The 56510-nt window shown below is 70.7% G+C and carries 52 protein-coding genes and 1 pseudogene (2 of these 53 cut by a window edge); 24 read left to right on the top strand and 29 right to left on the bottom strand.

The genetic code is table 11. The features are described 5' to 3' along the window. Both IEY95_RS25900 and IEY95_RS25905 read right to left on the bottom strand, forming a co-directional pair. Nucleotides 1-806: the 5' portion of a hypothetical protein gene (locus tag IEY95_RS25900; RefSeq protein ID WP_189188538.1), read on the bottom strand. It extends 619 nt beyond the left edge of the window; the window shows 806 of its 1425 coding nt (coding positions 1-806); the start codon lies at nucleotides 804-806; the stop codon falls past the left edge of the window. 240 nt (nucleotides 807-1046) lie between these two features. Then, the gene (locus IEY95_RS25905; protein WP_189188539.1) at nucleotides 1047-2168 is read right to left on the bottom strand and encodes an alpha/beta hydrolase; all 1122 of its coding nucleotides are present in this window, start codon (nucleotides 2166-2168) and stop codon (nucleotides 1047-1049) included. Between the two features lie 226 nt (nucleotides 2169-2394). On the opposite strand from IEY95_RS25905, the gene IEY95_RS25910 reads away from it, so the two are divergent. The 6 genes from IEY95_RS25910 to IEY95_RS25935 all read left to right on the top strand — a co-directional run bounded on the left by IEY95_RS25910 (nucleotide 2395) and on the right by IEY95_RS25935 (nucleotide 7495). Further along, the gene (locus IEY95_RS25910) at nucleotides 2395-4200 is read left to right on the top strand and encodes a phosphatidylglycerol lysyltransferase domain-containing protein (protein ID WP_189188540.1); all 1806 of its coding nucleotides are present in this window, start codon (nucleotides 2395-2397) and stop codon (nucleotides 4198-4200) included. Nucleotides 4201-4347: 147 nt separating this feature from the next. Next, the gene (folP, locus tag IEY95_RS25915) at nucleotides 4348-5253 is read left to right on the top strand and encodes a dihydropteroate synthase (RefSeq protein WP_189188541.1); all 906 of its coding nucleotides are present in this window, start codon (nucleotides 4348-4350) and stop codon (nucleotides 5251-5253) included. After that, complete coding sequence (locus IEY95_RS25920) at nucleotides 5250-5744, top strand: nuclear transport factor 2 family protein (RefSeq protein WP_189188542.1); 495 nt, start codon at nucleotides 5250-5252, stop codon at nucleotides 5742-5744. The genes folP and IEY95_RS25920 overlap by 4 nt, the downstream gene beginning before the upstream one ends. A 248-nt stretch (nucleotides 5745-5992) precedes the next feature. Then, complete coding sequence (gene folB, locus IEY95_RS25925) at nucleotides 5993-6352, top strand: dihydroneopterin aldolase (RefSeq protein ID WP_189188543.1); 360 nt, start codon at nucleotides 5993-5995, stop codon at nucleotides 6350-6352. Continuing rightward, the gene (gene folK, locus IEY95_RS25930) at nucleotides 6349-6960 is read left to right on the top strand and encodes a 2-amino-4-hydroxy-6-hydroxymethyldihydropteridine diphosphokinase (RefSeq protein ID WP_189188544.1); all 612 of its coding nucleotides are present in this window, start codon (nucleotides 6349-6351) and stop codon (nucleotides 6958-6960) included. The genes folB and folK overlap by 4 nt, the downstream gene beginning before the upstream one ends. Nucleotides 6961-7009: 49 nt before the next feature. Then, a complete protein-coding gene (locus IEY95_RS25935) occupies nucleotides 7010-7495 on the top strand; it encodes a DUF3180 domain-containing protein (RefSeq protein WP_189188545.1) in 486 nt (161 codons plus the stop codon). A gap of 26 nt (nucleotides 7496-7521) precedes the next feature. Here IEY95_RS25935 and folE read toward each other — a convergent pair whose 3' ends face one another. The 6 genes from folE to dacB all read right to left on the bottom strand — a co-directional run bounded on the left by folE (nucleotide 7522) and on the right by dacB (nucleotide 15328). After that, complete coding sequence (gene folE, locus IEY95_RS25940) at nucleotides 7522-8127, bottom strand: GTP cyclohydrolase I FolE (protein WP_189188546.1); 606 nt, start codon at nucleotides 8125-8127, stop codon at nucleotides 7522-7524. Nucleotides 8128-8271: 144 nt separating this feature from the next. After that, nucleotides 8272-10299: an ATP-dependent zinc metalloprotease FtsH gene (gene ftsH, locus IEY95_RS25945; RefSeq protein ID WP_189188781.1), complete on the bottom strand. Its 2028-nt coding sequence runs from the start codon at nucleotides 10297-10299 to the stop codon at nucleotides 8272-8274. A gap of 201 nt (nucleotides 10300-10500) precedes the next feature. Continuing rightward, nucleotides 10501-11061 carry a hypoxanthine phosphoribosyltransferase gene (gene hpt, locus IEY95_RS25950; RefSeq protein ID WP_189188547.1) on the bottom strand — a complete coding sequence of 187 codons (561 nt, stop codon included), beginning with the start codon at nucleotides 11059-11061 and terminating at the stop codon, nucleotides 10501-10503. 77 nt (nucleotides 11062-11138) lie between these two features. Next, complete coding sequence (gene tilS / locus IEY95_RS25955; RefSeq protein WP_189188548.1) at nucleotides 11139-12299, bottom strand: tRNA lysidine(34) synthetase TilS; 1161 nt, start codon at nucleotides 12297-12299, stop codon at nucleotides 11139-11141. Nucleotides 12300-12491: 192 nt separating this feature from the next. Continuing rightward, nucleotides 12492-13616 carry an Rv3626c family coenzyme F420 biosynthesis-associated protein gene (locus IEY95_RS25960; protein ID WP_189188549.1) on the bottom strand — a complete coding sequence of 375 codons (1125 nt, stop codon included), beginning with the start codon at nucleotides 13614-13616 and terminating at the stop codon, nucleotides 12492-12494. Nucleotides 13617-13777: 161 nt separating this feature from the next. Further along, the gene (gene dacB / locus IEY95_RS25965) at nucleotides 13778-15328 is read right to left on the bottom strand and encodes a D-alanyl-D-alanine carboxypeptidase/D-alanyl-D-alanine endopeptidase (RefSeq protein ID WP_189188550.1); all 1551 of its coding nucleotides are present in this window, start codon (nucleotides 15326-15328) and stop codon (nucleotides 13778-13780) included. Between the two features lie 79 nt (nucleotides 15329-15407). On the opposite strand from dacB, the gene IEY95_RS25970 reads away from it, so the two are divergent. Both IEY95_RS25970 and IEY95_RS25975 read left to right on the top strand, forming a co-directional pair. Then, on the top strand, nucleotides 15408-15899 hold the full coding sequence (locus tag IEY95_RS25970; protein ID WP_148012437.1) for an inorganic diphosphatase: 492 nt from the start codon (nucleotides 15408-15410) through the stop codon (nucleotides 15897-15899). A gap of 104 nt (nucleotides 15900-16003) precedes the next feature. Further along, the gene (locus IEY95_RS25975) at nucleotides 16004-17662 is read left to right on the top strand and encodes a threonine/serine exporter family protein (protein ID WP_189188551.1); all 1659 of its coding nucleotides are present in this window, start codon (nucleotides 16004-16006) and stop codon (nucleotides 17660-17662) included. 92 nt (nucleotides 17663-17754) lie between these two features. Here the strand turns inward: IEY95_RS25975 and IEY95_RS25980 are convergent, their stop codons facing one another. Next, complete coding sequence (locus IEY95_RS25980) at nucleotides 17755-18729, bottom strand: DedA family protein (RefSeq protein WP_189188552.1); 975 nt, start codon at nucleotides 18727-18729, stop codon at nucleotides 17755-17757. A gap of 141 nt (nucleotides 18730-18870) precedes the next feature. On the opposite strand from IEY95_RS25980, the gene IEY95_RS25985 reads away from it, so the two are divergent. Then, on the top strand, nucleotides 18871-19236 hold the full coding sequence (locus IEY95_RS25985; RefSeq protein ID WP_189188553.1) for a YbjQ family protein: 366 nt from the start codon (nucleotides 18871-18873) through the stop codon (nucleotides 19234-19236). 90 nt (nucleotides 19237-19326) lie between these two features. On the opposite strand, the gene IEY95_RS25990 is transcribed toward IEY95_RS25985, so the two are convergent. After that, on the bottom strand, nucleotides 19327-20094 hold the full coding sequence (locus IEY95_RS25990; RefSeq protein ID WP_189188554.1) for a MerR family transcriptional regulator: 768 nt from the start codon (nucleotides 20092-20094) through the stop codon (nucleotides 19327-19329). Between the two features lie 132 nt (nucleotides 20095-20226). Here IEY95_RS25990 and IEY95_RS25995 point away from each other — a divergent pair, with 132 nt between their 5' ends. The 3 genes from IEY95_RS25995 (at nucleotide 20227) to IEY95_RS26005 (ending at nucleotide 23661) form a co-directional block, all read left to right on the top strand. After that, entirely contained in the window at nucleotides 20227-21513 is a 1287-nt protein-coding gene (locus tag IEY95_RS25995) for an ion channel protein (RefSeq protein WP_189188555.1), read from the top strand. 18 nt (nucleotides 21514-21531) lie between these two features. Next, nucleotides 21532-22938: a glutamate decarboxylase gene (gene gad, locus IEY95_RS26000; protein WP_189188556.1), complete on the top strand. Its 1407-nt coding sequence runs from the start codon at nucleotides 21532-21534 to the stop codon at nucleotides 22936-22938. A gap of 108 nt (nucleotides 22939-23046) precedes the next feature. Beyond that, a complete protein-coding gene (locus IEY95_RS26005) occupies nucleotides 23047-23661 on the top strand; it encodes a Uma2 family endonuclease (protein ID WP_189188557.1) in 615 nt (204 codons plus the stop codon). Between the two features lie 6 nt (nucleotides 23662-23667). Here IEY95_RS26005 and IEY95_RS26010 read toward each other — a convergent pair whose 3' ends face one another. The 6 genes from IEY95_RS26010 to IEY95_RS26035 all read right to left on the bottom strand — a co-directional run bounded on the left by IEY95_RS26010 (nucleotide 23668) and on the right by IEY95_RS26035 (nucleotide 29258). Next, a complete protein-coding gene (locus IEY95_RS26010; RefSeq protein WP_189188782.1) occupies nucleotides 23668-24396 on the bottom strand; it encodes an ABC transporter permease in 729 nt (242 codons plus the stop codon). Between the two features lie 65 nt (nucleotides 24397-24461). Beyond that, a complete protein-coding gene (locus IEY95_RS26015) occupies nucleotides 24462-25418 on the bottom strand; it encodes an ATP-binding cassette domain-containing protein (protein ID WP_189188558.1) in 957 nt (318 codons plus the stop codon). Between the two features lie 73 nt (nucleotides 25419-25491). Continuing rightward, nucleotides 25492-26133, bottom strand: coding sequence for a PadR family transcriptional regulator (locus IEY95_RS26020; RefSeq protein ID WP_189188559.1), 642 nt, complete (start codon nucleotides 26131-26133; stop codon nucleotides 25492-25494). A gap of 48 nt (nucleotides 26134-26181) precedes the next feature. Then, on the bottom strand, nucleotides 26182-26721 hold the full coding sequence (locus IEY95_RS26025) for a DinB family protein (protein WP_189188560.1): 540 nt from the start codon (nucleotides 26719-26721) through the stop codon (nucleotides 26182-26184). A gap of 115 nt (nucleotides 26722-26836) precedes the next feature. Next, the gene (locus IEY95_RS26030) at nucleotides 26837-28297 is read right to left on the bottom strand and encodes an aldehyde dehydrogenase family protein (protein WP_189188561.1); all 1461 of its coding nucleotides are present in this window, start codon (nucleotides 28295-28297) and stop codon (nucleotides 26837-26839) included. A gap of 124 nt (nucleotides 28298-28421) precedes the next feature. Further along, the gene (locus tag IEY95_RS26035; protein ID WP_505993841.1) at nucleotides 28422-29258 is read right to left on the bottom strand and encodes a Sco1979 family transcriptional regulator; all 837 of its coding nucleotides are present in this window, start codon (nucleotides 29256-29258) and stop codon (nucleotides 28422-28424) included. A 325-nt stretch (nucleotides 29259-29583) separates the two neighbouring features. Here IEY95_RS26035 and IEY95_RS26040 point away from each other — a divergent pair, with 325 nt between their 5' ends. After that, nucleotides 29584-30087 carry an ATP-binding protein gene (locus IEY95_RS26040; RefSeq protein ID WP_189188562.1) on the top strand — a complete coding sequence of 168 codons (504 nt, stop codon included), beginning with the start codon at nucleotides 29584-29586 and terminating at the stop codon, nucleotides 30085-30087. Between the two features lie 92 nt (nucleotides 30088-30179). On the opposite strand, the gene IEY95_RS26045 is transcribed toward IEY95_RS26040, so the two are convergent. The 6 genes from IEY95_RS26045 to rpmG form a co-directional block, all read right to left on the bottom strand. Next, entirely contained in the window at nucleotides 30180-30464 is a 285-nt protein-coding gene (locus IEY95_RS26045) for a DUF397 domain-containing protein (protein WP_373294547.1), read from the bottom strand. Between the two features lie 214 nt (nucleotides 30465-30678). Next, a complete protein-coding gene (locus IEY95_RS26050) occupies nucleotides 30679-31152 on the bottom strand; it encodes an SRPBCC family protein (protein ID WP_189188563.1) in 474 nt (157 codons plus the stop codon). Beyond that, nucleotides 31149-31493, bottom strand: a complete 345-nt coding sequence (locus IEY95_RS26055) for an ArsR/SmtB family transcription factor (protein WP_189188564.1) — start codon at nucleotides 31491-31493, stop codon at nucleotides 31149-31151. Before IEY95_RS26055 ends, IEY95_RS26050 begins: the two co-directional genes overlap by 4 nt. A gap of 7 nt (nucleotides 31494-31500) precedes the next feature. Then, entirely contained in the window at nucleotides 31501-31893 is a 393-nt protein-coding gene (locus tag IEY95_RS26060; protein WP_229703374.1) for a VOC family protein, read from the bottom strand. 107 nt (nucleotides 31894-32000) lie between these two features. Beyond that, nucleotides 32001-32249 carry a type B 50S ribosomal protein L31 gene (locus IEY95_RS26065; RefSeq protein ID WP_189188565.1) on the bottom strand — a complete coding sequence of 83 codons (249 nt, stop codon included), beginning with the start codon at nucleotides 32247-32249 and terminating at the stop codon, nucleotides 32001-32003. 5 nt (nucleotides 32250-32254) lie between these two features. Beyond that, a complete protein-coding gene (gene rpmG, locus IEY95_RS26070) occupies nucleotides 32255-32419 on the bottom strand; it encodes a 50S ribosomal protein L33 (RefSeq protein WP_189188566.1) in 165 nt (54 codons plus the stop codon). Between the two features lie 137 nt (nucleotides 32420-32556). Between rpmG and rpsN the strand changes: the two are divergent. Continuing rightward, a pseudogene (rpsN, locus tag IEY95_RS26075) lies at nucleotides 32557-32864 on the top strand (30S ribosomal protein S14). 54 nt (nucleotides 32865-32918) lie between these two features. Then, nucleotides 32919-33428 (top strand): hypothetical protein, encoded by a 510-nt coding sequence (locus IEY95_RS26080; RefSeq protein ID WP_189188567.1) that lies wholly within the window; start codon nucleotides 32919-32921, stop codon nucleotides 33426-33428. A gap of 12 nt (nucleotides 33429-33440) precedes the next feature. On the opposite strand, the gene IEY95_RS49230 is transcribed toward IEY95_RS26080, so the two are convergent. Further along, nucleotides 33441-36134 (bottom strand): FUSC family protein, encoded by a 2694-nt coding sequence (locus tag IEY95_RS49230; protein ID WP_229703376.1) that lies wholly within the window; start codon nucleotides 36132-36134, stop codon nucleotides 33441-33443. A gap of 127 nt (nucleotides 36135-36261) precedes the next feature. Between IEY95_RS49230 and IEY95_RS26095 the strand changes: the two genes are divergently transcribed. Then, entirely contained in the window at nucleotides 36262-36804 is a 543-nt protein-coding gene (locus IEY95_RS26095) for a DUF4232 domain-containing protein (protein ID WP_189188568.1), read from the top strand. On the opposite strand, the gene IEY95_RS26100 is transcribed toward IEY95_RS26095, so the two are convergent. Further along, complete coding sequence (locus IEY95_RS26100) at nucleotides 36805-37932, bottom strand: DUF2786 domain-containing protein (RefSeq protein WP_189188569.1); 1128 nt, start codon at nucleotides 37930-37932, stop codon at nucleotides 36805-36807. It lies immediately after the preceding gene. A gap of 98 nt (nucleotides 37933-38030) precedes the next feature. On the opposite strand from IEY95_RS26100, the gene IEY95_RS26105 reads away from it, so the two are divergent. From IEY95_RS26105 to IEY95_RS26120, 4 genes are all read left to right on the top strand, one after another. Continuing rightward, entirely contained in the window at nucleotides 38031-38927 is an 897-nt protein-coding gene (locus tag IEY95_RS26105) for an ABC transporter ATP-binding protein (RefSeq protein WP_189188570.1), read from the top strand. Beyond that, nucleotides 38921-41059, top strand: a complete 2139-nt coding sequence (locus tag IEY95_RS26110; RefSeq protein ID WP_189188571.1) for an ABC transporter permease — start codon at nucleotides 38921-38923, stop codon at nucleotides 41057-41059. The genes IEY95_RS26105 and IEY95_RS26110 overlap by 7 nt, the downstream gene beginning before the upstream one ends. Before the next feature lie 251 nt (nucleotides 41060-41310). After that, nucleotides 41311-42051: a Clp protease N-terminal domain-containing protein gene (locus tag IEY95_RS26115; protein ID WP_189188572.1), complete on the top strand. Its 741-nt coding sequence runs from the start codon at nucleotides 41311-41313 to the stop codon at nucleotides 42049-42051. 57 nt (nucleotides 42052-42108) lie between these two features. Continuing rightward, nucleotides 42109-43800: a bifunctional 3'-5' exonuclease/DNA polymerase gene (locus IEY95_RS26120; RefSeq protein WP_189188573.1), complete on the top strand. Its 1692-nt coding sequence runs from the start codon at nucleotides 42109-42111 to the stop codon at nucleotides 43798-43800. Nucleotides 43801-43810: 10 nt separating this feature from the next. Here IEY95_RS26120 and IEY95_RS26125 read toward each other — a convergent pair whose 3' ends face one another. The 5 genes from IEY95_RS26125 to IEY95_RS26145 form a co-directional block, all read right to left on the bottom strand. Beyond that, nucleotides 43811-47146, bottom strand: a complete 3336-nt coding sequence (locus tag IEY95_RS26125; RefSeq protein WP_229703414.1) for an AfsR/SARP family transcriptional regulator — start codon at nucleotides 47144-47146, stop codon at nucleotides 43811-43813. Between the two features lie 303 nt (nucleotides 47147-47449). After that, the gene (locus tag IEY95_RS26130) at nucleotides 47450-48307 is read right to left on the bottom strand and encodes a glycosyltransferase (protein WP_229703378.1); all 858 of its coding nucleotides are present in this window, start codon (nucleotides 48305-48307) and stop codon (nucleotides 47450-47452) included. Nucleotides 48308-48505: 198 nt separating this feature from the next. Further along, nucleotides 48506-48937, bottom strand: a complete 432-nt coding sequence (locus IEY95_RS26135) for a DUF3052 domain-containing protein (protein WP_189188576.1) — start codon at nucleotides 48935-48937, stop codon at nucleotides 48506-48508. Between the two features lie 30 nt (nucleotides 48938-48967). Next, nucleotides 48968-49264: a hypothetical protein gene (locus IEY95_RS26140; RefSeq protein WP_189188577.1), complete on the bottom strand. Its 297-nt coding sequence runs from the start codon at nucleotides 49262-49264 to the stop codon at nucleotides 48968-48970. Nucleotides 49265-49346: 82 nt separating this feature from the next. After that, entirely contained in the window at nucleotides 49347-50024 is a 678-nt protein-coding gene (locus IEY95_RS26145; RefSeq protein ID WP_189188818.1) for a hypothetical protein, read from the bottom strand. A gap of 263 nt (nucleotides 50025-50287) precedes the next feature. On the opposite strand from IEY95_RS26145, the gene IEY95_RS50185 reads away from it, so the two are divergent. The 4 genes from IEY95_RS50185 to IEY95_RS26160 form a co-directional block, all read left to right on the top strand. Further along, on the top strand, nucleotides 50288-50419 hold the full coding sequence (locus tag IEY95_RS50185) for a hypothetical protein (RefSeq protein WP_268240508.1): 132 nt from the start codon (nucleotides 50288-50290) through the stop codon (nucleotides 50417-50419). 170 nt (nucleotides 50420-50589) lie between these two features. Beyond that, entirely contained in the window at nucleotides 50590-54594 is a 4005-nt protein-coding gene (locus IEY95_RS26150; RefSeq protein WP_229703380.1) for an SGNH/GDSL hydrolase family protein, read from the top strand. A 75-nt stretch (nucleotides 54595-54669) separates the two neighbouring features. Continuing rightward, entirely contained in the window at nucleotides 54670-55059 is a 390-nt protein-coding gene (locus IEY95_RS26155; RefSeq protein WP_189188578.1) for a hypothetical protein, read from the top strand. 155 nt (nucleotides 55060-55214) lie between these two features. Continuing rightward, nucleotides 55215-56510 carry the 5' portion of an ATP-grasp domain-containing protein gene (locus tag IEY95_RS26160; RefSeq protein WP_189188579.1) on the top strand. The gene runs 42 nt beyond the window's last position, so 1296 of the gene's 1338 nt are visible here — the first part of the coding sequence; it begins with the start codon at nucleotides 55215-55217; its stop codon lies beyond the right edge, outside the window.

A 56510-nucleotide genomic window follows, 5' to 3' on the forward strand; every position in this document is an offset into this window, starting at 1 on the left:
GAGGCCTCCGCGGCCTCCTCCTCCGCAGCACCGCTCTCGATCCGGCTCAACGCCGCGTTGGCCCGGAGGAAGAGCGACGACCCGGCCGGGGAGAAGACCTCGGGAGACGCCGGAGCGTCCGTCGCCACGGAGGACTCGGAGGACTCAGCGGACTCAGAGGCTTCCGAGGTCTCGGAGGCGGCAGCCTCGGCTTCGGCGGCCGTCGACGCGCTCGCGGCGGCCGCGCCCTCGGCCCCCTGCGGCACCTCGGCCGCCTTCGTGGAAGCCACCGTCTCCGAAGAGCCCTGCGCTTGCGGGGTCTCCGGCTCCGCCGACGCCGTGCGCGCTGCGGGCAGCGCACGGGCCGGAGTCGACGCCTCTATCGCGAGCTGCCGACGCCCTTCCAGCGCGCTCGCCCGCTCCGTCTCCGCCGTGGCATACCGCCGCAGCAGCGCCGCGTGTTCGTTGCGCAGGCCCGCCAATTCCGCCCGCTTCGCACGCAGTTTGTGCTCCAGCTTGGTGCGCAGCTCGCGCGACTCGTCGAGGTCGGTCTCCAGCTCGGCGACGCGCTCCTCATGACGCCACTCGTCGCTCGCCCGCGCGCGCGTGAGGTCCGCGACGCGTTTACCCGCCGCGGTGTCCCAACGGCGCATGACGACCGCGCCCACGACCGCCGTCACCGCGGCACCCGCGGCCAGCCCACGGAGCACCAGCGGCTCCGTGAACAGCCAGGGCCCCACGGCGCAGACGAGCGAGACGCCTGCGATCGCCGAAGGAGGCAGCAGCCTGTGCAAAGGCGGGGAATGGCGGTGACGTCCACGTGGCATGGCCAGAAACTTACCGCGCGTAGGCGAATCTTGGTGTCCCGCGCGGTAAAAACACACCCATCCCGCAGCCTTCACACCTCCCCTTCCGTCCACAAGGACCTCCGCTCGTCACAGAAGGGTCTCTATTTCTTGATCAAACCCTTCGACTGCGGATACTCCTCGGAGGAATTCCGGGAACATCGCCGAATATTCGGGGACCCCGTCGATGGCCCCCTCCCCGGCCGGGGTTCATCGCTCTCGTCAGCGGTCGCTCAGCCGCCCGCTGATCCACTGCAGCGTCGCCGGGATCTCCCGCCGCCATGTGTTGAAGTTGTGGCCGCCGCTGTCGAGGATGATCGACGAGATCCGGGTGAGCCGCTTGGACTTCACGAGGTCTATGAAGCCGAGCGTGGCCTTGTAGTTGGCCTCGCCCACCTTGCTGCTGCTGACGAGCAGTGAGGTGTCGGGCGCGGGCTTGTTCTTCAGGTACCACCGCAGGTCTGCACTGTTCTGCAGTGCTTTGTCCCCCTGGAAGAGGTCGCCCGTCGTGGGATCGATCGGTGCCCTGTAGTACGGCGAGAGGCCCGCGCCGGCGGCGTACGCCTCGGGGTGGTGGATGGCGAGCTTCAGCGCGCAGTAGCCGCCCGTGGAGTCGCCGATGATGCCCCAGCTGCCGGGCTTCCTGCCCACCCTGTAGTGGGCCGATACGGCGTCGGGGAGGTCCTTGGCGAAGAACGACTCGGTCTGCGGGCCGCCGGGGATGTCGACGCACTCGGTGTCCCGCGGGGGCGCGACGGTCGGCCGCAGCATGACGAGGATCATCGGCTGCATCTTGCCGGTCTTGGCCATCTCGTGGGCGGTCTGCGGATAGTGCAGCCCCTTGATGAGCGCCTCGGCGGTGCCCGGGTAGCCGGTCAGGACGACGGCGGCGGGGAAGGTGCGGGTGCGGTACTGCGGCTGGAAGTACTCAGGGGGCAGATAGACGTACGCCGGAGTGGCGATGTGCGTCGTACGGCCGACGATGTCGACCTTCTGGATCTGGCCGCCGATCTGCGACCGGGAACCGCCCGACACCTTCACCTGCTGGGTGTCGACGACTTGGAGGGGGCCGCCGCCCGAGCCGTTGTGGTCGATGACCACACCCTCGCCGCTCTCCTGCCCGAAGAGGTCCGCCCAGGTGGCGTAGAACCCGAACGCCTGGTTGGCGCAGAGGCCGATCGAGGCGAAGATCGCCACCTGGGTGGCCAGCAACAGGCCGACCCGTCCGCTGACGGCCCGCCAGTTGTGCCGTGCCAGCCGCGGCCACCACCACACCGTGCCGACGAACAGCAGCACGGCGAACAGGACTGCCAGCACCAGCACCTTGTTGCTCGTGAGACCCATGAGCTGTTCCTGCCTGCGCTTTCCGTCCCCGGCCTGCGCAGCTCCTTCGCGTGCGCTTGCCCCGGACTTTCCTTGCCTTTTGAACCGGCTTTCCGAAGGGGAGTGAACCTGTCTCCCCAAGACACCGTCCTAGAGGGCGCAATGTCGCCGGATGCCGGAATTGGCACCGGATTCAAGGTCTCTCGCAGAACTACGGGATGCGATGTCTGTCAGGATAGATGGGGAAATGTCGGGCGAGGTTCCGAGCCGAACTGGCCTGTCGCGGCGCATAGTCCGCGGCCCGCGCCCCGAGGCCGTCCCCGCCCTGGTCGCCAGGGCCTGCACGCTCGTAGGACTCCTGGACATCGCCGCCGGCGTCTTCCCGCGCTTCCGGCGCAGCCGTATGCACGCCATCGCCGAGGTGCTACCCGGCTCGTTCGGCCCGTTCGCCGCCGCGCTGTCGCTCAGTGCCGGCGTGCTTCTCCTGCTACTGGCTCACGGGCTGCGGCGACGCAAGCGCCGGGCGTGGCGGGCCGCCGTCGTACTACTGCCGGCCGGTGCCGTCGCTCAGTTCGCGTACCGCCACTCGATCATCGGCGTCGTCATCTCCCTGGCGCTGCTCGCACCGCTGCTGCGCCACCGCGGCGAGTTCGCGGCCCTGCCCGATCCGCGCAGCCGCTGGCGAGCGCTCGCCAACTTCGTTCTCATGGGCGCCGGTTCCCTCGTCCTCGGACTGGTCATCGTCAGCGTTCACGAGAACCACATGGTCGGCGACCCGAGCCTGGCCGACCGCATCACCCACGTCCTGTACGGCCTGGTCGGCTTCGAAGGGCCCGTCGACTACACCGGACCCACCTCCTGGACGGTCGCCTTCTCGCTCGGCGCGCTCGGCTGGCTGACCGCCGTCACGACGATCTACCTGGCCTTCCGGCCCGAACACCCCGCCGCACGCCTCACGGAGGACGACGAGAGCCGGCTGCGGGCCCTCCTGGAGAAGCACGGCGGCCGCGACTCGCTGGGCCACTTCGCGCTCCGCCGCGACAAGGCCGTCGTCTTCTCGCCCAGCGGCAAGGCGGCGGTGACGTACCGCGTCGTGTCGGGCGTGATGCTCGCCAGCGGCGACCCGATCGGCGACGTGGAGGCCTGGCCCGGCGCGATCGAGCGCTTCATGGACGAGGCCAAGGCGCACTCCTGGACGCCCGCCGTCATGGGCTGCTCCGAGACGGGCGGCGAGGTGTGGACCCGCGAGACCGGTCTGGACGCCCTCGAACTGGGTGACGAGGCGGTGGTGGATGTCGCGGATTTCTCCCTGGCCGGGCGCGCGATGCGAAATGTGCGCCAGATGGTGAAACGCATCGAAAGGGCTGGTTACGAGACACGGGTACGGCGCATCCGTGACCTCGGCGAGGGGGAGCTGGACCGCATACGGCGGGCGGCGGAGGACTGGCGCGGCACGGACACCGAGCGCGGCTTCTCCATGGCGCTCGGCCGCATCGGCGACCCTGCCGACGGGGACTGTCTGATCGCCACCGCTCACAAGGCCGACGTCGAACCCGGCCCGTACGGCGACCTGAAGGCCGTCCTGCACTTCGTCCCCTGGGGAACGAACGGCGTCTCGCTCGACCTCATGCGCCGGGACCGCTCGGCCGACCCCGGCATGAACGAACTCCTCATCGTGGCGGCGCTCCACGCGGCTCCCCGGCTCGGCATCCAGCGGGTTTCGCTGAACTTCGCGATGTTCCGCTCGGCGCTCGCCCGCGGCGAGAAGATCGGCGCGGGGCCCGTGCTGCGCGCCTGGCGGGGCCTGCTGGTCTTCCTCTCGCGCTGGTTCCAGATCGAGTCCCTGTACAAGTTCAACGCCAAGTTCCGTCCGTGCTGGGAACCCCGCTTCGTCGTCTACGGGTCCTCACGCGACCTCCCGCGCATCGGTTTCGCCGCCATGCAGGCCGAGGGCTTCGTGAACCTGGCCCTGCCGCGCCTGCTGCGCCGCCGGACTCCGGCTCCGCGCCCGTGTGCGCACGCGGTGGCGGAGCACGGGATCAGGGCGGCGTAGGCTCCCAGGAACAGGCCTGAGCGAGGGCCCGAACCGCCCAGCCCTGGGCCCTCGCTCAGGCCGCCCGCCCGGATACGAGGCGGTCGCTCGAATCGAGTCGGTCTCCCGAGGCGATTCGGCCCCCCGCCGGAGGCCTAGGCTGGACGTATGAGCAATGAGCGCGGGCGCGGCCGAGTCGCGGGACTGCCGGCATGGGACCGCTGCGCGGTCATGGGCGTCGTCAACGTAACCCCCGATTCCTTCTCCGACGGCGGCCGCTGGTTCGACACGACGGCCGCGGTCAAGCACGGCCTCGGCCTGGTCAGCGAGGGCGCCGACCTCGTGGACGTCGGCGGCGAGTCGACCCGCCCCGGCGCCACCCGCGTCGACGAGGCGGAAGAACTCAAGCGCGTCATCCCGGTGGTCCGCGGCCTGGCCTCCGAGGGCGTCACCGTCTCCGTCGACACCATGCGCGCGAGCGTCGCCGAGCAGTCGCTCGCGGCGGGTGCCGCCCTCGTCAACGATGTCAGCGGCGGCCTCGCCGACCCCGCGATGATCCCCGCCGTCGCGGCGGCCGGCGCCCCCTTCGTGGTCATGCACTGGCGCGGCTTCCTGCAGGGCGGCAATGTGAAGGGGACGTACGAGAACGTCGTCTCCGAAGTCGTCGACGAGCTGCACGCACGCGTGGAGGCCGTTCTGGCGGGCGGCATCGCCCCCGACCGCATCGTCGTCGACCCGGGTCTCGGCTTCTCCAAGGACCCCGAGCACGACCTGGCGCTGCTGGCCCACCTCGACCGGCTGCGTGACCTCGGCCACCCGCTGCTCGTCGCCGCGTCCCGCAAGCGGTTCCTGGGCCGCGTGCTGGCCGGCCCCGAGGGCGCCCCGCCGCCCGCGCGCGAGCGGGACGCCGCCACCGCCGCCGTCTCCGCGCTCGCCGCCCAGCAGGGTGCCTGGGCGGTCCGTGTCCACGAGGTACGGGCCACCGCCGACGCCGTCCGCGTCGCCCGGGCCGTCGAGGGCGCCCGCGCGGCGGCACCGGACACAGAGGCCCAGGCCGCAGAGGGAGCCCGGTGAGCACCGCCCGCACCGACGTCGAACAGGTCGAACTCGCCAACACCGCCTTCTACGAGGCCATGGAACGGGGCGACTTCGAAGTGCTTTCGTCGCTGTGGCTGGCCCCGCTGGACACGGCCGAGGAGGACATCGAGGGCGAGGGCGCGGTGATCTCCTGTGTCCACCCCGGTTGGCCCGTCCTCAACGGTCGCGGCGAGGTGCTGCGCTCGTACGCGCTGATCATGGCGAACACCGAGTACATCCAGTTCTTCCTCACCGACGTGCGCGTCTCCGTCACCGGCGACACGGCACTGGTCACCTGCACGGAGAACATCCTCAGCGGCGGTCCCGCCCCCGACGACAGCGACGAGCTCGGCCCGCTCGTGGGCCAGCTGGTCGTCGCCACGAATGTGTTCCGCCGCACAGCCGACGGCTGGAAGCTCTGGTCGCACCACGCCTCCCCCGTACTCGCCGAATCCGGCGAGGAAGAGGACGACGACACCCCCGGCTGAGTGGGTAGGCGACTCACAGGGACCAAAAAGTGGTTGGAATCACCTACCTCGGGGTAGGGGCGGCTACCAACCCGTGAGCCGCCGTGTTCCCCAGGGGAAACGCCCGGTGAAGCCTCATGACCTTCGCCCGGGCGCACGCCCCCGTGGGCGAGTTTTGTCAGTGCCCGCAGGTAGATTCGTTTGAGGCTGGTGTGCCGACCGCACTCGGTTCACGATGGCCGCTACCGACGATTGCAGGAGTGATTCGCGTGGATCGTGTCGCGCTGCGCGGCCTCAAGGCCCGCGGGCACCACGGTGTCTTCCAGAAGGAACGCGAGGAGGGCCAGACCTTCATCGTGGACCTGACGCTGGGCCTGGACACCCGACCGGCCGCGGCCGACGACGACCTGGCGAAGACCGTGCACTACGGCGTCGTGGCGGAGGAGGTCGTCGCGGTCGTCGAGGGCGAGCCCGTCGACCTCATCGAAACGCTCGCCGAGCGCATCGCCCAGGCATGTCTCAAGCACGACGGAGTTCAGGAGGTCGAGGTCTGCGTCCACAAACCGGACGCGCCGATCACCGTCCCCTTCGACGACGTGACCGTCACCATCACCCGGAGCCGAGTATGACCGCCTTCTACACCGAGGGTCAGAGCGACCCGACCGTACAGCCGGTGCCCGCCTCCGTGGTGGAGCGGGTGGACGCCGCCGACACGACCCTGCAGAACCCCAAGCGCGCGGTGATCTCCCTCGGCGCGAACCTGGGCAACCGTCTGGAGACCCTCCAGGGCGCCATCGACGCGCTGGAGGACACCCCCGGCGTCCGTGTCAAGGCGGTCTCCCCCGTCTACGAGACCGAGCCCTGGGGCGTCGAACCGGGCAGCCAGCCGACGTACTTCAACGCGGTCGTGGTTCTGAAGACCACCCTCCCCCCGTCCTCGCTCCTGGAGCGGGCGCACGCGGTCGAGGAGGCCTTCCACCGCGTACGGGACGAGCGCTGGGGCCCGCGCACGATCGACGTCGACATCGTGGCGTACGCCAATGTCGTCTCCGACGACCCGGTTCTGACTCTCCCTCACCCACGCGCCCACGAACGGGCCTTCGTCCTCGCCCCCTGGCACGATGTGGAGCCCGAGGCCCAGCTGCCGGGCCGCGGCCCCGTCGCCCAGCTCCTCTCGACGATCAACCGGGACGGCGTCGCGCCCCGCGCCGACCTGGAACTCCGGCTGCCCGAGTAGTCGTTAAGGTCAAGACGACCGTCAGGCCGCGAATGACCGAAGGGGCAAAGTGAAACAGCTGCGCATCAGGACGCTGGCCGCCGTATTCGTCGTGGCCGGCGTCCTGTCCTGGGCGGGCGCCCGCCTGTGGAACGCGGTGGGCACACTCCCCCGGGTCCCTCTCGCCGCTCCCATCGTCCTGGCCGTGATCGCCGTCGTCCTGCTCGCGACGGCACTCTCGCTGCGCGCCCGCCTCAAGGCCCAGCGCGAGCGCCGCCCCGGCGCCAAGGGCGTCGACCCCCTGATGGCGGCCCGCGCGGTCGTCTTCGGCCAGGCGAGCGCCCTGGTCGCCGCCCTGGTCGCCGGTATGTACGGCGGCGCGGGCGTCTTCCTGCTGGAATCCCTCGACATCCCCGCCCGCCGCGACCAGGCCGTCTACGCCGGCCTCTCCGTCGTCGCCGGCATCGGCGTCATAGCGGCCGGCTTCTTCCTGGAACGCGTCTGCAAGCTCCCCGAGGACGATGAGCACAACGGCGGGACGGCTCCGGCGGCGTAACACCGGAGCCGTCCCGGTCGCAGCAGTCAGCGCGCCATGATGAGGCTCATCGCCTCATTGCGGGTGGCGGAATCCCGCAGCTGACCGCGCACCGCCGAGGTGATGGTCTTCGCGCCGGGCTTGCGTACGCCCCGCATCGACATGCACATGTGCTCGCACTCGACGACCACGATCACGCCACGCGGCTCCAGGATCTCCATCAGGGAGTCGGCGATCTGCGTGGTGAGCCGTTCCTGCACCTGAGGCCGTCGGGCATAGACGTCCACGAGCCGAGCCAGCTTCGACAGACCGGTGATCTTGCCGTCGGTGGACGGGATGTACCCGACGTGGGCAACGCCGACGAACGGCACCAGGTGATGCTCGCAGGAACTCAGCACCTCGATGTCCTTCACCAGGACCATCTCGTCGTGCCCCAGGTCGAACGTCGTCGTGAGCACGTCCTCGGGCTTCTGCCACAACCCCGCGAATATCTCCTTGTACGCACGGGCCACCCGCCCCGGCGTCTCCTTGAGGCCCTCGCGATCCGGGTCCTCGCCGACCGCGATCAGCAGCTCGCGTATGGCGTTCTCAGCGCGCTTCTCGTCGAACTCGCCGATCACGCCCTCGCCGTCCAGCGTCACGGGGTCGGTCATCTGGTCCTCGTTCCTGTGGATCTTGCGCGTGCCTGTCGACGCGTCCCAACCGTGCGGGCACACCGAAATGCCGCACCCCCCAGGCTAGAACCTGGGGGGTGCGGCATTCATTCCGGGCCTGGTGAGGCCGCCTAGAGCCAGGAATCAGCCCTCGGTGCGGTCCTCCGTGGCCGCCTCCGTCACCGGGACGGACTCCGTCGCGCTGGCGATGGCCGCCGTCGAGCCGTTCGCCCCGTTCGTCAGTGACAGCTCCTTGGGGGAGAGCACCGGCGGGCGGGTGGACGGGGTGCGGCGGGAGGAGCCGGTCCACGCGGGGCGGGCCGGGCGCTTGACGATGGGAGCGAAGATCTCGGCGATCTGCTCCTTGCTCAGCGTCTCCTTCTCCAGCAGCTGGAGCACCAGCGCGTCGAGGACATCGCGGTTCTCGACCAGGATTTCCCAGGCCTCGTTGTGCGCGTTCTCGATGAGCTTCTTGACCTCTTCGTCGACGAGCGCGGCGACCTCTTCCGAGTAGTCGCGCGGGTGCGACATCTCCCGGCCCAGGAAGGGCTCGGTGTTGTCGCCGCCGAACTTGATCGCGCCGAGACGCTCGGTCATGCCGTACTGCGTGACCATCGCGCGGGCCGTGGCAGTGGCCTTCTCGATGTCGTTCGCAGCGCCCGTGGTCGGGTCGTGGAAGACGAGCTCCTCGGCAGCGCGGCCGCCCAGCATGTACGCGAGCTGGTCCAGCATCTCGTTGCGCGTGGTGGAGTACTTGTCCTCGTCCGGCAGGACCATCGTGTAGCCGAGGGCACGGCCGCGCGACAGGATCGTGATCTTGTGGACCGGGTCGGAGTTCGGAGATGCCGCCGCGACCAGGGCGTGACCGCCCTCGTGGTACGCGGTGATCTTCTTCTCCTTGTCCGACATGATCCGGGTCCGCTTCTGCGGGCCCGCCACGACACGGTCGATCGCCTCGTCCAGCATGGTGTTGTCGATCAGCTTGCCGTTGCTGCGCGCGGTGAGCAGCGCCGCTTCGTTCAGCACGTTCGACAGGTCCGCGCCCGTGAAGCCCGGCGTACGCCGCGCGACCGCCGACAGGTCGACGTCCGGGGCGACCGGCTTGCCCTTCTGGTGAACCTTGAGGATCTCCAGACGGCCCTGCATGTCCGGGCGGTCGACCGCGATCTGGCGGTCGAAGCGGCCCGGGCGCAGGAGGGCCGGGTCGAGGATGTCGGGCCGGTTCGTGGCGGCGATCAGGATGACGCCGCCCTTCACGTCGAAGCCGTCCATCTCGACGAGCAGCTGGTTCAGCGTCTGCTCGCGCTCGTCGTGACCGCCGCCGAGGCCGGCGCCGCGGTGACGGCCGACCGCGTCGATCTCGTCGACGAAGACGATCGCCGGAGCGTTCGCCTTGGCCTGCTCGAACAGGTCTCGGACTCGGGAGGCACCGACACCGACGAACATCTCGACGAAGTCGGAACCGGAGATCGAGTAGAAGGGAACGCCGGCCTCGCCCGCGACAGCGCGCGCGAGCAGCGTCTTACCGGTACCAGGAGGCCCGTACAGGAGCACGCCCTTGGGGATCTTCGCCCCGACGGCCTGGAACTTCGCCGGCTCCTGGAGGAACTCCTTGATCTCCTGGAGCTCCTCGACCGCCTCGTCCGAACCCGCGACGTCCGCGAAGGTCGTCTTCGGGGTGTCCTTGGTGATGAGCTTCGCCTTGGACTTCCCGAAGTTCATGACTCGGGAGCCGCCGCCCTGCATCTGGTTCATCAGGAACAGGAAGACGACGACGATGAGGACGAAGGGGAGCAGAGACAGCAGGATGCCGACGAACGGGTTCTGCTTGGACGGCGAGACCGTGTAGCCGTCCGGAATCTGCTTGTTCTGGTACTTCTCCTGCAGTGTGTTGGCCAGGGCCACGCCCTGGTCGCCGATGTAGCTCGACTGGATCTTCGAGCTGCCTTCGACCTTTGAGCCGTCCTTGAGCGAGACCTTGATGATCTGCTCGTCGCCGGTGGTGATCTTGGCTGACTCGACCTTGTTGTTATTGATCGCCTGGACGACCTGGCCGGTGTCCACCGTCTTGTAGCCGCCGGACGAACCGACGACCTGCATCAACACGACCACGGCAAGGACGGCCAGCACGATCCACATGACCGGCCCACGGAAGTATCGCTTCACGTCCATCCATACGGAGCGGTGCCGCCCCGTCCCTCCTGCCATAGTGAGTTTGATAAAGACTGTTCTTCGGACGGTACCCCAGCATTGTCACCCGAAGCCGCAGGGGACTGCTGGCATTCCCGCCTACGCATGCTCCAACGGCGCGAAACCCGCTGGGGTTCCCGATCGTCTTACAGGGACTGAGCCGCCCTCGGAAAGGGCGGGCGCTCAGCCGCCGTAGACGTGAGGCGCGAGCGTACCGACGAACGGGAGGTTGCGGTACTTCTCCGCGTAGTCGAGGCCGTAGCCGATGACGAACTCGTTCGGGATGTCGAAGCCGACCCACTCCACGTCGATCGCGACCTTGGCCGCCTCCGGCTTGCGCAGCAGCGTGCACACCTTGAGAGAGGCGGGCTCGCGGGAGCCGAGGTTGGAGATCAGCCAGGACAGGGTCAGCCCGGAGTCGATGATGTCCTCGACGATGAGGACGTGCTTGCCCTTGATGTCGGTGTCGAGGTCCTTGAGGATCCGCACCACACCGGAGGACTGGGTGCCCGCGCCGTACGAGGACACGGCCATCCAGTCCATGGTGACGGGGGTGGACAGCGCACGCGCCAGGTCCGCCATGACCATCACGGCGCCCTTGAGGACACCGACGATCAACAGGTCCTTGCCCGCGTACTCCGCGTCGATCTTCGCGGCCAGCTCAGCCAGCTTGGCGTCGATCTCTTCCTTGGTGATGAGCACCGACTTGAGGTCGGTGCTCATGTCTTTCGCGTCCACCCGCATCACTTTCGGTCGTCCGTCCCACCGGCCGCTCGGACCGCCCACGTACCGCGTAAGCGGTCCCGGTGGAGGGTCCGGTTTCAGCCTTGCCGAATAACCAGTCTGCCACCCTGGCGCTGAGCGACGACTTTGCCCGGGAGATTGATGGCTCCCTGGCCGCGCCAGCCGGTGATCAGCCGGTCGACTTCTTCGATGTGGCGGGCGAACAGCGAACCGGCCGGGGCGCCCGCCTCGATGGCGGCGCGGCGCAGGATGCGGCGGCGTACGGCGGGGGGCAGGGCGTAGAGCTTGGCGCACTCCAGGAGGCCGGCCGCGTCGCGTACGGAGGCCTCGGCCTGGCTGGCCCAGGCGTCCAGGGCGTCGGCGTCGTCGCGGGAGAGCTGGGCGGTACGGGCGAGTGCCTCGACGACGCCCTTGCCGAGCGCCTTCTCCAGGGCGGGCAGGCCCTCGTGGCGCAGCCGGGAGCGGGTATAGGCCGGGTCGGCGTTGTGCGGGTCGTCCCAGACGGGCAGCGACTGGGCCATGCAGGCCTTGCGGGCGGTCTGCCGGTCCAGGTGCAGGAACGGGCGGCGGTAACGGCCGTCGGCCCCCGAGACCGCGGCCATTCCGGACAGGGAGCGGATGCCGGAGCCGCGGGCGAGGCCGAGCAGGACGGTTTCGGCTTGGTCGTCGCGGGTGTGGCCGAGCAGGATCGCGGCGGCGCCGTGGCGCTCGGCGGCGGCGTCCAGGGCGGCGTACCGGGCGTCGCGGGCCGCGGCCTCGGGCCCGCCGTCGCGGCCGACGGTGACGGCGATGGACTCGGCGGGGGTGAGCCCCAGTTCGGTGAGGCGCAGCACGACTTCGTGGGCGCGCAGGTCGGAGCCGGGCTGCAGACCGTGGTCGACGGTGATGCCACCGGCGCGGATGCCGAGTTTGGGGGCTTCGAAGGCGAGGGCGGAAGCGAGCGCCATGGAGTCGGCGCCACCGGAGCATGCGACGAGCACGAGCGGCGGAGGGGGTGCCTCACTGCTCGAGCGCAGCAGGGCGCCTGAGAGGGGCTGCTCGTGCGGGGGCTGGGCATGGCTGATGGTGCGTCGCGTACCGGGGGCGGGCACGCGCTCCGCATCGGGGGCGGACGGGCGCGCGGCACCAGAAACGGGCGTGCGCCGGATGTCGGGGGCGGGCGGGTGCTCGGTGAGGATGTCGTGGAGTACGCGGCGAACCGCCAGGCGTATCGCCGCGACCGCAGGATGGGGACCCATGTCCGGTTCCCTTCATGAAGTTTTCGGGGGGTGAGCCCGAGGTCGGTCACTCAGAGTGTGTAGATGGTGACAGAACCGGGCCGTTCCCCGAGCATTGCACGCCTACCCATGCCCCACGGTCCCTCGGACGGGTGATTGGTGGGGCGTTCGCCTGCCGTCGGCCGGATTCGTTTCACGACCTTCCCGTAGGGTTCACGACTCCGCTTTGCGGTGCACCCGCGCGACCCAGTCCGCCGGTTTGGCGATCTCCGTCTTGGTCGGGAGGGTGTTCGGGGAGGTCCACACGCGGTTGAACCCGTCCATGCCGACCTGGTCGACAACCGCCCGTACGAACCGCTCGCCGTCCCTGTACTGCCTCAGTTTGGCGTCCAGACCGAGCAGCTTGCGCAGCGCCAGGTCGAGACGGGAGGCCCCCTTCGCGCGGCGCTGCTGGAACTTCTCGCGGATCTCGCCGACGGACGGGACCACCGCCGGGCCCACTCCGTCCATGACGAAGTCCGCGTGGCCCTCCAGGAGGGACATCACCGCGGTGAGCCGGCCGAGGATCTCGCGCTGGGCGGGCGTCTGCACGATTTCCACCAGGGAGCGGCCGCCGTCGTCCTCCTCCGTGTCGGGGCGCGAGCCCGCGAGCGACTGCGCGGCCTCCCTGATGCGCTCCAGGACGGTCATGGGGTCGACGTCCGTCTCCCCCAAGAAAGACTGGATTTCGCCCTCCAGGTGGTCGCGCAGCCAGGGCACGGCCGTGAACTGGGTGCGGTGGGTTTCCTCGTGCAGGCAGACCCAGAGGCGGAAGTCGTGGGGCTCCACGTCGAGTTCGCGCTCCACGTGCACGATGTTCGGCGCGACCAGCAGGAGCCTGCCGCCGCCGTTCTCACCGGCGGGCAGTTCACGGGTCGCCGGGGCGAAGGTCTCGTACTGCCCGAGGACCCTCGACGACAGGAACGACAGCAGCATGCCCAGCTCCACGCCGGTGACCTTGCCGCCGACGGCGCCGAGGACGGCCCCGCCCGGGGTGCTCCCCCGCCGCTCCTGCATCTTGTCCAGGAGTGGCTTGAGGATCTCCCGGAACCCCGCGACGTTCGCCCGCACCCAGCCGGGGCGGTCGACGACGAGTACGGGGGTGTCGTGCACGATGTCCTCGCCCATACGGGTAAAGCCCCGGACGTGCTCCTCCGAGGCTTTCGCGTGCCGGCGCAGTTCCGCGACGACGGACCTGGCCTCGTCGCGGCTCACTTCGGGGCCCGGCCGCACGAGCCGGGTCGCGGTCGCGACCGCGAGATTCCAGTCGACCATCTCGGCACCACCGATGCTCGTCATGCGTCAACCGTACGTGAGCGTGTCCGGCTGCGGTTAGGGGTACGTCCTGCCGGGGGCCCGCCTGTCACGGGGCCTGCGATGCCCCTGCTGCCCCCTGCGTCGGCAGGGGCCTGGCTCGGTCGGGGCGGGTACCCGGCGTTGCAGGCCCACAGTGACACCGGTTAGCCGCAGCCGCACGCCGCCAGTGCCGTTGCCGTGTGGTCCAGGGCCGCTCTGGCCTCCAGTGCGTTCGGGGGGTGTGCCTCGTCGGACGTGAGGAAGGCGAAGGCCAGGAGGCGGCCGTCGGTGTCGACGACGGTGCCGGCGAGGGTGTTCACGCCGGTCAGGGTGCCGGTCTTGGCGCGGACGACGCCGGTGGCGGTCGGGGCGTCGGTGTAACGGGTGCTGAGGGTGCCGGTGAAGCCCGCGATGGGGAGGCCGGTGAGGACCGTACGGAGTTCGGGGTGGGCCGGGTCCCCGGCCTTGGCCAGCAGCGCGGTGAGCAGGTCGGCGGAGAGCCGGTCGGCGCGGTTGAGGCCGCTGCCGTCCGCGAAGTCCGCGCCGCCCAGCGGGAGTCCGAGCTTCTCCAGCTGCGTGTGGATCGCCTTGGCGTCGCCCTCGAAGCTGGGCGGCTCGCCCGAGGCGAGGGCGACCTGGCGGGCCAGGGCCTCCGCGATGTCGTTGTCGCTGTTGGTCAGCATCCGCTCGACCAGGGCGGACATGGGCGGCGAGGAGACCGAGGCCAGGGCCTGGGAGCGGCTCGTCGCCTTCGAGGCGCCGGGGGAGGTCGTCCTGATGCCCTTGTCGTGGAGGAGGTCCGCGAACTTCCGGGCCGCGTCCGCCGCCGGGTCCAGGGCCCGCCCGGCCGGTCCGCTCGTCGTCTCGTTCAGGCGGGCCTCGTCGACCATCAGGGCGGTGACCTGCGCGAGGTTCTCGTTGATGCCGATGGGGTGCAGCGCGGGTCCGGTGTACAGCGAGGTGTCGTACGACAGCGTCACCCGGTCCATGTGACGGGCTTTCAGGGCGGTGGCCGTGTCGTCGGCCAGGGTGCGCAGGCCGGCCCAGCCGTCGGCCGACTTGCGCGCCGTCAGCGTCGGGTCGCCGCCGCCGACGAGGACGACCTCCTTGGTGTCGGGCTCCAGGACCGTACGTGTCTCGATGCGGTGGTCGGGGCCCGGCGCCACGAGCGCGGCGACGGCGGTGGCGATCTTCGTGGTGGAGGCCGGGGTCTGGACCTCGTCGGCGCCCTTGCTGTACAGCCGCTTGCCGGTCGCCACGTCGACGACGACGGCGGTGCGCCGCGCGCCCAGGGCGGCGTTGTCCAGGAGCGGATTCAGGACGTCCGCGAGGCCCTTCTCGGTGGGCGCGGTGCCGGTGGAGCCGCCGAGTCCGGCCAGGACGGAGACGGCGCTGGGCGCGGGCCGGGGCGCCTTCTGGGACGTAGCGGACGTATGGCCGTGATCTGTGCCACCCTCGCCCTCCCGCGATGCGGCCCAGTCGCGCTCCGCCGTACGCTGACCGGAGGAGTCCCAGGGACCGGCCGCGGCCACCGCCCCGGCCGCGAGCGCCAGGCCCACGGTGGCGGCGACGGCCGTGAGCTGGGGAGTCGTGAACCGCACGGAACGCGGCCGCATGGCTTGAGTGAACCGCGCCACATGCGGTTTCACCGTCCGCGCGACCCGCACCACATGCGGTCTCGCGGCCCGCCAAGCCCTCAGCTCTGGCACGACCACCAGCCCCTTTCGCGATCACACACCTGCGTGAGGGACACTTAACCACCAGAACTATGTGTTGATCATGGAGGAGCCACCGGTGGAGTTCGACGTCACGATCGAGATTCCGAAGGGTTCGCGGAACAAGTACGAGGTGGACCACGAGACCGGTCGGATCCGCCTGGACCGTCGACTCTTCACTTCGACCAGCTACCCGGCCGACTACGGCTTCGTCGAGAACACCCTCGGCGAGGACGGCGACCCGCTGGACGCCCTGGTCATTCTGGACGAGCCGACCTTCCCGGGCTGCCTCATCCAGTGCCGCACGATCGGCATGTTCCGCATGACCGACGAGGCCGGCGGCGACGACAAGCTGCTGTGCGTCCCGGCGCACGACCCGCGTGTGGAGCACCTGCGCGACATCCACCACGTGTCGGAGTTCGACCGCCTGGAGATCCAGCACTTCTTCGAGGTCTACAAGGACCTGGAGCCCGGCAAGTCCGTCGAGGGCGCCAACTGGGTGGGCCGCACCGAGGCCGAGGCCGAGATCGAGCGTTCCTACAAGCGCTTCAAGGAGCAGGGCGGTCACTGACGCCTTGTGACCTGCGGGCCGCGTGACCCTGACGGGGTCGCGCGGCCCGTTCGTGTATCCGTACGCATACTGGGGCCTACGAGAGGTCCTAGTCGGGAGTGGTGGTGTCGGACCCGGAGGCGGAAGACCGCAAGCCGCAGTCGGACGAGGCGAGGAGTGCGTTCACCCAGCCGGCCGGTGTGGCGCCGCCGCAGCCGCCGGCGGCCGACGACGAGGCGTCGACGACGTCCGAGTTCGCGCTCCCCAAGGGGCTCGACGTGCCGCAGCCGCCCGGCGCCGAGGCGGAGGGTTCGGCGTTCAGCACTCCGCGCACGTACAGCGCCAAGCACGCACCGCCCGCCTTCACCCCGGCGACCGGCATACCTGTGGTCAGCCTCGCCAAGGACGTGCCCTGGCAGGACCGCATGCGCACGATGCTGCGCATGCCGGTGGCCGAGCGTCCGGCGCCCGAACCGGTGCAGAAGGAGGACGAGTCGGGTCCGGCCGTCCCGCGCGTGCTCGACCTGACGCTGCGTATCGGCGAGTTGCTTCTCGCGGGCGGTGAGGGCGCGGAGGACGTGGAGGCGGCGATGTTCGCCGTCTGCCGCTCGTACGGGCTCGACCGCTGCGAGCCGAACGTCACCTTCACGCTGCTGTCCATCTCGCACCAGCCGTCCCTCGTGGACGACCCCGTGACGGCCTCTCGGACCGTACGCCGCCGGGGCACCGACTACACGCGGCTCGCGGCCGTGTACCGGCTCGTCGACGATCTGAGCGACCCGGAGGCCGCGATCTCGCTGGAGGAGGCGTACCGGCGGCTCGCCGAGATCCGGCGCAACCGGCACCCGTATCCCGGCTGGGTGCTGACCGCGGCCGGTGGGCTGCTCGCCGGAGCGGCCTCGGTGCTCGTCGGCGGTGACGCGGTCGTGTTCGTCGCCGCGGCGCTCGGCGCGATGCTGGGCGACCGGCTGGCGTGGCTGTGCGCGGGGCGCGGCCTGCCGGAGTTCTACCAGTTCACGGTGGCCGCGATGCCCGCGGCCGCGATCGGCGTCGCGCTCCAGCTCGCGAACGTCGATGTGAAGGCGTCCGCCGTGATCACCGGTGGGCTGTTCGCGCTGCTGCCCGGGCGGGCGCTCGTCGCGGGCGTACAGGACGGGCTGACCGGCTTCTACATCACGGCGTCCGCGCGCCTGCTCGAGGTCATGTACCTCTTCGTGGGCATCGTCGTCGGCGTCCTGGTCGTGCTCTATTTCGGCGTGAAGCTGGGCGCCGAGCTCAATCCGGACGAGGCCCTGGGCATCTCCGAGCGGCCCGTTCTGCAGATCGCGGCGTCCATGCTGCTGTCGCTCACCTTCGCGATCCTGCTCCAGCAGGAACGCTCCACCGTCCTCGCGGTGACCCTCAACGGGGGTGTGGCCTGGTCGGTGTACGGGGCGATGCACTACGCCGGCGGCATCTCGCCGGTCGCCTCGACAGCCGTCGCGGCGGGGCTGGTAGGGCTGTTCGGGCAGCTGCTGTCGCGGTATCGGTTCGCGTCGGCGCTGCCGTACACCACCGCGGCGATCGGGCCCCTGCTGCCCGGATCGGCCACCTATTTCGGGCTGTTGTCGATCGCGCAGAGCGAGGTGGACAAGGGGCTGGTGTCTCTCAGCAAGGCCGCCGCGCTCGCCATGGCCATCGCCATCGGGGTGAATCTGGGGTCGGAGATCTCTCGGCTGTTCTTGCGCGTTCCTGGCGGTACCGCCGCCGGCCGCCGGGCCGCGAAGCGGACGCGAGGGTTCTGAGGGCCGGGCGCCCGACAGCTCGGTGCTGTCTGTCGGGCGGCGGCTTCGGGTCGTCCCCGACTCGTCGCGCGGTGTCTCGCGCCCCTGACAGCTCAGCCCCGGTTCTGGGGGTACCCCTCGCCGTAGTAGCCCTGGTCCGAGGCGTACGGCTGCTGCTGGTGACCCTGGGGGTACTGCTGAGGCGGGTAGGCCTGGCCTTGGTCATAGCCCTGGTCGTAGCCGTAGGGCTGCTGGTACGGCTCCTGGTACTGCTGCGGGTAGGGCTCCTGGTACTGCTGGGGGTAGGGCTCCTGGTACTGCTGCTGATGCGGGTAACCCTGGTCCTGGTGGGGCTGGTTGCCGTACGGGGGGTTCTGCAGCCGGAGCGGCCTCGTCGCGTCGTCCATGACCGGAGGCGCGGTCTGCGTCTGGGCCGGGGTCTGGGCGGGCTCCTGCGGCGGGTTCTTCTTGGCCTTGGAGCGGGCCCGCAGGAACTCGATGATGATCGGGACCACCGAGACGAGGACGATCAGGATCAGGATCGCTTCGATGTTCTTGTGGACGAAGCCGATGTTGCCGAGCCAGGAGCCGAGCAGCGTGACACCCGCGCCCCACAGGACGCCACCGATGATGTTGAAGGTGATGAACGAGCGGTACTTCATGCCGCAGACGCCGGCGATGATCGGCGTGAACGTGCGCACGATGGGCACGAAGCGGGCCAGGACCAGGGACTTGGGCCCGTACTTCTCGAAGAACTCGTGGGCCTTGACCACGTTCTCCTGCTTGAACAGGCGGGAGTTCGGGCGGGTGAAGAGCGAGGGGCCGACCTTCTTGCCGAAGAGGTAGCCCGCCTGGTCGCCGAGGATCGCGGCGAGGCAGATCAGCAGGATGGCCGCCCACAGAGGGAAGTCCATCGTGCCCGCGGTGATCAGCAGGCCGCAGGTGAACAGCAGCGAGTCGCCCGGCAGGAAGAAGCCGATGAGCAGGCCGGACTCGGCGAAGACGATGAGCAGCAGGCCCCAGATGCCGAAGTTGTCCAGGAGCGCGTTCGGATCCAGCCAGCTTGGACCAAGGGCAAGCGTCGTCACGGTTCCGGGCTCCTGAAGGGGTGGAGGAAGATACGGCGTCCTGATACGGCCGAACAAAGCTATCAACGCCATGTGTCGACCCCAGGTTCCACCGGTGACTCCAGGATGCACTGTGGGGTGACTGGGACAAAGCTGTGAGCCATGGACATCGATGATTACGGCGGCGGCCAGGGACCCCGGTCGGACGTCCTGGTCGTGACGACGAACGACGTACCCGGTTACCGCGTCCAGCAGGTCATCGGTGAGGTCTTCGGCCTCACCGTGCGCTCCCGGCACCTGGGCAGCCAGATCGGCGCGGGTCTGAAGTCGATGATCGGCGGTGAGCTCAAGGGGCTCACCAAGACACTCGTGCAGACCCGCAACCAGGCCATGGAGCGGCTCGTCGAGCAAGCACGCGCGCGTGGCGGCAACGGCGTGCTGATGTTCCGCTTCGACGTGACGGAGGCGGCGGACGTGGGGACGGAGGTGTGCGCGTACGGGACGGCGGTGGTCCTGGTCAAGGAGTAGCGCACGCGGGTCCGAGGAGCAGCGCACGCGCGTAAGGGGCGTCCGCCAGGACCGACGCCCCTTACGCGTGTCTTCCCGCGCGTGCCGCCGTCAGGCTTCCCGCGCGTGCCGCGCCGCGTTCGCCGTGATCGCGTCCCTCAGGTGCTCGGCGAGGCCCGGCCGCATGGCGTCGTAGAACGCCTTGAACCGCTCGTCCGAGACGTACATCGCGCCGAGGCACTGGTGGAGCTCGTACGAGCACTCGTAGAACCACTTGCAGATGTGCCGGCGGTGTTCCTCGGCCAGGTCCATGGCCGCCTGGCCGGCCGGCGGCTCACCGGCGGCCATCAGGGCCTGGTAGCGCTCGCTCCAGGCGTCGACCTCGGCCTGTACGCGCTTCCAGTCGTCCTTGGTGTAACGGGCGGCCCGGCGCTGGGACTCGGCGTACTCCTCGGTGCCGCCCCAGCGCTGCTCCGCCTCCTCGGCGTACTGCTCCGGGTCCTTGTCGCCGAAGACCTCGAACCTCTCCTCGGGCGTGAGATTGATCCCCATCTTGCGTGCCTCCATGGCGTGCTCCACGGCCGCGGCCATCTTCTGCAGCTTCTCGATCCGGGCGGTCAGCAACTCGTGCTGGCGGCGCAGATGCGCGCGCGGGTCCGCGTCGGGATCGTCGAGCAGGGCGGCGACCTCGTCGAGCGGGAAGCCGAGTTCTCGGTAGAACAGGATCTGCTGCAGCCGGTCGAGGTCGGCGTCGCTGTAGCGCCGGTGGCCCGCGTGGCTGCGCCCGCCGGGCGCGAGCAGGCCGATCTCGTCGTAGTGGTGCAGCGTGCGCACCGTGACCCCGGCGAAACCGGCGACCTGGCCCACTGAGTAGCTCACTTCCGCTCCTTGTGTCGGTACGCACTCCACGGTGGGCCCTCACGTGGCGTGAGGTGCAAGCCCGTTTCCACCGCGTGCCTCGCCTGCGCCGCTCCGGATGTTGGGCCCGTTTCGTCCGCATATGGTGAGCCCGTGGCCCAGGACTCCGCGCAGCAGGCGCCCACCACCGCTCCCGCGGCCCCCGCGCGCGCCCTGCTGCCGTTGATCCTGCCCGCTCTCGTCGTGGGTGTGGCGTCCAGCCTGCTCTTCGTCGGGGTGAGCGTGGCGGCCGAGAAGCTCCAGGGGGTGCTGTGGCAGAACCTGCCCGACGCCCTGGGGATCGGCCGTTACTCCGTGCTGTGGATGTTCGTCATGCTCACCGCGACCGGCATCGCGGTCGGACTGGTGGTGTGGAAGGTGCCGGGGCACGCGGGGCCCGACCCGGCCACCATGGGGCTGAACGCGCCCGCGCTGCCGCCCGTCGTGCTGCCGGGCCTGCTGCTGGCGGCCGCTCTGATGCTCGCGGGCGGCCCGAGCCTCGGCCCCGAGAACCCGATCATCGCCGTGAACGTCGGGCTGGCGGTATGGCTGGGCCGCCGGTTCGTCTCCAGGCTGCCGGGCGGGCTGTGGGTGGCGCTGGCGGAGGCGGCGACGCTCGGCGCGCTGTTCGGCACACCGGTGGCGGCCGCCCTGGTCATCTCGGAGTCGCTGGCCGGGAAGCCGATCAAGGGGCTGCTGTGGGACAACCTCTTCGCTCCCCTGGCCGCCGCCGCGGCCGGCGCCCTGACGACCGACCTGGTCCACCACGCGAGCTTCGACCTCCACCTGCCCCCGATCGGCCGGCCTGACGGGGGCGACGTGCTCGCGGCGATCGTCGTCGCGTCGGTCGGCGCGCTGCTCGGCATGTGCGCCGTCTACGCCTTCCCGTACCTCCACGCGGCCTTCCAGCGGCTGCGGCATCCGATGCTGATGCTTCCGGTGGGCGGGCTCGTCCTGGGGGCGTTGGGGGCTCTGGGCGGCCCGCTGACGCTCTTCAAGGGGCTGGACCAGATCGCGGAGCTGGCCCGCAACCCGGAGGGCTGGTCGGCCGGGCAGTTCGCCACGATGACGGTGGTGAAGCTGGCTGCCCTGGCGGTCGCCGCGTCCTGCGGCTTCCGCGGCGGCCGGATCTTCCCCGCCGTGTTCGTGGGCACCGCCCTCGGTCTCTGTGCCCACGCCCTGGTGTCCGGCGTCCAGCCCGCCGTGGGCGTGGCGGCGGGCGTGCTGGGCATGCTCCTGGCCGTCACCCGGCAGGGCTGGGTGAGCCTGTTCACCGCCGCGGTCCTCGTCGCCTCGCCGACGACCCTCGCCCTTTTGTGTATCGCCTCGCTGCCTGCCTGGCTGCTGGTGACCGGCAGACCGCAGATGCAGCTCCACGACGACGGAAGCCCGGTCCGCTAGGAAACGAGAGGAAACGTCATGCCACTTCACCGAGGCCACGAGAAGCCCGACGAGCACCCGAGGTCCGTCAACCCGTTCTTCGGGGAGACGAATCCGGTCAGCGACATGGTCGAGGCGCCGCCGAAGCACCGGCTCCCCGATGGCCCGCTGCCGCCCACGATCGCGTACGAACTCGTCCACGACGAGCTCATGCTGGACGGGAACTCCCGGCTGAACCTCGCCACCTTCGTCACCACCTGGATGGAACCGCAGGCTGGCATCCTGATGGCGGAGTGCCGGGACAAGAACATGATCGACAAGGACGAGTACCCGCGCACGGCCGAGCTGGAGCGGCGCTGCGTGGCGATGCTCGCCGACCTGTGGAACGCGCCCGATCCGGCTGCCGCGGTGGGCTGTTCGACCACCGGGTCGAGCGAGGCGTGCATGCTGGCCGGGATGGCGCTGAAGCGACGCTGGGCGCAGCGGAACGCGGATCGCTATCCGGGGGCGCGCCCCAATCTCGTCATGGGCATCAACGTCCAGGTCTGCTGGGACAAGTTCTGCAACTTCTGGGAGGTCGAGCCGCGCCTGGTCCCGATGGAGGGCGACCGGTTCCACCTCGACCCCCGCGCGGCGGCCGAGCTGTGCGACGAGAACACCATCGGGGTCGTCGGCATCCTCGGGTCGACCTTCGACGGGTCCTACGAGCCCATCGCGGAGCTGTGCGCTGCCCTCGACGAACTCCAGGAGCGCACCGGCCTGGACGTCCCCGTCCATGTCGACGGCGCCTCCGGAGCCATGATCGCGCCCTTCATCGACGAGGACATGGTCTGGGACTTCCGGCTCCCGAGGGTGTCGTCGATCAACACCTCGGGGCACAAGTACGGCCTGGTCTACCCGGGCGTCGGCTGGGCGCTGTGGCGGTCGGCGGCCGAGCTGCCGGAGGAACTCGTCTTCCGGGTCAACTACTTGGGCGGCGACATGCCGACCTTCGCGCTCAACTTCTCCCGGCCGGGCGCACAGGTCGTGGCGCAGTACTACACGTTCCTGCGCCTGGGCCGCGAGGGCTATCGGGCGGTGCAGCAGACGACCCGGGACGTGGCCCGCGGGCTCGCCGAGCGCATCTCGGCGCTGGGCGACTTCACGCTGCTCACCCGGGGCGACCAGCTGCCGGTCTTCGCCTTCACGACGGCGCCCGAGGTGACCTCGTACGACGTGTTCGACGTGTCCCGGCGGATGCGCGAGCACGGCTGGCTGCTGCCCGCGTACACCTTCCCGGCGAACCGCGAGGACCTGGCCGTCCTGCGCGTGGTGTGCCGCAACGGCTTCACGACCGACCTCTCCGACCTCTTCGTGGAGGACTTGAGCCGCCTGCTGCCCGAACTGCGCCGACAGTCACACCCCTTGACCCGCGACAAGGACAGGGCGACCAGCTTCCACCACTAGGACCAGGCACGCAGGAACGTTGCCTCCTCACTCGGGCGAGTGACACTACTGTCGTCAGGGGAACAGCAGAGAGCACCACCACTCACGATCTCCTTCATGGGAGCAGTCATGGCCGCAGAGGCACACACCGAGCAGCACCCGCGGGCCACTCCCGAGAACTGGATGTTCCCGCCCGAGGAGGGCTGGACGTGGGACCAGGTCAAGGAGCTGGACGTCCCGTTCGACTGGGAACTCGTGGATGGGAAGATCGTGGTACGTGGGGTTACCAGCTGGTGGCACGACCAGGTCCGAGACCGGCTTTACCTCTCGCTGGCTCTCGCCAAGCGGCCGCCGTACGCCGTCAACACTGAGCGCTGGACCCAGTTCGACGACAACAACGCCCCCAAGCCGGACTTCATCGTGTACGACAGGACCGGGCTCGACATCCGCACCCTGGACTGCACACCGGTCGCGTGCGTGGCACTTGCCATCGAGGTGGTTTCACCCGGCTCTCGCGGCATGGACCGTTTCCACAAGCCCGCCATGTACGCCGAGGCCGGAATCGCCCACTACTGGCGTGTCGAGCGCGGCGAGAACGACGTTCCGGAGGTGCACCAGTTCTGGCGCGACGAGGACAGCGGCGTATTCGTCCCGCGCCCGGACCGCCCCGTCCACACCGACAAGCTGACCACCATCGTCCCCTTCCCGGTCGACATCGACCTGCGCAACCTGCTCGAGGAGTGACCCCGACTACACACTGAGCCGCCCGAACCTCCGTACCGCCAGCGGAAAGAACACCGCCAGCAGACCCAGCGGCCAGATCGCGGCCGCCCAGAGGTGCCCCGGCTCCCCGCCGGGGCCGCCGAACAGGTCGCGTACCGCCGTCGCCGTCTGGGACATCGGGTTCCACTCGACCGCCGTGCCCAGCCAGCCGGGCATGGAATCCGGGGTCGCGAAGGCATTGGACAGGAAGCCGACCGGCCAGACCAGGATCTGGACGGCCTGGACCATCTCCGGCTTCCCGGCGACCAGCGCCAGCTCGATGCCGATCCAGAGCATCGCGAAACGGAACAGAAGGAGCAGGCCGACGGCTCCCAGGAAGGCGCCCGGACCGCCGTGGGGACGCCAGCCGATCGCGTACCCGACGCCGATCAGGGCGGCGAGACCGAGCCCCGACTGAAGCATGTCGGCGGCGGAACGGCCCACCAGGACCGCGCCGTTGGCCATGGGCATCGACCTGAAGCGGTCGATCACGCCCTTGTTGAGGTCCTGGGTGACCGCCAGCATCGTGCCCTCCAGGCCGAAGGCCATGGTCAGCGCGAGCATGCCGGGCACCAGGAAGTCGACGTAGGCGCCCTCGACGCCCCGGCCGCCGCCGATCAGATAGCCGAACATCAGCAGCAGCATCACCGGGAAGATGAGGCCGACGGCCACCTGGACCGGTTGCCGTGCCCAGTGGGCGAGTTCGCGGCGGGTCATGGTCCAGCAGTCGGCGAGGGCGTATGCCCCGTACGTACCCGGGCTGCTCGTCTCGTAGGTCGTGCTCACGCGGCCTCCTTCACTCGGTGGTCGTCTCCGGTCAGGTGCAGGAACACCTCGTCCAGCGTCGGCCGCCGCAGCGCGATGTCCTCCGCCTCGATCCCGGCCTCCTCCAGGGCGCGTACGGCCCCGGCGAGCGCCGTCATGCGGTCGGTGACCGGGGCGCTGAGGAGCCGGCGGTCGGTGTCCACCGAGACGCCCTCGGCGGGGAAGGGCAACAGGGCCACGGCGGCGCCCAGTTGGCCCCCGTCGCGCAGCACCACGTCGATGCGGTCGCCGCCGGTGCGGGCCTTCAGCTCGTCCGCCGTGCCGTCGGCGATGACGCGCCCGTGGTCGACGACGGAGATGCGGTCGGCGAGCTGGTCGGCCTCCTCCAGATACTGCGTGGTCAGCAGGACCGTGGTGCCGCCGCCGACCAGCGAGCGCACCGACGCCCACACCTCGGTCCGGCCGCGCGGGTCGAGCCCGGTCGTCGGTTCGTCCAGGAAGAGCACCTCCGGGTCGGTGACGAGGGACGCGGCGAGGTCCAGACGGCGGCGCATGCCGCCGCTGTAGCGCTTGACCGCCTTGCGGCCGGTGTCCGCGAGCCCGAAGCGCTCCAAAAGCTGGTCGGCCCGTACGCGCGCGTGCCGGGCGCGCAGATGGTGCAGGCGCCCGAACATCTCCAGGTTCTGGCGTCCACCGAGCTCCTCGTCGAGCGCGGCGTGCTGGCCGAGCAGCCCGATGCGCAGCCGTACCCGGCCCGCCTCGCGCACCACGTCGTGACCCGCGACCTCCACGCGGCCCCCGTCGGGCCGCAGCAGGGTGGACAGGATCCGGACCAGGGTCGTCTTGCCCGCACCGTTGGGGCCGAGCACTCCGTGCACCGTGCCACGTCCGACCAGTAGGTCGAGTCCGTCCAGCGCCTGCTTGTCGCCGTACCTCTTGCGTGCCCCTTCGACGGTGATCGCCGCGTCGGCCACTGACCTCTCCCTCGCTAGTCAAACTTGACTACTTCTCGAAAGTAACCCCGGTCGCCCTATTCGTCAAACTTGATTAGTGGCGGTCCCCCGGGTGCGGCGTTCCCGTCGCGTACGGGTTCTCCTCGCCCTCGGCCAGGACGCCGACGAACGGCTCGCCCTCACCCGCGAAGGTGTAGGCCCCGCCCTCGATCCGCGCGATCAGGCCGCGCGTCCACTCGGCGTCGGCGTCGGCGGTGTGCACCCAGAGGTTCATGATCTCGCCGATGTGGCCGAGCTGTTCGGGGCCGTCCTCGGGCACGTAGTGCTCGGTGACGGCGGCCCGCCACTCCCCGATCCTCCGGATCCGCTCCTTCAGGAGCGCCACCGCCTCGCTCCTCGGCAGATCGACGATGAAGCCGATCGCCGCGGACTTGACGTCCATCTTCTGGTCGTACGACGTCAGGGACTCGCGCAGGAGGGCCAGGAACTCCTCGGTGCCCTTGTCCGTGATCTCGTACTCGGTGCGCGGCGGACCGCCGGCCGTCGACGGCGCGATCTCGTGGGCGTGCAGCAGTCCCTGCTTCGCCATCTGCTTGAGCGCGTGGTAGATCGAGCCGGGCTTGGCGTTGGACCACTCGTGCGCGCCCCAGTACTCCAGGTCGTTGCGCACCTGGTAGCCGTGGGCCCGCCCGTGCTGGCGGACGGCGCCCAGCACCAGGAGACGGATCGCTGACATGCGGTCCACACTAGAGCGCCGGGGTGGACCCGCCCGCTGCCGGGCCCGTCAGCCCGCCTGCTCCCTGGCCACCAGCTCGAAGGCGGTCGCGCCGTCCAGGGACTCGCGGACGATGTCGGCGTGGCCGGCGTGCCGGGCCGTCTCGCGGATCAGATGGAGCGCCAGCCAGCGCATCGAGACCCGCTCTTCCGGCGGGAACCAAGGGTCGTTCGGGAGCGCGAAGGTGTCGTCGAGGCTGGGCACCGAGCGGAGGAACGCGTCCGTCTCGGCGGCGACCTTCTCCCAGTACGCGAGCTGCGCGTCGACGGTCTCGCCGTCGACGAGGACGAAACACTCGTGCCAGTTCGACTCGTCCCGCTTGACGGCCGGGGACTCACCCTTGGCGCGGGCGACCCAACCCTGTTCGGTCTCGGCGACGTGCTTGAGCAGCCCGGACAGCGACAGCTCGCTCGCGCTGGGGCGCGAAGCCGCCTGCTCCTCGGTCAGCCCGAGCAGTGCCCGGCGGATACCGCCCCGCTGTTCCTCGAGGAAGGAGAGCAACGCCCCGCGCTCGTCACCCTGAGCCTCCGCTCGCACATGAGTCACCATGACCGGCCGCCTTTCGTCGGGACCTCTTGCCCGGCACCTTCTGCCTGACACCGACGAAGCTACGGGCCCTTGCGGTCAGCTTCTGTCCGCAAGGGCCCGGCAGGGCGAAGACGTCCTAGAACGGGAAGAAGCTCCGGCCGTGCTGCACCGAGATCCACTTCACCGTGGTGAACGCGTCGACGGTCGTCTCGCCGTTCAGACGGCCGATGCCGGAGTGCTTCTCGCCGCCGAAGGGGACCAGCGGTTCGTCGTGCACGGTGCCGTCGTTGACGTGGAACATGCCGGTGTCGATCTGCTTGGCGAAGTTCACGCCGCGCTCGATGTCACCCGTGTGGACGGCGCCGCTCAGTCCGTACGGGGTGTCGTTGACGAGGCGGACAGCCTCCTCCTCGCCGTCGAAGGGGACGAGGAAGACGACCGGGCCGAAGATCTCCTGCTGGAGAAGGGACGAGTCGGCGGGGACGCCGGTCAGGACGGAGGGCTCGACCAGGTTGTCGGTCGTCGTGCCGTGCACCAGGGCCGTGGCGCCCTCCGCGATCGCCTGCTCGACGGCGCCGGAAATCGCGTCCGCCTGCGAGGAGTTGATGACCGGACCGATGACCGTCTGCGGGTCGCTCGGGTCGCCGGCCTTCAGCGTCTTGACCTTGGCGACGAACTTCTCGGTGAACTCGGCCTCGATCGAGCGGTCCACGAGGACACGGTTGGCGGCCATGCAGACCTGACCCTGGTGGACGTAGCGGCTGAAGACCGCCGCGTCGACCGCGTAGTCGATGTCCGCGTCGTCGAGGACCACCAGGGCGCTGTTGCCGCCCAGTTCGAGGACGGAGCGCTTGAAGTGGGAGGCGCAGACGGTGGCGACGTGACGGCCGACCTTGTCGGAGCCCGTGAAGGAGATGACCTTGGGCACCGGGTGCTCGATGAAGGCGTCGCCTATCTCGGCTATGTCGGTGATGACGACGTTGAGGAGACCGCCCGGCAGGCCCGCGTCCTCGAAGACCTTGGCGACCAGGGAGCCACCCACGATCGGGGTGTTCTGGTGCGGCTTGAGGACCACGCCGTTACCCAGCGCGAGCGCGGGCGCGACGGACTTGATCGACAGCAGGAACGGGAAGTTGAAGGGGCTGATCACACCGACGACGCCGACGGGAACCTTGTAGACGCGGTTCTCCTTGCCGTCGATCGGCGAGGGGAGGATCTTGCCCTCGGGGCGCAGCGCCAGCTGGATCGACTCGCGCAGGAACTCCTTGGCGAGGTGCAGTTCGAAGCCGGCCTTGAGGTGGGTGCCGCCGAGCTCGGCGATGATCACCTCGGTGATCTCGGCCTCGCGCTCCTCGATGATGCGCAGAGCCTTCTCGAAGACCGCGCGCCGGGTGTACGCGTTGGTCGCGCCCCATTCCTTCTGGGCGCGCTCGGCCGCGCGGTAGGCCTGATCGACCTCGCCCGCCGTGGCTATCGTGATCGACGCCAGCTTCTCGCCGTCGTACGGATTGAAGTCGATGATGTCCCAGGAGCCGGTGCCCGGGCGCCACTCGCCGTCGATGTACTGCTGAGCCAGGTCGGTGAAATAGGACGACATGTGTTCCTCAATCCCTCAATCCCTGCGCTGCCGAGGCAGACATCCGATCACGGTCTGATCACGCGTCATCGTACTTGTGTTTCAGGGGAGTTGAAGAACGCCTTCAAAGACTCTGCGGAGACTCTCAGGAGAGCTGGAGCAGCCCCCTCAGCAGGTCGCGGCTCTCGGAGGGGCCCGGACTGTCCTGCTGCAGCTGCTTCAGCGCGCCCTCGTACTGGGTGACGTCCTCACGCTTGTCCAGGTAGAGCGCGCTGGTGAGCTGTTCCAGATAGACGACGTCCGACAGGTCGGACTCCGGGAAGCTCAGGATGGTGAAGGCGCCGCTCTCGCCGGAGTGCCCGCCGAAGCTGAACGGCATGACCTGGAGTCGTACGTTGGGACGCTCCGAGACCTCGATCAGATGCTGGAGCTGTCCGCGCATCACCTCGCGATCGCCGTACGGGCGGCGCAACGCGGCCTCGTCGAGGACGATGTGGAACTCCGGGGCGTTCTCGGAGACGAGGTACTTCTGACGCTCCAGGCGCAGCGCCACGCGGCGGTCGATGTCGGCGACGGACGCGCCCTTCATGCCGCGCGCGACGACCGCGTGCGCGTATGCCTCGGTCTGCAGCAGGCCGTGCACGAACTGCACTTCGTAGACCCGGATCAGATGGGCCGCGCCCTCGAGGCCGACGTAGGTCGGGAACCAGCTGGGCAGGACGTCGGAGTAACTGTGCCACCAGCCCGCGACGTTGGCCTCTTTCGCGAGCGAGACGAGGGAGGTGCGCTCCGCCTCGTCCGTGATGCCGTACAGCGTCAGCAGATCCTCGACGTCGCGCGTCTTGAAGCTCACCCGTCCCAACTCCATGCGGCTGATCTTCGATTCGGAGGCACGGATCGAGTAACCGGCCGCTTCCCGGGTGATTCCACGCGCCTCCCGCAGGCGCCGCAGATGTGACCCCAGCAGCATGCGCCGCACCACCGAGCCGCTCGACTCACCAGCGCTCACGTTCGTCCGCCTCCCCAACCGTCTTCAGGGGCCGAAGTCTGCCACTAAAACACTTCAAGCAGTACTCGTTCGATTACGGAAACGGAAAGTAGCCAAAGGAGCCACGCAGGAAAAGGTCAGGAGAGGGGCAACAAGAGGGAAGAAGGTGACAGAAGAAATGACCAACAACTGGTAGACGAAGGTCTAATTCGGGCGCGTGCACGTGCATCTGCCCTTGCATCTGCTGTACGCATTCGGAACCATGGTCCCCGCGCCACCGCTGCATCGCAACGACCGCGAACACCCGGGAGTGCCTCGCATGGGGACGAATGGATCGACCATGCTCGAGCCCTTACGGCAGGGACTTCCGCCGCTCGATCCCGCGGCCGTGTCCGACGCCGCTTCCTGCGCTTTGCCCGCACGCTACGAAGCGGTACGCGAAGCGCGGCAGTTCACCCGCAGAACGCTGGACCAGTGGGACGTCGGCGACCGCTTCGACGACATCTGTCTGGTGGTCTCCGAGCTCGTCACCAACGCGCTGCGGCACGCACTGCCCTCGGACACGCCTCGGGACGACCAAGGCCCGCCCGTGCGGCTGCACTTGATGCGGTGGACCTCACGCCTGGTGTGCGCGGTGCGCGACCCCAGTCACGACAGCCCGGTCGCGGGCGACTCGGACGACTTCTCGGCGGAGTCGGGCCGCGGCCTCTTCCTGGTCGACTCGTTCGCCGACAGCTGGGGCTGGCACCCGCTCGCGGGCACCCTCAGCGGGAAGGTCGTCTGGGCGCTGTTCCGGCTCCAGCAGCCGGGTACGGCCGAGTAGGAAACCGCGGCGCCTTTTGGCGCCGCGGTTCTACGCGCGTTACTCAGCGTCGAGCGTCGATCGCCCTCGGTCGCACCGGCGGGCGGGCGTCATCAGCCCGCGATCAGGTGGTCGAACTCGCCGTCCTTGATGCCCAGGAGCATCGCCTCTATCTCGGCACGCGTGTAGACGAGCGCGGGCCCCTCGGGGAACCGCGAATTCCGCACGGCCACGTCGCCACCGGGCAGCCGGGCGAACTCCACACAGGAACCCTGCGAGTTGCTGTGCCGGCTCTTCTGCCAGGCCACCCCGTTCAGTGCGGTCGCGGCCATGCCGTTGTACACGTCGTCAGCCATGCCGTCGTACACGTCATCCACGTCGTACACGTCGTGGTCCACAGGTCGCTCCCCGGTCGTGCAGTGGCTGAAGTGGCCATAGATGCAGTGGTCAACTGACCCGGATCATAGCTCTGTTCATGTGCAGATGCATGGGCAGATGCACGTGCACGCGGGGTGGTCCTGCGGTTACAGCTTTTACCGCCTCTTGACTACAGCGGGTTGTGCAAGCGGCTACAGCTGGTCGTCCTCCGGCTCCAGCCGGCCGGCCTGCGGGCTACAGCTGATCCAGCGCATTCCCCAGAGCTCGCATCACATGCGATCTCCAGCCCCCGTCCATGATCTTCCGCGCCATCATCTGTGCGGGATCGTCCGGATCGAATCCCTCGTGTACTAGGAACAGACGCGTACCGCGGCCTTCGTGTTCCAGTGTCCAAGTAATGGTCCAATCCGTGGGATTGGCGGGATCCGTGTCCGCCCACCGGACGCGCAGCATCCGCTCCGGCTCATACGCGAGAACGCGCACGTCAACGGTGCCGGAGAAGTTCGAGTTGGGGCGCGGGACCGACGTCAGCGTGTACTGGTGACCGACTTCGAGCCGGAAGTCCTCCGACCCCTGCATCTGCCACTGCACGAGCAGCTCGGGCTCGGTGAGGGCGCGCCAGACCTTGGCGGGCGGGTGCGGGAGGAACTGGTCGACGCGGATGGTCGTCAGGTCGTCCGCCGGCTCGGACTGCGGAACAGGGCTCATGTCTCGTCATCGTCGGGCATACGGTCCAGGAGATCGCCGAGGCCCTTGAGCCTGTCGCGCCAGAACCGCTCGTACGGGTGGAGCCAGTCCTGCACATCGGCGAGCGGCGCGGCCTCCAGACGGTAGATCCGCTGCCGTCCCGCGCGCTCCTCCGACACCAGCCCGGCCTCTCGGAGCACCTTGAGGTGCTCCGAGAGGCTCGGGCGGCGCATGTCGAAGTGGTCGGCGAGCGCCTGGACGGGCTGGGGCCCGTCGTCGCGCAGCAGCCGCAGCACCTCTCGGCGGGTGGTGTTGGCGAGCGCGGCGAAGAGGCGGTCCTCATGGGCCCCGATGGTCGTCATGGCGCGATCAGAAGCCTTCCTTCTCCGTGATCAGCATCAGACCGTTGCCGTCCGGGTCACGGAACGAGGCCATGCGGCCCCAGGGGAGGTCGTCGGGACCTTCCACCGTGACGCCCGCGACGGCGAGCCGCGCGCAGTCGGCGTCGACATCGGTCGTGACCAACATGATCCCCCGGGTCTCGCCGGGCGTAAAACCACCCATCCCCGGACCCGAGAGCGTGAAGACGGTCTGCGCCCCCTTGGGCGCGACCTGGAGCCACCGCCCGGGAGGCATGTCCCGGTCGGCGGTGACCTCGAAGCCGAGTACGTCCGTGTAGAAGCGCAGGGCGCGGTCCTGGTCGGCGACGGGGAGGGTGACGAAGGAGGCGTGGGTGATGTTCGTGGGTTCCATGGGGCTCATGGATACGAGAATAGGTAGGAGATTCCCTACGAGTCAACCGTAGGGAATCTCCTACCTATGGGCACCCGGCCGGGCCTACCGGGACGTCACGCAGTGCTCGGCCACCCTCAACCCCGCTTTCCGTAGCGGCGCTCGAAGCGCTCGACGCGCCCGGCCGTGTCCAGGACGCGTGCGTTGCCCGTGTAGTACGGGTGGCTGACGTTCGAGATCTCGACGTCCACCACCGGGTAGGTGCTGCCGTCCTCCCACTCGATCGTCCTTTCGCTCGTCATGGTCGAGCGGGTGAGGAAGGCGTGGTTCGCGGCGCGGTCCCGGAAGACGACCGGGCCGTACGCCGGGTGGATTCCCTCGCGCATGACGGTCAGCGCTCCTCTCGGAAGTCGACATGGCGGCCCGCGACCGGGTCGTACTTGCGCAGGGTCATCCGGTCGGGGTCGCTCCGGCGGTTCTTGCGGGTGACGTAGGTGTAGCCGGTCCCGGCCGTGGACCGGAGCCTGACGACCGGACGGAGTTCGTTGCGTGCCATGCTCGTATTTTACTGAAAATGAATCCCATTGCCAATAGCTGCGGGTCGACGATCACGAGAGGTGCGTCACCTTGTCCGCCCACTGCATGCGTGGAGGTGGCCGTGGCGCGGATCCGTGCCCGAGGAGTGAAGGTCTGATGGCGAAGAAGAGCCGGATCGCGAAGAACGAGAAGCGCCGGGAGTTCGTCGCGCGGTACGCCGCCCGACGGGCCGAGCTGAAGGACATCATCCGCCGGCCTTCCTCGACCGACGCCGAACGGATCGCGGCCCAGGAGGAATTGCGCAGGCAGCCGCGCGACACCTGCGCCACCCGCGTACGCAACCGGGACGCGGTGGACGGCCGCCCGCGCGGATACCTGCGCGCCTTCGGCCTCTCCCGGGAGGAACCCGGCGTGAGCAAGCGCACGCCGGATCCCTCCCGGGCGTTCGCAAGTCCTCCTGGTAGCTTGCTGCGGTCGTTCCGGCGACCTCGGCATCCTCACCACCCTTGGGGGCTTCAGTGACTTCGGCGACCTTCCCGCGCAGGCACGCGCGTATCGCGGCCGCGATCGCGGGCCTGGCGGCCGCGCTCGTGCTGGCTGGTTGCAGCAGCGACGACGGCGGCTCCGGCGACAAGTCCACGAGCCCGAGCGCGTCCGCCACGGAGACGGCCGACACGGGCGGCGGCTCGGACAGCACCTCCGGCACCAAGAGCAAGCTGGAGGGCAGCTGGCTGGCGACCACGGGCGGCAAGGCGGTGGCGCTGATGGTCACCGGCAAGAAGGCCGCGGTCTTCACGACCGGGGGCACCGTGTGCAGCGGCACCGCCGCCGAGGAGTCGGGCATGCGGATGATCCGCCTCACGTGCACGGACGGCAGCAAGGACCGTGCGGTCGGCATGGTCGACTCCGTCAGCGGTACGGGCCTGAAGATCACGTGGCAGGGCGGGGTCGGCACGGAGTCGTACGTGAAGAGCGAGGGCGGGCAGCAGCTGCCCACGGGGTTGCCCACGGCGAGCCTGGGCTCCTGACCGCCGGATCACTCAGCTGCGGGCCGCGGAATCCTTCGGGTTCCGCGGCCCGTCGGCATGTTTCAGGCGCTTCACACGTCGCGCTGCTTTCGCGTGTTTGACCCGCTTCGTCCGGGCGGACGCGTCGGCCTTGTCCGTCGTCGGGAGTACGGCGGTGTCGAGGGCATCGGAGAGTTCGTCGAGGGCTTCCAGGAGCAGGCCCGCGCCCCGGCGGACGAACGCCGCCGGGCCGTCCCCGGGCACGCCCTCGCGGTCCCAGGCCACCAGGGCCTCGCGGACGGCGTCCCAGCGCGGGACGCGGCGCTCGCGGATCGCCTTGGCGCCCCGTCGGGTGTCTTCGCGCAGCACTTCGGCGAAGACGGCGGCGGGCGGGACCGCGGGTGCGTCCCGGTCCGGGAGGTGGGCCTCCAGGAGCATGGCGACGCGGCCCGTGTGGGCGATGGCCTCGTCGGCGGCGTCGGCCGCGGTCGGGGGCAGGCCCCGGTGGCGTACCGGCTCCGTCTGGGCGTGGGCCACGGTCGTGTGCCAGGCCGCGCGGGCGGCACGCGCGGCGAGAAGGGCCTCGCGGACGTCGTCGCCGCCACCGCCGGGGTCGGCGTAGCGGCCGATGACGGCGGCGGCGTAGCGGCCCTGCGCGGCCAGCCGGTCGGCGAGGCGGGGGCGCAGGCGCGGGGTTTCCCAGGCCGGGTAGACGGCGTACGCGATCACCGCGAGGAGTCCGCCCAGCAGGGTGAGCAGCACCCGCTCCGGGACCGTCTGGGTCCACTGCTGCCCGCCCATGCCGAGCAGGAAGACGACGTACGCGGCGATGCAGGCCTGGGAGGCGATCTGCCCCGTACGCAGCAGCAGGAACATCAGCCCCGCGCTGACCACGGCGAAGGCGCCCGAGAGGTACGTCCCGGGGTGGGCCGCCTGGACGACTCCCGTGGCCAGCGTCACCCCGACGAGCGTGCCGACGAAACGGGCGACGGCTCGGCTGTACGTCTGTGAGAAGTCCGGGCGCATGATCATGACCGCGGCCAGCGGGGCCCAGTAGCCGTGGCCGAGGGGGAGCCAGGTGCCGAGGAGGTAGCCGACGGCGGCGACGGTCGACACGCGGATCGCGTGGCGGGTGATCTGGGAGTCGCGGTGGAGTTCCTCCCGCATGGCTTTGAGGGCCACGGGGGTCAGTTCCAGGAGGCTGGGCCGGAGCATGGGTTCGGCCGGGGTGCCGTCGAGCTTCCCGGCGGCCGGGGTGGGGGCCGGGCTTGGAGCGGGGGCCGGGCTTGGAGTGGGGGCCGGGCTTGGAGCGGGGGCCGGGCTAGGAGTGGGGGCCTGGCTAGGAGTGGGGGCCTGGCTAGGAGTGGGGGCCTGGCTAGGAGTGGGGGCCTGGCTAGGAGTGGGGGCCTGGCTAGGAGTGGGGGCCGGGCTAGGAGTGGGGGCCGGGCTAGGAGTGGGGGCGCCGCTCTGCGGTTGCGGGGCGCCGCTCGCTTCGGGACGGGTGGCGCCCGCCTTCCCGTTGCCCGGGGTCGGGGCGGGTGAGCTGCTCGGCGGTTGCGGGGTGCCGCCGCCCTCCTTGGGACGGGTGCCGTTCCCGGCGGCACGCCTGCCCGCGGTCAGGACCGCTGGGATGCGCCCGAGAGCACGCGTGCCCCCGGCTGCGGCGGTCCGGAGGCGGCCGGTGTTCCCGCTCGGGTGGGGCTTCGGTCCGGTGGCGCGCGTGCGTGGGGATGTCGCGTCGCGTTCGCCCTCCACCGTTTCCACCACACGCCGGAGCAGGAATCCGAGGCGCTTTGCGGCACGGTGGGGCGGTCCCGTCAGGATGGCGTCCGTGTCCGGGGTTCTGAAGGCCGCGACGGCGTTCGGGGGAAGGGAGACCGGGGTGCCGTGGCGGATGGCGCGGGCGGCCGCGTCGAGGATGGTGGCCGCGGCGGCGAGGAGTTCGCGGACGCGGTCGCGTTCGGGGCACTCGGCCGGGACGCCCATCGCCGGGTCGGCGAGGGAGGCGAGGACGGGACGGATGCGTTCGGCGAGGCCGCGGGGGCCGTGGAGTTCGGCGGGGCGGCGGCGGGCCTGGCGCGGGGTGACGGCGGCCGCGTCGCGGGCCTCCATCAGCGGCTCCGGGTCGAAGCGCGCCAGCGGGTCGTGGCGCAGCCGGCGCGCGTAGTCCGCCTCGGCGGCCAGGGCGTCGGCCAGCACGTCACGGTGGGCACCCCAGCGCCGTACCGGAAAGAGCGCGACCAGGGACGCCTGCACCACGCCACCCGCGACCATCATCGCGCTGTGGCCCGCCGCCTGCGCGACCGAGGTGGGCAGGGTGACCGTGACCAGCATGATCGCCACGTTCGAGGTGGCGATCAGGCCGGCCGTCGGGCCCACCGCCCAGCTCATCCCGGCCGCGAACGTCCACAGCACCAGCAGCGCCAGGAACAGGGCCAGATGGGAGATGGTGAGGTAGCCGACGAACGTGGAGACGGCCAGGCTGGCGCCGGAGGCGAGCGCCAGCTCGGGACGCGGCCGCCAGCTGCGCTGGAACGTCGCGATCGCCGCCTGGAACGCCCCGAACGCACCCCCCGCCGCCGCCCCCGGCCCCAACGCCCACAGGCTCACCGAGATCACGAGCGCGAGCCCGGCGGCGCCCCGCAGCGCGATCAGCGGTTCGAGACGCTTCCGCTCGGTCGTCAGTCCCGAGCGCGCGGTCTCCTTCAGCGCCGGGAGCCAGCTCATTCCGTCAGCGTAGGGAGATTTCCGGACATTCGCGGCTCGGCGGAGGCGAACGGCCGGGGCGCGCAACGTCCGAGGATCGACATGCGTGATGATCCATGCACACCGTCACCACCCCCGGGGGAACCCCATGCGCACCCTGCCCATCGCCGTCACCGTCCTCGCGGCCGCCCTTGCCCTGACCTCCTGCGACGACAGCGGCGGCAGCACCGGCAAGACCGGCAAGACCGGCAAGACCAGCAAGGGCGCCACCGCCGACTGCCGCATCGACAAGGTGGGTATCGAGGTGGGCCCCGCCAACGCCGCCCCGGCCGCCGGGGACACCGGCAACGTCCCGGTCACCCTCACCAACCGCGACTCCACGTGCACTCTGAAGGGCTTCCCCGGCCTCGAGGTCCAGGCCGGCGGCGCCTCCACGGACATCGCCCCGGAGAAGTCCGCGAGCCCGGTGAAGCTGACCCTGGCGAAGGACGACACCGCGACCTTCACCATCACCTACGTCCGGGGCAAGGAGGGCGACGCGAAGACCTTCGACGCGCAGACGCTGAAGATCGGCCTGCCCGGCGCCACCGCCACACAGGAATTCAAGTGGTCCTACGGACCTGTCGCGGGCAAGAGCGAGGCGGCCGACCTCAACGCCTCCGTGAGCCCGTTCCAGCACGCGGGCGACTGATCACCGCAGTGGCGGCCGCCCCTTGACCTGCGCCCGGTCCGCCGCCGCGGCCCCTTCGTGCCACCCGGCCGCGTCGCTGACCCCGCGCAGCCGGGTGGTCACCGTCTCGGGGAACATCCGGTCCATGTGGTCCGCGACGGCCACGTCGCGGGCCGCCAGCACCGGCAGCAACTCCCCCTCCGTGGCCGCCTCCTGCCCTTCGGTCGCGGACGCGAGACGGTCGCCGATCCGGTGCGCGTAGGCGGCGAGGAAGGACTGCCGGAAGGTCTTCGTACGCTTCCGCCCGCCCGCCCGCTGCGCGGCCTCCGCCTTCGTCATCGCGGCCGTGGCCTGCACGAGGAGTGAGGTGTAGAGGAGTTCGGCCGCCTCCAGGTCGGGTTCGAAGCCGACGACGGTCGAGAAGCCGAGGGGCTCGTTCCACACGGCCCGGCAGCGGTTCGCGCCGGCCACCGCGTCCAGGAGCACCGCCTTGGCCGTCTCGTACGGCGGCTCGACGCCGATCCGGAAGGCGCCGGGCGCGTCCTTCGCGTGCGCACGGGCCGCGAGCAGCGCCTCGTCGATGCTGTGCCGCGCCATCAGCTCCTGCGCCTTGGCGCTCAGCGCCTCCGCCTCCTCCGGGAACCCGGTCGCCTCGGCCTTGGCGAGCAGGGCGCGGATGCGGGTGAGCATGCGGGTGTCCCGGGGGGCGTGGGGAGCGTCCTGTCGCGGCACGTCGAGGGGCTCGATCGTGGGGAGGCGGAGCAGCAGCCGGTAGAGCTCCAGTACGGCGGTCGCGTACGAGAAGCGGTCGGTGCGCGAGGCCCGGGCCTCGGACGCCAGCTCTTCGAGCTGTGCGGCCCAGCGCGGGGTCCGCGGCGTGCGGTTCTCGCTGAGGATCAGCGCGGACACCAGTTGTATGTGTACGTCGTCCAGCTCGCGGCGCACGATCCGTACGACATCGGCGGGCTGCCAGCCCCGCCGCCAGGCCGCGGCGACGAACTCCTCGCCGCGCCGGGCGAGTTCGGCGTCGGACCCGGGATCGGCGGCGAGCAGCGATGCGCCCGCGTCGAGGGCCGTGTCGGAGTCGGCGTAGAGGGCGGCTTCGAAGGCGCGCTCGACCGTGCCGGGGCTGGGGTTGCTGCTGCTCATTCCTCGATCGTGTCACGGGGCCGGGTAGGGCCGGCCCTACCCTCAGGACGCCCCCTGGTGGTCGTGTCCGGACGGCTGCCGGACGGTTCGCTCGAGGCATGACAGAAACAGCCGTACGTATGCGATCCCTGCGCCGTGACTACGGTGCCGTCGCCGCCCTGGACGGGGTCGATCTGGACTTCGCCGCCGGGACCTTCACCGCCGTGATGGGGCCGTCCGGGTCGGGGAAGTCGACCCTGCTGCAGTGCGCGGCCGGGCTCGACCGGCCGACCTCCGGGACGGTGGCTGTCGACGGGGTCGAGCTGGGCGGGCTGAGCGAGCGCCGGCTGACGCTGCTCAGACGGGAGCGGATCGGGTTCGTGTTCCAGTCCTTCAACCTGCTGCCGTCGCTGACCGCCGCGCAGAACGTCGCCCTGCCGCTGCGGCTGGCCGGGCGGCGGCCCTCGCGCGGGGCCGTGCGCGAGACGCTGGCCCGGGTGGGGCTCGGTGACCGCGCCGGGCACCGGCCCGCGCAGCTGTCGGGCGGGCAGCAGCAGCGCGTCGCTCTCGCGCGGGCGCTGATCACCCACCCCGCGGTCCTCTTCGGTGACGAACCGACGGGGGCGCTCGACACCGGGACCGGTCGTGAAGTCCTGTCACTGCTGAGGGAGTTGGTGGACCGGGAGGGGCAGACGACCGTCATGGTCACGCACGACCCGGTGGCGGCCTCGTACGCGGACCGCGTGGTGTTCCTCGTGGACGGGCGGGTGAGCGGGGAATTGACGGAGCCTTCCGCGGCGAGGGTCGCGGGGCGGATGGCGGAGCTGGAGGGGACGGCGGGAGTGGAGCGGACGGCGGGACTGGAGCGGGCGGCCGGACCGGAGCGGACGGCGGGACTGGAGCGGGCGGCCGGACCGGAGCGGACGGCGGGACTGGAGCGGGCGGCCGGACCGGAGCGGACGGCGGGACTGGAGCCGACGGCCGGGTCGGAGTGGATGGGGCGTGCGTCGTGCTGAGTCTTTCGTCGTTGCGTGCGCGCTGGGTCTGCCTGCTCGGCTCCTTCGTCGCCGTCGGGCTCGGAGTCGCCGTGATGACCGCGATGGGGCTGGCGCTCGCCGCCGGCCTCGACGCGTCCGCGCGGCCGCCGACGCGGTTCGCTTCCTCGCCCGTCGTGGTGATGGGGCGGGACACCCTCACGGTGGAGGTGCGGCGGGGGCCGGACACCGCCCTCGTATCGAAGCAGCTCGCGCATCCACACCCTGTGGACAGTGAACTCATCAGCGAGCTCCGCGCATGGGGGCGGGTGCGGACGGACGGTGCGGCTCGGGACGCGGTGGGTGTCGACGCGCCCGTCGGGGCCGTGCGGCGGCTTGTCGGTGATCGTGCGCGGGTACTGACCGGTGACGCCCGCCATCAGGCCGACCCCTCCGCCGCGCGCGATGCCGAGGCGCTGGTCGGGATCGGCTCCCTGCTGGGTACGGCGGCCGGGGTGACGGCCTTCGTCTCCGTTTTCGTGACGGCTTCGACGTTCGCCTTCGTCGTGGCCCTACGGCGGCGGGAGTTCGGTCTGCTGCGGATGGCCGGGGCGACGCCAGGACAGGTGCGGAGGCTGTTGCTCGCAGAGGCGTTCGCGGTGGGGCTCGTGGCGTCGGCCGCGGGGTGCGCACTGGGGGCGCGTGGTGCGCCCCGGCTCGTGCGGGCGCTGGTGGACGGTGGGGTGGCGCCATCGTGGTTCGCGCTGCGGGGGTCGGTGGACTGGCCTTGGCATGTCGCCTTTGGCACCGGGGTGTTGGTGGCCCTGTCGGGCGCCTGGGTGGCCTCCTGGCGGGCGGGGCGGATCGGGCCCGTGGAGGCGCTGCGGGAGGCGTCCGTGGACACGGGTGTGATGCCTCGGTCGCGGCGGGTGGTCGGTTTCGGGTTGCTCGCGGTCGGACTCGGGCTGCTGGTCTGGACGTTGCGGACGGACCCGGCCGCGCTGCTGAAGCGGAAGACATACGCGACGCAGCCGATGGTCCTGGTCACGGCCGTGGCGGCGCTGGCTCCCGTGCTCGTCCGTCCCCTCGTACGGCCCGTCGTACGTCTGCTTCCCCTCGGTCGGCCGTCCGGCGCGACCGGACTGCTGGTGCGCGAGAACGCGGCAGCGGCGCTGCGGCGGACGGCCGCCGTGGCGGCTCCCGTCCTGGTGACCGTCGCGCTGGCGGGTTCGCTGCTGGGGGCCGCGGCGACCGTGACCGGGGCGAAGGCGGCGGAGGCGCGGGAGCAGACCCGTGCCCAATTCGTCGTCACCGGGGACGGCTTGCGGCCGGTACGGGTCGCTGGGGCCACGGTCTCGGCCACCGCCTCGACCGCGGTCTTCGTACGCGAGGAGGGGACCGCGCTCGTACGGTCCGACGCGCGGGCGGTGAGCGACGTGGCGGCGTTCGCGGCGGTGACGCGGCTGCCGGTCGTCGCGGGCGATGTGCGCGATCTCGACGACCGGTCGATCGTCGTGAACGAGGAGTGGGAACGGCATGAGGTGGGGGCCCGGGTCCGTGTGTGGCTGGGGGACGGGCGGGCCGCGCGGTTGCGGGTCGTGGCCGTGTTGGCGCGGGGTACGGGGAACAGCGGGGCGTATGTGACCTCGGCGAACGCGGCGGGGGCCGTGGTCGATCGGCTCGATGTGCGGGTGAGGCGTGGGGCGGATCGGGCGGCCGTCGGGGCGGCGCTGCGGGCCTCGGCGGGGGGCACGGTGAGGTCCGCGTCGGCATGGCTGGCCGCCACGTACCCGCGCACCGGCCCGCAGGTCCGGCTGGGGTTCCTCGTGGTTCTGGGCATCGCCCTTGTGTACGCCGGGATTTCGCTGGCTGCGACGCTGCTGATGGCGACCTCCGCGCGGGGTGCGGAGCTGCGGTCCCTGCGGATGGCGGGGGCCACCCGGGGGCAGGTGCTGCGGGTGGTCGCCGGCGAGGCCGCGGTGGGGGTCTGTGTGGGGGCGGTGCTCGGGGGTGCGGTGGCCGGCGTCAACCTTGCGGGGGTTGCGGCGGCGCTGGGGCGGGTGTCGGCGCCGGTGGGGGTGGATGTGCCGTGGGAGGTGCTGTCGGGGTGCGTGGGGGTGTGCCTGGTGGTGGCGGTCGGGGCGGCGGTGGGAGGGGCGTGGAGGCGGGCGTGACGACGGGCGTGATGACGGATGTGGCGACGGGCCTGACGACGGACTGCTGGTGCTTCGCCCGTTCTTCGTAGTGGGTCGGGGCCGTACGGGGCTGATGGCCGCTGGCCCCAACGGGCGGACGGTCCCAGCTGCGGGTAGTCGTGCCGCTGGGGCGTGCCCCCGCTGCGCCGGGGCAACGCCCCGGCCCCTCGGTCACCTCGGGGTGTCAACTTTGGGTTGACACTGCGAGAGTGTCAACCTACGGTTGACACATGACTACGAACCCACTCGGCACCGCATCCGTGCGTCTCGATGACCTCATCGAGGCCATCAAAAAGGTTCACACCGACGCGCTGGACCAGCTCCAGGACGCGGTGATCGCCGCGGATCACCTGGGTGACGTGGCCGACCATCTGATCGGGCACTTCGTGGACCAGGCCCGGCGTTCGGGCGCGTCCTGGACGGACATCGGCAAGAGCATGGGGGTCACCCGGCAGGCCGCCCAGAAGCGTTTCGTCCCGAAGGCGGAGTCGGATCTCGATCCGAACCAGGGCTTCGGGCGCTACACCCCGCGTGCGCGGAAGGTGGTCATGGTCGCGCACAGCGAGGCCAAGGCCGCGGGAAACGCGGAAGGGCTCCCCGAGCACCTCGTCCTCGGGCTTCTCGCCGAGCCCGAGGGGCTCGGCGCCCAGGCGATCACGGCGCAGGGCGTGTCCCTCGACGCGGTGCGCGAGGCGGCGAAGGCGGCGCTCCCGCCGGCCGTCGACGCGGTCCCCGAACTCGTCCCGTACGGGCCCGCCGCCAAGAAGGCCCTCGAACTCACCTTCCGCGAGGCCCTGCGCCTCGGCCACAACTACGTCGGCACCGAGCACATCCTGCTGGCCCTCCTGGAGTACGAGAACGGCGAGGGCGTCCTCAGCGCGGCCGGCGTCGACAAGGCGACGACCGAGGGGCACGTCGCGCGCATGCTCGAGGAGGTCGTGAACGGGAAGGGGGAGCCGAGCACGGGCTGAGCGAGTCGGCAGCAGGGGACGGCGCCGTTGTCAGACCTGCCTGCGAGACTCGGAATCATGACCGGGCGCTGGGCTCTCGCCCCGGCCGAGGACGGTGGCGCGGAGGTCGCCGTCCTCGGCCCCGACGGGCTGCCCGCGGGGCCACTTCGCCGGGAGGCGGATCTGGCGGAGGCGGTGCGGTCGAGGCCGGAAGTGAGCCGGTGGGTCTGGCGGTCCACCGCGGACGTGTATCCGCGTCTGCTCGCCGCGGGGGTGCGAGTCGAGCGGTGTTACGACATGGAGGCCGCCGAGACGCTGCTGCTCGGGCACGAGGGGCGGCTCGGCGAGCCCCGGTCGGCGGCCGCCGCACTGGCGAGGCTGCGCGGCGGGCCCGTACCGGCCGATCCGCCGCAGCGGTCCGCCGAGCCCGGTTCACAGTCCTCTCTCTTCGAGCCGCGCCCGGTCCACGTGCCGTTGGGCGATCTCCTGGAGGTGTACGCGGACCAGCAACGGCGGCATGACACGACCGCGCATCCGGAGCGGATGCGGCTGCTGACGGCCGCCGAATCGGCGGGGATGCTGGTCGCCGCCGAGATGAACGAGGCTGGGCTGCCGTGGCGCGCGGACGTCCACCGGGAGGTGCTGCACGAGCTGCTCGGGGAGCGGTACGCGGGCGGGGGCGAGCCCCGGCGGCTCGCCGAGCTGGCGGATGAGGTGTCGGCCGCTTTCGGGAGACGGGTCAGACCTGATCTGCCCGCCGATGTGGTCAAGGCCTTCGCCCAGGCCGGGATCAAGGTCAAGTCCACGCGGCGGTGGGAGATCGAGTCGATCGACCATCCGGCCGTGAAGCCGCTGATCGAGTACAAGAAGCTGTACCGGATCTGGGTCGCCCATGGCTGGTCCTGGCTCCAGGACTGGGTGCGCGACGGGCGGTTCCGGCCCGAGTACCTGCCGGGCGGGACCGTCACCGGGCGGTGGGTGACCAATGGCGGGGGCGCTCTGCAGATCCCCAAGGTCATCCGGCGTGCCGTCGTCGCCGATCCCGGCTGGCGGCTCGTCGTCGCCGACGCCGATCAGATGGAGCCGCGTGTACTGGCCGCGATCTCGCGCGACCCCGGTCTGATGGAGGTCGCGGGGCGGGAGACCGATTTGTATCAGGCCGTTTCGGACCGGGCGTTCGCCGGTGATCGGGGGCAGGCAAAGCTCGCTGTGCTGGGGGCCGTGTACGGGCAGACGTCGGGTGACGGGCTGAAGAACCTCGCCCTGCTGCGCCGCCGCTTCCCCAGGGCCGTGGCGTACGTGGACGACGCGGCGCGGGCGGGAGAGGAAGGACGGCTCGTGCGGACCTGGCTGGGGCGGACCTCTCCCCCGGCGGTGGGTTCGTCGGACGGGAGCGGGGACGAGGCGGGTATCCCCCAGGACGATCCCGTGGAGAGCGGCCTCGATCAGGGGTGGGTTCCGGGGTACGCCTCCGCCGACTCCCGTGCCCGCGGCCGGTTCGCCCGCAACTTCGTCGTCCAGGGCAGCGCCGCCGACTGGGCCCTGCTGGTGCTCGCCGCACTCCGGCGCACCTGCGCCGGCCTCTCGGCCGAGCTGGTCTTCTTCCAGCACGACGAGGTGATCGTGCACTGCCCCGCCGAGGAGGCCGACACCGTGGTGACCGCGATCCGCGACGCGGCCGACCTCGCCGGGCGCCTCACCTTCGGAGAGACACCGGTCCGCTTCCCGTTCACGACGGCGGTGGTGGAGTGCTACGCGGACGCCAAGTGACCTCGCCGGGTCACGACGCCCGCTCCGGCTTTTCCGCCAGGAGTTCCCGCAGCTCCCCCACCACCGGGCTGTCCGTCTCCGCGAGCGCGGCCAGGGCCGACTCCCACTGTTCGTAGGCCCCTTCGAGGTCTCCCCGGCTACGCAGCAGCAGACCCCGCTGATGGCGGGCGAGCCCTCCGGTGTACCGGTCGGCGCGGCGGTCGGCGCGGCACAGCAGCAGATCGCACTCGCGCGCGGCCCGCTCTTCGTGCCCCACCCCGCGCAGGGCGCGCACCAGCCCGAGCCGGGTCTGCGACTCGCCGTGCCAGTCGCCGTGGCTGCCGAGGATGCGCAGGCTCTCCTCGAAGTGCGGTACGGCGGCGGCCGGTTCGCCGAGGGCGAGGTGGGCGTAGCCGATGTTGCAGTGCGCGGAGTGGCGGATGATGACGTCCCGGATCGTGTCGCCGATCGCGAGGCTGCGCTTGTGGTGGTCGATGGCGGCCCGGGGGTCCGTGTGCTCGTACAGGTTGCCCAGGTGGCTGTAGGTGATGGCCTCCATGTGCGGGTCGCCCAATTCCCGGGAGAATTCCAGGCTTTGCAGCAGTGCCTCGCCGGATTCGGTGTAGCGGCCGAGTCCTTCGAGGAGCATGCCGCGGTTGTTCAGGCCCCGCCGCACCCAGGACAGGACGCCGAGCCGGCGCCAGATCGCCAGCGCCTCGTCGTTGAGCACGAGGGCGTCGCTCGCGCGGCCCGTCATGAAGTGCAGGCCCGCCAGGTCTCCGAGCGCGTACGCCTCGGCGGCTTCGTCCCCGAGCCGCCGCGCGGCGCCGAGCGCGGCCCGCTGGAGGAGCTCCAGCTCGGCCACGCGGCCGCTGCGTTGGACGTACGGGTTGAGCAGGCGGACCAGGACGGGGACGTACGGGGAGGTCTCCGCGTGGTGTTCGACCAGCGCCACCACGTTCTCCAGCTCCAGATCGCCCCAGGCGAAGGCGTCCTTCGCGGTGCAGAACGGCGGCGTCATCGCGGCGTCCACGGTGTGCCGCTCCGGCTGCGAGGCGGTCGGCCGGCTGCGGTCCTCCCGGTCGAGCCCGGGTTCGAGGATCGCCTCGAGAGAGCGGGCCGCGACACCGGCGTACCAGCGCAGCGCGCGCTCGGCGACGGCCGCGTCGTGGCCGTCGAGGTCCGGCATTCCCATGCCGTCGGGCCCCTCGCAGGACGTCGCCATACCCTCCGTCGCCCGTGTCGCCCCCGCGATCTCGCGGGCGAAGTCCCGCACCAGGTCGTGCGGGGCGTAGCGGCCGTACGCCGTTTCCTCCAGGAGGGCGACGTCGACGAGGCGGTCGAGGGCGGCCTCGGCTCGGCGTTCGTCGATGCCGGAGAGGCGGGCGAGGAGGGGCGCTCCGTACGCGGGGAGGTCGAGCGCGCCGATGCGGCACAGGGCGAGCGCCGCGTCCCGGTCTGCCTCGCGCTCCGAGGCGCGCAGTGCGTCGTGGGCGACGGCCAGGGAGCGGCGGACGCTCAGGTCGTCGTACTCCAGGTGATGCAACCGACCTTCTGTGGCGGCCAGTTGACCGGCGAGCATGTCCGGAGTGAGCGCGTGGCGCGCGGCCAGGCGGGCCGCGACGACGCGGAGGGCGAGTGGCAGCCGGCCGGTGAGTTCGACGAGGGGGTGCCCGCCGTCGAGACCGTTGCGGCGGCCGGAGACCGCGCGGAGCAGCGCCGCGCTGTCCTCGTCCGACAGCGGCGCGAGCGGGAAGCGGTGCGCGCCGTCCAGGGCGGTGAGCGGCGAGCGGCTCGTCACGATCACCGCGCAGCCCGCGCCCGCGGGCAGCAGCGGCCGTACCTGCGCGGCATGCGCGGCGTCGTCGAGCACCATCAGCGTGCGGGTGGGCGCGAGCATCGACCGCAGCAACGCGGCCGCCGCGTCCCGGTGTTCGGGGATCCGGCGCGGTTCGGCGCCGAGGTCGCGAAGCAGCGCGGCGAGCGCCTGGCCGGAGGTGAGCGGGGTCATTCCGGGGGTGGCGCCGTGCAGGTTGACGTACAGCTGACCGTCGGGGAAACGTTCCCGCAGTCCGTGTGCCACATGCAGCGCGAGCGCGCTCTTGCCGACGCCGGCCATGCCGCTGATCACGGCGACACACGGCATCCCGTCGGCCGCCGCGACGCCGGATCCGGTGGTCCGACGCTCCGGGTCCAGCGCCAGGCGCAGCTCCTGGCGGAGGTCGTCACGTCCGGTGAAATACGCCGGTGGGGGCGGGAGTTGGGCCGGACGCGGCGGGCCGGGGTCCGACGGGACGGCCGCCGCCTCCCGCTCCGCCCGCCCGGCGTCGTCGGCCACGTCCGCCGCCCTGTCCCTACCGCCCTGCTCGCGGAGGATCTCCAGATGCGCCTCACGCACCGCGGGGCCGGGCTCGATCCCGAGCTCCTCCACCAGGCGGGCCCGCAGGTCACGGTGGACGGCGAGGGCCTCGGCCTGGCGCCCGGTGCGGTGCAGCACGAGCATCAGAAGCCGGTGGAAGGCCTCGCGGAAGGGGTGCTCGGCGGTGAGTGCGGCCAACTCGGGGGCCAGCCGGTCGAGTCGGGCGGTCGTGAGGGCTGAGCGGCCTCCTGGAAGCTCGGGTACGTTCCCGCGTCGTTCGGTGCGTGCGCCCGATGTGTCGGAAGAAGGTCCACGATGGGGGTTCTCCCCGTGCGAGCGAAGCCGAGAACGTGAGGGAGCGCCCCCTTCGGCCGTTGGCCTGTCCGGCGAAGGCGGTCCCCCCGCCCGAGCGGAGCGCGGCCAGTTCGAGGGTGGGGGCGCCTGCCGGGCGGCGCCGAGGCGTGCCTGGGCTTCCCCGAGATCACTCAGGCGCAGCTCGGCCTCGTAGCGCCACTCCAGGACGAGCAGGCGGGCCTCCTCCAAGCGCTGGACGAAGGCGTGTCCGCCGGTCTCGTACGGCAGGCCGCTGAGCGGGGTACCGCGCCACAGCGCGATCGCGGACAGGGACTCGCGCAGCGCCCGCTCCCAGTCGCGCTCGGCGTGGGCGGCACGTGCGGCGGTGGCGTGCCGTTCGAAGACACGGACGTCCAACTCGCCCTCGCCGACACGCAGCACGTATCCCGGAGGGATCGCGCGCAGCCGCTCGGGATCGTCGAGGAGGCGCCGCAGCCGCGTCACATGGTTCTGCAGCGAGGCCTGGGCGGAGGCGGGCGGTGCCCCGCCCCACAGCGCGTCCTTGAGCACGTCGACCGAGACGACCCGGCCCGGTTCCAGGAGCAGCGTCGCCAGCAGGGCACGCATCTTGCCGCTGCCGATCGGCCTGAACTCGCCGTCGGCGTCGTACAGGACCAGCGGCCCCAGCAGCCCGAACCGCAGCCCGTTCCGCATCACGCCGACCCACTGCCTTCCCGTGCGACCCCTCCGGCCGCACCCACGGCGACTTCGCGCCTTCTTCCGGCGACTTCCCGCCGACCGACTCACGGCTCCCGTTCGAACCGTTGGCCACATGTTAGCGATCCGTTGGCGTGGCCTGATGTGATCACTGCATCGGATCTGGCCCGACGGTGCGCGCGTATGACGCGTAACTCGGGGGAGTGTCGCCGCCGTGGCCGGATCCGGGGACGCGCGAGGCCCCGGTCGTCGAAGTGAACGACCGGGGCCTCCGTCTGTCGTACGGGCTCGCGCACACCCTCAGATGACGGGTGGGCGCCCCAGGCGGGTGAGCCGCCACACCGTGCGCCAGCGCATCGGCCGCCGCTCCCCGCCGGACTCCCGCAGCCCTTCCGCGAACCCCCCGAACCAGGCCTTCAGCCCGCCGACGGACCGGGTCCGTACGAGTGTGGCCAGGATCCAGATGCCCAGATGCACAGGGATCAGCGGGAGGGGCAGCCGCCGGCGGGTGAGCCAGACCCGGTTGCGGGCGGTCACCCGGTAGTAGATGGCGTGCCGCGCGGGCGAGGTCTTCGGGTGCTGGAGCAGCAGCTCGGGCTCGTACAGCACGGTCCACCCGGCGTCGATGGCACGCCAGGCCATATCGGTCTCCTCGTGCGCGAAGAAGAACTCGGCGGGCCAGTCGCCGATCTCGGCGAGCATGGGCATGGAGAGGGCGTGGCCACCGCCGAGGAAGCCGGTGACCGGTCCGCCCCGCATCGGATCCTTGGCCCCGACCCGGGGCACGTGCCGGCGCTGCGTCTCCCCGTTCTCGTCGGCGATGCGGAACCCGACGATGCCGAGCCGCGGATCGGCGGCGTACAGGTCCCGTACCCTCCGCAGGACGTCCCCGTCGACGAGCAGCCCGTCGTCGTCGAGCTCCACGACCACGTCGACGTCCCCCAGCTCGCTCAGGCGCTGGAGGGCGACATTGCGCCCGCCGGGGCACCCGAGGTTCTCCTCGACCTCGATGGTGGTCACTTCACCGGGCAGCCCCAGGCGCTCGGCGAACTCGGGCAGCGGGGCGCCGTTGCCCACGATCACGATCCGTGCGGGCGCGACGTCCTGCTTGGCCACGGAGGTGAGCAGCGCGTCGACCTCGGCGGGCCGATTGCCCATGGTCACCACGGCAACGGCAACCCGCGGCCCCTCCTCCGCCTGTGACACGACATCCACCCCATCCCGGCCGACAACTGTGCCGCGATGCTAGCCGTTCACCGTAAGTCCCCCTCAGGTACGCCCCGATGTACGTCCGAATGTACGTCCGGGCCTTCCCCCTCGAGTGCGCCCGTCCTCCGTACACCGGTTCTGCGTACGTCAGCTCCCCGGACGCCGGTTCTCTCTGCGACGGACGAACTTCAGGCCCGACCAGTCGTCCCCCAGCGCCGCCACCTTCACGTCCACGACCCCGAGGGGCAGGAAGATCTCCCGCAGACCGTTCTCGGTGATGTCGCTCTCGTGCCCGGCCGCGCGCCGGGGCCAGGCGATCCAGAGCATCGCCTCGTCGGACAGGTCCCGGACCAGCCCGGCCGCCTGCGCCACCGCCTCCGCGCGGGTCCGGAAGAAGGCGACCGTGACGTCCGCCCCCTTCGGACCCCCCGCGGAGACCGCGCAGTCCTCGGGCAGCCCGGGAATGTCCCAGTCCTGCGGCCCGTGCGTCAGCCGCACCCGCTGCCCTGCCTTGATACCGATCTTCTTGGCGAGCGGAGTACCGGAGTACCCGCCGCCCGCCGTGCCGGAGACACCCATGTCCGAAGGATGGCACCGCCGACGCATCCGTCAGGCCGTGTACGCGCCCCTGACCTCGAACTGCTCGGCGGACGGCGGACCGGCCAGCCAGTCCTTCAGGCCCGCCTGGAACTCCCGGAACTCCACGATCGCGGGCAGCGGATTCTCGATGCCGTCCGCGAGCTCCAGCAGCGCGACGTAGGTGACTCCATCGGGAAGGCGGTACGAGGTGTAGCGCACGCCCTCGGGCCGGGCGCTCTCGAGTGCGGCGAACATCTTCTTCAGAGCCTCTTCGAGCTCGCCGACGCACTCGGGCTTCACCGTGGAACGCACCATCAGAACAGTCATGTCGTCATCTCCCTCTCACCGGGCCGCATGGTGCGGCGCCGTCATCTCCCTGACGCGCGGGAGGGGGGATGTGTGACGGGGATCAGTGGGCGACCGGCGGCACGATGCAGGCGGTCTCCGGATAGGGGCCGTTGACCTCGACCCACACGGTGTCCTTGCTCACCGCGCCGGAGATGCAGGCGGTCTTGCCGACCCAGATCCCGTAGAAGGTGCCCGGCACCTTCTCCGAGTGGTCCACGTTCCATCGCGACCACGGGTCCTGGACGCGCATGTCCGCGGCCCGGAAGCCGAGGCCGGCCAGCGCGGGGCGCACGTCCTGGGGGCTGATGCGCCCCTGCTTCCGCAGTTTCTCCAGTACCGGCTTGATCTTCTCGGCCTTCTCCTTTGCGGCCGCCTCGTCGGCGGGAGTCATGTCCCCCGGCATCCGGCCGATGTTGTTCTCGGCGTTGTGCGGCGCGCTGTCGCCCCGGTCCGGCTCCGCGTGCGGGCTCGCGGGCGACGGGGAGGAGCCGGCGGACGAGGTGGGGGCAACGGAGGGTGCCGCGCCCGGCCGCTGTGTTCCGCACGCGGCAAGACATGCGGCGGCGGTGACAGCGGTCGCGGCCAAGAGGGCGGCGCGGCCGGCGCTCGCACGGCCCGCACGGCTCGTACCACTCGCACCGCTCATTCGGCTCGAACCGCTCGTTCGGCTCGTACCGCTCATACCGCTCGCACCGCTCGTACCGCTCGTACCGCTCGTACCGCTCTCGCGAGAAGGCATGACGCCAGGTTGGCAGAGCAGTCGGCCGGGGCGCCTGAGTACGGACACTCAGCTCCGCCGAAAAGAGCGCGGAAAGAGCCGGGGAAGAGCCCGGGAAGGGTGTCGCAAGAGGCCGCGAGAAGACCCCGAAGAGACCCCCAACATGCCCTGCTTCCAGGGGAGTTGCAGGGGATGGCCAGAAGAGTGCCCGGTGCCACGCTGCTCCCGCCTCCCCTCAGGCGTGGCACAGGGGCGGCACAGAACCACGGGGAGGAGCAATGACCATGCGCAAGCCGAGAAGGACCCTCGCGACCGCGGCGGTGACGGCGCTGACGGCGGCGGGCGCCGGCTGGGCCCATGTGTGGTTCACCGACGAAGCCCTGCGAGGCAAGTCCAAGAACGGCAGCCCGAACTGACCGGGCTCACCCAGCGGTTGAGGTCGCGCCGATCTCCCGCTCCCCACATCTCCGCCCCCTGAGGGCTTGCCTGCTCTGCCTGTTGGCGCCGGTCCGGTCCCTGGGTGCGGTGCACGCCCTGATCTGGGCGTGAATCCCGGAAGAAAGACAGGAAGTTGAGACGCAGCATAGTGAGACATGCGCGTGTTCCGGTCGCCACGGCCATCGCGATAGCGGTGGCCAGTGGGGTCGGTACGACGCAGGCCTACGCGGACGCGGTCCCGCCCGGAGCGGCCAACGGATGGTCCCCCACGTCGAAGTCCGCGAGCGCCACGGGCAAGGGGTCCCCGGACGACACCCATCCCGGCGCGGTTCCCGCGAAGCAGCGCGCCGAGCTGCTCGGCAAGAGCTACAAGTCCTCCTCGGACCGGGCGTTCACGACGTCGGGCGACGGTACGGGCTTCCATGTGATGGTGGCCGACGAGAAGAGCGGCTACGCGTGGAAGACCGCCGCCTCGCTGTCCGAGCCGGGGTTCGAGACGGACACCTGGATCGGCAACGCCTGTGTGACCAAGTCCGGCACATACGCCGCCGTGGCGTACGCGCCGCGCACCTTCACCAACAAGCCCGAGCTGATGAGCCGCGGCGCCTTCACCGCGATCGTGAACCTGGACAGCGGAGCCGTGCGCAAGCTGCCGTTCCAGGCCACGCTCGGCTACTTCTCCCCGGGCTGCGGCACGGGTGACGACGCCGTGTTCTCGCAGTTCACCGACGAGAACACCTCCAAGACCAACGAGACCCGGCTGGTCACGGTCGCCGCCGCCGCGGGCCGGTCCGCGAAGACGAAGGTGGCCGGCCAGGTCACCTCGGCGGTTCCGGTGGACGGCGGGATCGTCGCCGCACGGGGCAGCCAGATCGTGCGGATCGACGGCTCGACCGTGAAGACGGTGGCCCGCACCCACGCCGTACCGTTCCAGCTGCAGCCGGACGCCGACGGCGGTGTCACCTTCATCGACCGGCTGCCCGGCGGCAGGAAGAAGTCGTCGGCCGATGACCAGGCCGCGGTCTCCCGTGTCACCGCGGGGGCGCTGCGGGCGGCGAACGGCAAGGCGAGGGCCGCCCAGCTCGCGCAGGGTTCGCTGACCGGGTTCGACCTCGCGCGCACCCCCGCGGGCACCGTGTACGTCACCGGCAAGGCCCGCACCCACGGGTCCCTGCCGGGTGTCGTCCGCAACCCGGGCGGCATCGACAAGGACGCCCTGATCTCCAGCCGCGGCGGCGCCGCGGTGACCACCGCGTGGGCGGACGGCAAGGACTCCCGGATCACGCAGCAGGACTCCTTCTCGGCGCGCGGCGCGAGGATCACCCTCAAGGCCCTGGACACCGGGAAGACGGCCGTCCTGGACGCCGCCCCGGGCAACCGGTTCGGCAGAGCGGGCGCCCAGCGCGCCGCGACCGCGATGAGTCCGGCCCTTGGCACACCCGCGAAGTCCGGCAAGGCCACCCCGATGGCGTCGCCGGTCGACGACGACCGCACCTGTTCGGTCCCGCGCAACGACCCGAAGAAGCAGGCGTTCCAGCCGACGCCGCGGCAGATCGAGTGGGCCGTGGACCAGGCGATCGTCGGCACCCTCAACAAGGGCGCCACGCGCGGGGCGAACTGGAAGAACACGGGGATGTCGGCGTACGCGCCGCAGACCCTGTTCCCGCTCCAGTCGCTCAGCGGCGGCAGCGGCGCCGACTGGCACATCCCGGCTCAGGTGATGCTCGGCGTCACCGCGCAGGAGTCGAACATGTGGCAGGCGACCCGCTACGCCGTGCCGGGCGTCACCGCGAACCCGCTGATCGGCAACTTCTACGGCGTCAAGTACTCCTCCGACGGCTCGCAGACCGACCCGTGGGCCATCGACTGGTCGAAGTCGGACTGCGGTTACGGCGTCACCCAGGTCACCGACGGCATGCGGCTGCCGGGCAAGGGCCAGCCGACGAAGACGGTGCAGCAGCAGGAGGCCATCGCGCTCGACTACGCGGCGAACATCGCGTCCGGCGTGAACATCCTGGTCGAGAAGTGGAACCAGACCCGCGCCGACGGGATCATCATCAACGACGGCAACCCGAAGTACATCGAGAACTGGTTCGCCGCCCTGTGGTCGTACAACACGGGCTACCACCTCAAGGCGGACGCGGGCAGCAACGCCGGCAAGTGGGGCCTCGGCTGGACCAACAACCCGGCGAACCCGCTGTGGAAGGAGAACCGGACGCCGTTCCTGGAGGACGCGGCCGGCGCCGACGACTACAGCCACGCCGCGCACCCGCAGGACTGGCCGTACGAGGAGAAGGTCATCGGCTGGGCGGCCCGCCCGATCTCGGCCATGTTCAAGCCCGGTGACTTCCAGGCCGGTTACCGTGCCGCGTGGTGGAACTCCAACGCCTACCGCACGACGGCCAAGCCTCCGATCAGCCTGTTCTGCGACAGCAGCAACAACTGCGACCCGTCGAAGATCAGCACGGGCGCGACCAACGACACCGGCGGCGGCCCCTGCCTGCTGCCCGGTGACCCGAACACCTCGGACCCGCTGTACCTGAAGTGCTGGTTCACCAAGGCCGCGACCTGGAAGAACTGCACGTCCAGCGCCCAGTGCGGCAACCCGATCCACCGGTTCGACGACACCTATCCCGAGCAGCCGGACGCCAACTCGTATCCGCCGGAGTGCTCCGCCAACCTGCCGTCCGGTACGTACATCGTCGAGGACCTCGCCAACGGCATCGTCCCGGCCGGATCCGATACGAGATCATGCGGCACGGTGTCGTCCGCGGGTTCGTTCAACCTCGACTTCGGGAGCCCCTCGGCCCGGATCGACCTGCACCAGATCGGCGCCGCCTACGGCAACCACTTCTGGTTCTCGCACACCAACAAGAACGGGACGAGCGACGCGAGCAGGCTGCAGACCACCGGCACCTGGACGCTGAACAAGTCCGACCGCGGCTGGATGCGGGTCTGGGTGCACCTGCCCGACCACGGCGCGCACACCCGCCAGGCCCTGTACAAGGTGGGCGGCACCGACTCCACCAGTCCCCACCGCGCGCTGCCGCAGCGGGTGATGGAGAACAAGTGGGTGCCGATCGGCGTCTTCAACTTCACCGGAACGCCCACGGTGTCCCTGTCGAACGTGACGGAGGACGGCAAGGGCACCGAGGACGTCGCCTGGGACTCGGTCGGCTTCCAGCCGCTGAGCGCCAAGCCGAAGAACCAGATCGTGGCGATGGGCGACTCGTACTCCTCGGGTGAGGGCGCCTCGGAGAACGGCGGCGCGGACTACTACCCGGAGTCCGACTACTACGACAAGCAGCAGCCCGACACCGAGGACAAGTGCCACCGCTCGAAGTACGCCTGGTCGCGTCAGGCCACCCTGCCCGGCTACGCGAAGTCGATCGGGGCGATGGCCGACGACCGCGACTCCGACATGGACTACCACTTCATCGCCTGCTCCGGCGCCCGCCACTACAACATCCTGCGCGAGGGCCAGAGCAGTGAACTGCCCCAGATCCAGCAGGGCTATCTCGACCAGAACACCACGCTGGTCACCCTGTCCATCGGTGGCAACGACGCCCGGTTCGCCGACATCATCCAGGAGTGCATCACGGCCCTGACCGTGTGCAACGACAACTCCATCGACGCCGTCGACCCGGACACGGGGAAGAAGATCGACGGACAGGAGACCGGCTCACTGGAGGAGTGGGCACCGAAGTGGCTGCACGAGCAGATCCGGCCACGGCTGGCGAGCATGCTCAACTCGCTCCACCTGAAGGCGCCCAAGGCCAAGATCGTCCTCATGGGCTACCCGAAGCTCCTGGAGGGCAACGGGCAGTGCGTCGTCGGCATCGGCACCGAGGAGGCGCCGTGGCTGAACGGCATGGCCGACACGCTGGCCACCGAGATGCAGGGCGCGGTCAACGACGCCAACAGCCTGTACGGCGCGAACGCGGTCTTCTCCGACCCGCGTGACGAGTTCGCCGGCAAGGCGATCTGCGGTGACCCGGAGGACGTGCACGGCATCGTCCTGTCCGGCCACTCGCAGGCGGACAACCGGGACTGGAACTGGCTGCCGGGCAATGTGGCGCCGTCCATGAAGTCCTTCCACCCGAAGATCGCGGGTGCGCGGCTGTACGCCGACAGCCTGCAGCACTCGCTGTAGGCGGGATCCGTAAGGGGCGGGGGCCTGAGTACTCGTACTCAGGCCCCCGTCGCCGTGCCATGGAAGGCTGTAGACATGACGAACCGCAGGGCCGCCCGCTGGGTGAAGGGCGCCGCCGTGTCGGCGGTGTCCGCCGTCCTCTGCTACTGGATCTGGTCCTCCCTGCGGGAGTGGGCGCAGGGTGTGGGCGACGCCGATCCGGACGCGATGTTCGCCGGGTCGTTGGAGGCGCTCATCGCGGGGATCGCCGGGGTGGCGTCGATGCCCGTCCTGCTGTGGGCGGGGATGCGCGTACTGCGCGAACGGGGCAACCATCTGCTGGTGCTGCTCGGCGCGTTGGCGTGGATCTTCATCGGGGGCCATGTGGTCGAGGACGCCGTCGGCACGGGCGCCACCGCCGGGTTCCTGGCGCTGTTCGCGGTCCTCGGCGGGCTGCTGGCCGGGGTCCAGCCACCGAGCGAGTGAGCGACGGGCGGCGTTCCTATGCGCCTCGCCGACCGCCTATGCACGTGACCACCCGATTCATGGTTTCGCCATGGCCGACGCGTTCAACTGGTCCTCAACGCCAGTCGACTGCAACGCCACCGACGTGATCGGCGGCGGACCATGGAGGCGGTCCCATGACAACACCCCTGGCCGACTACGCGAAGTTCGCCGGCAGGCGCATCGCGATCGTCGAGCACATGCAGAACCACCCGTTCGTCCTGGGCCTGCACCAGGCCCGCGAGCACGGTCTCGAGGTGTGGCTGCTCACCGGTGACCGGGCCTGGTACACCCACGGCCACGACTGGGACTCCCACCCGCTCGCCGCGGCCGTCGACCGTGTGATCGACGTCGACACCACCGACCTCGAAGCGGTGCTGTCCGTGGTGACCGACGGCAACGGCGCTCCGCTGGTGGACGGTCTCACGTCGTTCTCCGACTACCACACGGTGCTCGCCGCGCAGGCGGCCCGGCGCCTCGGTCTGCCGGGTCCCGATCCCGCGGCCGTGGAGACCGCCAACGTCAAGGACCGGCTGCGCGTCGCACTCGGCGACGTACCGTTCAACATCCCCCACATGCTCGTCGGCAGCCGCGAACAGCTCGACGAGGCGGCGCGGCGGCTCGGCTTCCCGATGATCGCCAAGCCGCCCGCGGAGGCGATCAGTTACGGGGTCCGCCGCGTCGACGACATGGACCAGCTGGTCGAGGCCTGGCAGGAGCTGTCCGGGTTACGGCACAGCCTGCGCGGCCAGCCGCGGTCGGGCGACGTGCTCCTGGAGACGTACGTCGAAGGCGTCGAAGTCAGCGTCGAGACGATGACCGTCGACGGACACACGCATGTCTTCGGCGTCACCTCGAAGGACCTGTTCGGCGACCCGGCCTACATCGAATGCGGGCACACCTTCCCCGTGCCGCTCTCGGACGACGAGCGCGACCAGCTCTACTCCGTGGTGCGCAGGACACTGGAGGCGATCGGCTACGACCGCGGGCCCTGCCACACCGAGGTCCGGCGCACCGAGTCCGGCTGGCGCATCATCGAGGCCAACCCGCGTACGCCGTCGAGCTGCATGACCATGCTCGTCACGGACGTCACCGGGCGCAGCCCGATCCTGGACGCCTGGCTGCTCGCGATCGGCTCGGTCCCGCCGATCGAGCCGGTCGTCCACACCGGCGGCGCCGCCGTGCGCATGATCTACCCGCAGCGGCGCGGGGTCCTCCAGCGCGTGGACGGTGTGGAGGCCGCCTCCGCGGTGCCGGGTGTGCAGGTGCTGCTGCACGTGGAGAAGGGCGACCACCTGCTGCAGCGCATGGACAACTCCGCCTGCGTCGGCTTCACCTACTGCAACGGCCCCGACCGCCTGGAAGCCCAGGCCCTGGCCGACAAGGCGGCCGCGTACCTCGACTTCGTGGTCGAGGAGGACGAGCCGAACAAG

Origin of the sequence: Streptomyces albiflavescens (assembly GCF_014645835.1) — a bacterium.
Taxonomy (GTDB): domain Bacteria; phylum Actinomycetota; class Actinomycetes; order Streptomycetales; family Streptomycetaceae; genus Streptomyces; species Streptomyces albiflavescens.

Excerpts from the sequence above, each read along its gene's own strand:
- IEY95_RS26100 (WP_189188569.1), bottom strand. The coding sequence starts at position 37,932 with ATGAGCAGCAGCAACCCCAGCCCCGGCACGGTCGAGCGCGCCTTCGAA.
- IEY95_RS26095 (WP_189188568.1), top strand. The coding sequence starts at position 36,262 with ATGCGCACCCTGCCCATCGCCGTCACCGTCCTCGCGGCCGCCCTTGCC.
- IEY95_RS26005 (WP_189188557.1), top strand. The coding sequence starts at position 23,047 with ATGGCCGCAGAGGCACACACCGAGCAGCACCCGCGGGCCACTCCCGAG.
- IEY95_RS26040 (WP_189188562.1), top strand. The coding sequence starts at position 29,584 with ATGGGGACGAATGGATCGACCATGCTCGAGCCCTTACGGCAGGGACTT.
- IEY95_RS26155 (WP_189188578.1), top strand. The coding sequence starts at position 54,670 with ATGACGAACCGCAGGGCCGCCCGCTGGGTGAAGGGCGCCGCCGTGTCG.
- tilS (WP_189188548.1), bottom strand. The coding sequence starts at position 12,299 with ATGGGTCCCCATCCTGCGGTCGCGGCGATACGCCTGGCGGTTCGCCGC.
- IEY95_RS25985 (WP_189188553.1), top strand. The coding sequence starts at position 18,871 with ATGGACATCGATGATTACGGCGGCGGCCAGGGACCCCGGTCGGACGTC.
- IEY95_RS49230 (WP_229703376.1), bottom strand. The coding sequence starts at position 36,134 with ATGAGCTGGCTCCCGGCGCTGAAGGAGACCGCGCGCTCGGGACTGACG.
- IEY95_RS26010 (WP_189188782.1), bottom strand. The coding sequence starts at position 24,396 with ATGACCCGCCGCGAACTCGCCCACTGGGCACGGCAACCGGTCCAGGTG.
- gad (WP_189188556.1), top strand. The coding sequence starts at position 21,532 with ATGCCACTTCACCGAGGCCACGAGAAGCCCGACGAGCACCCGAGGTCC.
- IEY95_RS25910 (WP_189188540.1), top strand. The coding sequence starts at position 2,395 with ATGTCGGGCGAGGTTCCGAGCCGAACTGGCCTGTCGCGGCGCATAGTC.
- IEY95_RS26065 (WP_189188565.1), bottom strand. The coding sequence starts at position 32,249 with ATGCGCGAGGGAATCCACCCGGCGTACGGCCCGGTCGTCTTCCGGGAC.
- IEY95_RS26025 (WP_189188560.1), bottom strand. The coding sequence starts at position 26,721 with ATGGTGACTCATGTGCGAGCGGAGGCTCAGGGTGACGAGCGCGGGGCG.
- IEY95_RS26055 (WP_189188564.1), bottom strand. The coding sequence starts at position 31,493 with ATGACGACCATCGGGGCCCATGAGGACCGCCTCTTCGCCGCGCTCGCC.
- IEY95_RS26130 (WP_229703378.1), bottom strand. The coding sequence starts at position 48,307 with ATGGGCAATCGGCCCGCCGAGGTCGACGCGCTGCTCACCTCCGTGGCC.
- IEY95_RS26020 (WP_189188559.1), bottom strand. The coding sequence starts at position 26,133 with ATGTCAGCGATCCGTCTCCTGGTGCTGGGCGCCGTCCGCCAGCACGGG.
- folE (WP_189188546.1), bottom strand. The coding sequence starts at position 8,127 with ATGACCGACCCCGTGACGCTGGACGGCGAGGGCGTGATCGGCGAGTTC.
- IEY95_RS26115 (WP_189188572.1), top strand. The coding sequence starts at position 41,311 with ATGACTACGAACCCACTCGGCACCGCATCCGTGCGTCTCGATGACCTC.
- rpmG (WP_189188566.1), bottom strand. The coding sequence starts at position 32,419 with ATGGCACGCAACGAACTCCGTCCGGTCGTCAGGCTCCGGTCCACGGCC.
- ftsH (WP_189188781.1), bottom strand. The coding sequence starts at position 10,299 with ATGGACGTGAAGCGATACTTCCGTGGGCCGGTCATGTGGATCGTGCTG.
- IEY95_RS26135 (WP_189188576.1), bottom strand. The coding sequence starts at position 48,937 with ATGGGTGTCTCCGGCACGGCGGGCGGCGGGTACTCCGGTACTCCGCTC.
- IEY95_RS26060 (WP_229703374.1), bottom strand. The coding sequence starts at position 31,893 with ATGAGCCCCATGGAACCCACGAACATCACCCACGCCTCCTTCGTCACC.
- IEY95_RS26140 (WP_189188577.1), bottom strand. The coding sequence starts at position 49,264 with ATGACTGTTCTGATGGTGCGTTCCACGGTGAAGCCCGAGTGCGTCGGC.
- IEY95_RS26145 (WP_189188818.1), bottom strand. The coding sequence starts at position 50,024 with ATGCCTTCTCGCGAGAGCGGTACGAGCGGTACGAGCGGTACGAGCGGT.
- IEY95_RS26030 (WP_189188561.1), bottom strand. The coding sequence starts at position 28,297 with ATGTCGTCCTATTTCACCGACCTGGCTCAGCAGTACATCGACGGCGAG.
- IEY95_RS26120 (WP_189188573.1), top strand. The coding sequence starts at position 42,109 with ATGACCGGGCGCTGGGCTCTCGCCCCGGCCGAGGACGGTGGCGCGGAG.
- hpt (WP_189188547.1), bottom strand. The coding sequence starts at position 11,061 with ATGCGGGTGGACGCGAAAGACATGAGCACCGACCTCAAGTCGGTGCTC.
- IEY95_RS26050 (WP_189188563.1), bottom strand. The coding sequence starts at position 31,152 with ATGAGCCCTGTTCCGCAGTCCGAGCCGGCGGACGACCTGACGACCATC.
- IEY95_RS26125 (WP_229703414.1), bottom strand. The coding sequence starts at position 47,146 with ATGCGGAACGGGCTGCGGTTCGGGCTGCTGGGGCCGCTGGTCCTGTAC.
- folK (WP_189188544.1), top strand. The coding sequence starts at position 6,349 with ATGACCGCCTTCTACACCGAGGGTCAGAGCGACCCGACCGTACAGCCG.
- IEY95_RS26105 (WP_189188570.1), top strand. The coding sequence starts at position 38,031 with ATGACAGAAACAGCCGTACGTATGCGATCCCTGCGCCGTGACTACGGT.
- folP (WP_189188541.1), top strand. The coding sequence starts at position 4,348 with ATGAGCAATGAGCGCGGGCGCGGCCGAGTCGCGGGACTGCCGGCATGG.
- IEY95_RS50185 (WP_268240508.1), top strand. The coding sequence starts at position 50,288 with ATGCGCAAGCCGAGAAGGACCCTCGCGACCGCGGCGGTGACGGCGCTG.
- IEY95_RS25905 (WP_189188539.1), bottom strand. The coding sequence starts at position 2,168 with ATGGGTCTCACGAGCAACAAGGTGCTGGTGCTGGCAGTCCTGTTCGCC.
- IEY95_RS25960 (WP_189188549.1), bottom strand. The coding sequence starts at position 13,616 with ATGACGAGCATCGGTGGTGCCGAGATGGTCGACTGGAATCTCGCGGTC.